General features: G+C 53.2%; 51 protein-coding genes (2 of these 51 only partly in view). 36 read left to right on the top strand and 15 right to left on the bottom strand.

Annotation, left to right across the window (positions count from 1 at the left end):
• Positions 1-935, top strand: partial view of a type I glyceraldehyde-3-phosphate dehydrogenase gene (gap, locus tag BLU70_RS01080; protein ID WP_006448101.1) — the 3' portion only. Its footprint begins 70 nt before the window's first position; only the last 935 of its 1005 coding nucleotides appear in the window; the start codon falls outside the window, past its left edge; the stop codon is at positions 933-935.
• Between the two features lie 97 nt (positions 936-1032).
• Here the strand turns inward: gap and BLU70_RS01075 are convergent, their stop codons facing one another.
• The 4 genes from BLU70_RS01075 to BLU70_RS01060 all read right to left on the bottom strand — a co-directional run bounded on the left by BLU70_RS01075 (position 1033) and on the right by BLU70_RS01060 (position 5963).
• Complete coding sequence (locus BLU70_RS01075) at positions 1033-1383, bottom strand: ArsR/SmtB family transcription factor (protein ID WP_074691277.1); 351 nt, start codon at positions 1381-1383, stop codon at positions 1033-1035.
• Positions 1384-1445: 62 nt separating this feature from the next.
• A complete protein-coding gene (locus tag BLU70_RS01070) occupies positions 1446-2834 on the bottom strand; it encodes an MFS transporter (protein ID WP_006448099.1) in 1389 nt (462 codons plus the stop codon).
• Positions 2835-3122: 288 nt separating this feature from the next.
• Complete coding sequence (locus BLU70_RS01065) at positions 3123-4541, bottom strand: hypothetical protein (protein WP_074691275.1); 1419 nt, start codon at positions 4539-4541, stop codon at positions 3123-3125.
• Positions 4542-4703: 162 nt separating this feature from the next.
• Positions 4704-5963 carry an adenylosuccinate synthase gene (locus BLU70_RS01060; RefSeq protein ID WP_040290707.1) on the bottom strand — a complete coding sequence of 420 codons (1260 nt, stop codon included), beginning with the start codon at positions 5961-5963 and terminating at the stop codon, positions 4704-4706.
• A 113-nt stretch (positions 5964-6076) separates the two neighbouring features.
• On the opposite strand from BLU70_RS01060, the gene BLU70_RS01055 reads away from it, so the two are divergent.
• Genes BLU70_RS01055 through BLU70_RS01040 form a run of 4 tightly spaced genes read left to right on the top strand, consistent with a single transcriptional unit; the run spans position 6077 to position 9908 of the window.
• Positions 6077-6988, top strand: coding sequence for a LysR family transcriptional regulator (locus tag BLU70_RS01055; RefSeq protein WP_237716513.1), 912 nt, complete (start codon positions 6077-6079; stop codon positions 6986-6988).
• Positions 6989-7008: 20 nt separating this feature from the next.
• Positions 7009-7680, top strand: a complete 672-nt coding sequence (locus BLU70_RS01050) for a response regulator transcription factor (RefSeq protein WP_006448094.1) — start codon at positions 7009-7011, stop codon at positions 7678-7680.
• Positions 7667-9127, top strand: coding sequence for a sensor histidine kinase (locus BLU70_RS01045; protein WP_232302114.1), 1461 nt, complete (start codon positions 7667-7669; stop codon positions 9125-9127). The genes BLU70_RS01050 and BLU70_RS01045 overlap by 14 nt, the downstream gene beginning before the upstream one ends.
• A 4-nt stretch (positions 9128-9131) precedes the next feature.
• Positions 9132-9908: a lipoate--protein ligase family protein gene (locus BLU70_RS01040; RefSeq protein WP_074691273.1), complete on the top strand. Its 777-nt coding sequence runs from the start codon at positions 9132-9134 to the stop codon at positions 9906-9908.
• Here BLU70_RS01040 and BLU70_RS01035 read toward each other — a convergent pair.
• On the bottom strand, positions 9880-11187 hold the full coding sequence (locus tag BLU70_RS01035) for a sensor histidine kinase (protein ID WP_232302113.1): 1308 nt from the start codon (positions 11185-11187) through the stop codon (positions 9880-9882). The two genes, BLU70_RS01040 and BLU70_RS01035, sit on opposite strands and share 29 nt — an antisense overlap.
• A gap of 30 nt (positions 11188-11217) precedes the next feature.
• Positions 11218-11907, bottom strand: a complete 690-nt coding sequence (locus tag BLU70_RS01030; protein WP_074691271.1) for a response regulator transcription factor — start codon at positions 11905-11907, stop codon at positions 11218-11220.
• Positions 11908-12323: 416 nt separating this feature from the next.
• Between BLU70_RS01030 and BLU70_RS01025 the strand changes: the two genes are divergently transcribed.
• The 6 genes from BLU70_RS01025 to BLU70_RS01000 all read left to right on the top strand — a co-directional run bounded on the left by BLU70_RS01025 (position 12324) and on the right by BLU70_RS01000 (position 20343).
• Complete coding sequence (locus BLU70_RS01025) at positions 12324-13292, top strand: ABC transporter ATP-binding protein (protein WP_006448088.1); 969 nt, start codon at positions 12324-12326, stop codon at positions 13290-13292.
• A 16-nt stretch (positions 13293-13308) separates the two neighbouring features.
• A complete protein-coding gene (locus BLU70_RS01020) occupies positions 13309-14277 on the top strand; it encodes an ABC transporter ATP-binding protein (protein ID WP_006448087.1) in 969 nt (322 codons plus the stop codon).
• A 108-nt stretch (positions 14278-14385) separates the two neighbouring features.
• Complete coding sequence (locus BLU70_RS01015; RefSeq protein WP_040290700.1) at positions 14386-16161, top strand: peptide ABC transporter substrate-binding protein; 1776 nt, start codon at positions 14386-14388, stop codon at positions 16159-16161.
• An 83-nt stretch (positions 16162-16244) separates the two neighbouring features.
• Positions 16245-17132: an ABC transporter permease gene (locus tag BLU70_RS01010; protein WP_006448085.1), complete on the top strand. Its 888-nt coding sequence runs from the start codon at positions 16245-16247 to the stop codon at positions 17130-17132.
• 65 nt (positions 17133-17197) lie between these two features.
• On the top strand, positions 17198-18157 hold the full coding sequence (locus tag BLU70_RS01005) for an ABC transporter permease (protein ID WP_040290698.1): 960 nt from the start codon (positions 17198-17200) through the stop codon (positions 18155-18157).
• Between the two features lie 419 nt (positions 18158-18576).
• Positions 18577-20343 carry a peptide ABC transporter substrate-binding protein gene (locus BLU70_RS01000; RefSeq protein ID WP_040290695.1) on the top strand — a complete coding sequence of 589 codons (1767 nt, stop codon included), beginning with the start codon at positions 18577-18579 and terminating at the stop codon, positions 20341-20343.
• Positions 20344-20388: 45 nt separating this feature from the next.
• Here BLU70_RS01000 and BLU70_RS00995 read toward each other — a convergent pair whose 3' ends face one another.
• Positions 20389-20856, bottom strand: a complete 468-nt coding sequence (locus BLU70_RS00995) for a hypothetical protein (protein WP_006448082.1) — start codon at positions 20854-20856, stop codon at positions 20389-20391.
• A gap of 172 nt (positions 20857-21028) precedes the next feature.
• On the opposite strand from BLU70_RS00995, the gene BLU70_RS00990 reads away from it, so the two are divergent.
• The 8 genes from BLU70_RS00990 to BLU70_RS00955 all read left to right on the top strand — a co-directional run bounded on the left by BLU70_RS00990 (position 21029) and on the right by BLU70_RS00955 (position 31335).
• Positions 21029-22582 carry a Na+/H+ antiporter NhaC family protein gene (locus tag BLU70_RS00990; protein ID WP_040290693.1) on the top strand — a complete coding sequence of 518 codons (1554 nt, stop codon included), beginning with the start codon at positions 21029-21031 and terminating at the stop codon, positions 22580-22582.
• A gap of 45 nt (positions 22583-22627) precedes the next feature.
• Complete coding sequence (locus BLU70_RS00985) at positions 22628-24373, top strand: ABC transporter ATP-binding protein (RefSeq protein WP_074691269.1); 1746 nt, start codon at positions 22628-22630, stop codon at positions 24371-24373.
• Positions 24370-26163, top strand: a complete 1794-nt coding sequence (locus BLU70_RS00980) for an ABC transporter ATP-binding protein (protein WP_074691267.1) — start codon at positions 24370-24372, stop codon at positions 26161-26163. The genes BLU70_RS00985 and BLU70_RS00980 overlap by 4 nt, the downstream gene beginning before the upstream one ends.
• A 106-nt stretch (positions 26164-26269) precedes the next feature.
• A complete protein-coding gene (locus BLU70_RS00975) occupies positions 26270-27142 on the top strand; it encodes a DUF7847 domain-containing protein (protein WP_074691265.1) in 873 nt (290 codons plus the stop codon).
• A gap of 11 nt (positions 27143-27153) precedes the next feature.
• Positions 27154-28623 (top strand): hypothetical protein, encoded by a 1470-nt coding sequence (locus BLU70_RS00970; protein ID WP_006448077.1) that lies wholly within the window; start codon positions 27154-27156, stop codon positions 28621-28623.
• Positions 28624-28703: 80 nt separating this feature from the next.
• Complete coding sequence (locus tag BLU70_RS00965) at positions 28704-29609, top strand: LysM peptidoglycan-binding domain-containing protein (protein ID WP_074691264.1); 906 nt, start codon at positions 28704-28706, stop codon at positions 29607-29609.
• 158 nt (positions 29610-29767) lie between these two features.
• Positions 29768-29914, top strand: coding sequence for an ArsR/SmtB family transcription factor (locus tag BLU70_RS14910; RefSeq protein ID WP_420168579.1), 147 nt, complete (start codon positions 29768-29770; stop codon positions 29912-29914).
• Between the two features lie 116 nt (positions 29915-30030).
• Positions 30031-31335: an arsenic transporter gene (locus BLU70_RS00955; protein WP_006448074.1), complete on the top strand. Its 1305-nt coding sequence runs from the start codon at positions 30031-30033 to the stop codon at positions 31333-31335.
• A 200-nt stretch (positions 31336-31535) separates the two neighbouring features.
• Here the strand turns inward: BLU70_RS00955 and BLU70_RS00950 are convergent, their stop codons facing one another.
• From BLU70_RS00950 to BLU70_RS00935, 4 genes are all read right to left on the bottom strand, one after another.
• The gene (locus tag BLU70_RS00950) at positions 31536-32606 is read right to left on the bottom strand and encodes a hypothetical protein (RefSeq protein ID WP_143027452.1); all 1071 of its coding nucleotides are present in this window, start codon (positions 32604-32606) and stop codon (positions 31536-31538) included.
• 35 nt (positions 32607-32641) lie between these two features.
• On the bottom strand, positions 32642-33160 hold the full coding sequence (locus tag BLU70_RS00945) for an RNA polymerase sigma factor (protein WP_074691260.1): 519 nt from the start codon (positions 33158-33160) through the stop codon (positions 32642-32644).
• 134 nt (positions 33161-33294) lie between these two features.
• Entirely contained in the window at positions 33295-33906 is a 612-nt protein-coding gene (locus BLU70_RS00940; RefSeq protein ID WP_074691258.1) for a SpoIID/LytB domain-containing protein, read from the bottom strand.
• Positions 33907-33919: 13 nt separating this feature from the next.
• Entirely contained in the window at positions 33920-34465 is a 546-nt protein-coding gene (locus BLU70_RS00935) for a carboxypeptidase-like regulatory domain-containing protein (protein WP_040290684.1), read from the bottom strand.
• Positions 34466-34734: 269 nt separating this feature from the next.
• Here BLU70_RS00935 and BLU70_RS00930 point away from each other — a divergent pair, with 269 nt between their 5' ends.
• The 4 genes from BLU70_RS00930 to BLU70_RS00920 all read left to right on the top strand — a co-directional run bounded on the left by BLU70_RS00930 (position 34735) and on the right by BLU70_RS00920 (position 38637).
• On the top strand, positions 34735-36123 hold the full coding sequence (locus BLU70_RS00930) for an amino acid permease (protein WP_006448068.1): 1389 nt from the start codon (positions 34735-34737) through the stop codon (positions 36121-36123).
• A gap of 377 nt (positions 36124-36500) precedes the next feature.
• Positions 36501-36638: a hypothetical protein gene (locus BLU70_RS14510; protein ID WP_176780811.1), complete on the top strand. Its 138-nt coding sequence runs from the start codon at positions 36501-36503 to the stop codon at positions 36636-36638.
• On the top strand, positions 36635-38161 hold the full coding sequence (locus tag BLU70_RS00925) for a recombinase family protein (protein WP_176780810.1): 1527 nt from the start codon (positions 36635-36637) through the stop codon (positions 38159-38161). The genes BLU70_RS14510 and BLU70_RS00925 overlap by 4 nt, the downstream gene beginning before the upstream one ends.
• Before the next feature lie 44 nt (positions 38162-38205).
• Positions 38206-38637, top strand: coding sequence for a glycosyl hydrolase family 18 protein (locus tag BLU70_RS00920; RefSeq protein WP_006448065.1), 432 nt, complete (start codon positions 38206-38208; stop codon positions 38635-38637).
• Between the two features lie 61 nt (positions 38638-38698).
• Here BLU70_RS00920 and hmpA read toward each other — a convergent pair whose 3' ends face one another.
• Entirely contained in the window at positions 38699-39913 is a 1215-nt protein-coding gene (gene hmpA, locus BLU70_RS00915; protein ID WP_143027450.1) for an NO-inducible flavohemoprotein, read from the bottom strand.
• Positions 39914-40031: 118 nt separating this feature from the next.
• Here hmpA and BLU70_RS00910 point away from each other — a divergent pair, with 118 nt between their 5' ends.
• Positions 40032-40478, top strand: a complete 447-nt coding sequence (locus BLU70_RS00910; protein WP_074691252.1) for an Rrf2 family transcriptional regulator — start codon at positions 40032-40034, stop codon at positions 40476-40478.
• Between the two features lie 299 nt (positions 40479-40777).
• Here BLU70_RS00910 and BLU70_RS00905 read toward each other — a convergent pair whose 3' ends face one another.
• From BLU70_RS00905 to BLU70_RS00895, 3 genes are all read right to left on the bottom strand, one after another.
• A complete protein-coding gene (locus BLU70_RS00905; RefSeq protein ID WP_074691250.1) occupies positions 40778-41593 on the bottom strand; it encodes an ABC transporter permease in 816 nt (271 codons plus the stop codon).
• Entirely contained in the window at positions 41590-42558 is a 969-nt protein-coding gene (locus tag BLU70_RS00900; RefSeq protein ID WP_276326106.1) for an extracellular solute-binding protein, read from the bottom strand. The genes BLU70_RS00905 and BLU70_RS00900 overlap by 4 nt, the downstream gene beginning before the upstream one ends.
• A 109-nt stretch (positions 42559-42667) precedes the next feature.
• A complete protein-coding gene (locus BLU70_RS00895) occupies positions 42668-43759 on the bottom strand; it encodes a substrate-binding domain-containing protein (RefSeq protein ID WP_244885067.1) in 1092 nt (363 codons plus the stop codon).
• Positions 43760-43973: 214 nt separating this feature from the next.
• Between BLU70_RS00895 and BLU70_RS00890 the strand changes: the two genes are divergently transcribed.
• The 12 genes from BLU70_RS00890 to leuB all read left to right on the top strand — a co-directional run.
• On the top strand, positions 43974-44999 hold the full coding sequence (locus BLU70_RS00890) for a LacI family DNA-binding transcriptional regulator (RefSeq protein WP_074691246.1): 1026 nt from the start codon (positions 43974-43976) through the stop codon (positions 44997-44999).
• Positions 45000-45019: 20 nt separating this feature from the next.
• Positions 45020-46399, top strand: a complete 1380-nt coding sequence (locus tag BLU70_RS00885; protein WP_006448057.1) for an ABC transporter substrate-binding protein — start codon at positions 45020-45022, stop codon at positions 46397-46399.
• Between the two features lie 72 nt (positions 46400-46471).
• Positions 46472-47413, top strand: a complete 942-nt coding sequence (locus tag BLU70_RS00880) for a carbohydrate ABC transporter permease (protein WP_006448056.1) — start codon at positions 46472-46474, stop codon at positions 47411-47413.
• On the top strand, positions 47410-48240 hold the full coding sequence (locus tag BLU70_RS00875; protein ID WP_006448055.1) for a carbohydrate ABC transporter permease: 831 nt from the start codon (positions 47410-47412) through the stop codon (positions 48238-48240). Before BLU70_RS00880 ends, BLU70_RS00875 begins: the two co-directional genes overlap by 4 nt.
• A 44-nt stretch (positions 48241-48284) precedes the next feature.
• Entirely contained in the window at positions 48285-49238 is a 954-nt protein-coding gene (locus BLU70_RS00870; RefSeq protein ID WP_040290682.1) for a carbohydrate kinase family protein, read from the top strand.
• Between the two features lie 131 nt (positions 49239-49369).
• A complete protein-coding gene (locus tag BLU70_RS00865) occupies positions 49370-50659 on the top strand; it encodes a homoserine dehydrogenase (protein WP_006448052.1) in 1290 nt (429 codons plus the stop codon).
• A gap of 410 nt (positions 50660-51069) precedes the next feature.
• On the top strand, positions 51070-51942 hold the full coding sequence (ilvE, locus tag BLU70_RS00860) for a branched-chain-amino-acid transaminase (RefSeq protein WP_074691244.1): 873 nt from the start codon (positions 51070-51072) through the stop codon (positions 51940-51942).
• Between the two features lie 135 nt (positions 51943-52077).
• Positions 52078-53745, top strand: a complete 1668-nt coding sequence (gene ilvD / locus BLU70_RS00855; protein ID WP_074691242.1) for a dihydroxy-acid dehydratase — start codon at positions 52078-52080, stop codon at positions 53743-53745.
• Positions 53746-53802: 57 nt separating this feature from the next.
• Complete coding sequence (gene ilvB, locus BLU70_RS00850) at positions 53803-55545, top strand: biosynthetic-type acetolactate synthase large subunit (RefSeq protein WP_420865887.1); 1743 nt, start codon at positions 53803-53805, stop codon at positions 55543-55545.
• Entirely contained in the window at positions 55542-56072 is a 531-nt protein-coding gene (gene ilvN, locus BLU70_RS00845) for an acetolactate synthase small subunit (protein ID WP_040290677.1), read from the top strand. Before ilvB ends, ilvN begins: the two co-directional genes overlap by 4 nt.
• An 89-nt stretch (positions 56073-56161) precedes the next feature.
• Positions 56162-57196, top strand: coding sequence for a ketol-acid reductoisomerase (gene ilvC / locus BLU70_RS00840; RefSeq protein ID WP_040290676.1), 1035 nt, complete (start codon positions 56162-56164; stop codon positions 57194-57196).
• A 116-nt stretch (positions 57197-57312) separates the two neighbouring features.
• Positions 57313-57671 carry the beginning of a 3-isopropylmalate dehydrogenase gene (gene leuB / locus BLU70_RS00835; RefSeq protein ID WP_006448046.1) on the top strand. 721 nt of this gene lie beyond the right edge of the window, so 359 of the gene's 1080 nt are visible here — the first part of the coding sequence; its start codon is at positions 57313-57315; its stop codon lies beyond the right edge, outside the window.

Below are 57671 nucleotides of genomic sequence, written 5' to 3'. Positions count from 1 at the left end.
ACCCGAACATCGAAATTGTGGCTGTAAACGACCTCACGGACGCAGAGACGCTGGCGGCGCTGTTAAAGTACGACTCTGTACACGGCGTTTTGGCTGAAGACGTTCGGGCGGAGGGCAATCAGCTTATCGTTGCGGGCAAGACGGTCAAAGTATTCGCTGAGCGCGATCCGGGCGCGATTCGATGGGCCGATGCCGGCGTCGAAATCGTGATCGAATCGACGGGTATTTTTACGGATAAGAACAAGGCCGAAGTGCATATCACGCAAGGTGGAGCGAAGAAGGTTATTATTTCGGCTCCGGCGAAAAACGAAGACGTGACCATCGTCATGGGTGTAAACCACGAAGTGTACGACCCGGCGAACCATCACGTCATTTCCAACGCATCCTGCACGACCAACTGCTTGGCGCCGGTTGCGAAGGTAATCGACGACACGTTCGGGATCGTCAAAGGTTTGATGACGACGGTTCACTCGTACACCAACGACCAACGGATTCTCGATCTGCCGCATAAGGACATGCGCCGTGCTCGTGCCGCTGCATTGAACATCATCCCAACTTCTACGGGTGCTGCCAAGGCTGTCGGTCTCGTGTTACCGCACCTTAAGGGACGCCTAAACGGCATGGCTATGCGCGTGCCGACACCGAATGTGTCGATTGTCGACCTTACGGCACAGACGAAGAAGACGGCGACGATTGAAGAGGTTAACGGTGCGTTGAAGGCGGCTGCTGAAGGTCCGCTAAAGGGCATCTTGGCGTACAATGAGCTTCCTCTCGTTTCCCACGATTACAATGGAGATGCGCATTCTTCGACGGTCGATGGCCTATCCACGATGATCATCGACGATATGGTAAAGGTCGTCGCTTGGTATGACAACGAATGGGGCTATTCGAACCGTGTCGTCGACCTTGCTTCTTACATTGGGTCAAAGATGTAAGCCAATTTCAGACATGACCTGTCGGTGCCGTCGTTATCGACGGCACCTATAAAAAGGCCTTGGCGATTGGTTCGCCAAGGCCTTTACTTTGAATGGATTATGTTGTCGCTGCCTTTGGTCGCTCAACTGTCTCTTCCGCCGACCTTGCGTTGTCCGCCAAGCGCATTAAGGTGTGCCCCAGCCGTCTCAGCTTCGCTTCGTTGATGCTGTAGTACAGCCATCGTTGGTCATCCGGATCGCGGCGAACGCGGATCAACTCGTAGTCGCGTAGCACCTTGATGTGATGTGACAGTGTGTTCTGGCGGATACCTAAGGTGGCGCTTAATTCTGCTGCACAGCGTTCGCCGTTTGATAACGCCTCGACAATGCGCAATCGCTGTCGTTCGCATAAAACCGCCAGTCCGTCCCACGCCGTGCCTTGTACCGTATCCTTCGCCCTCGAATTCAACGTACAATCCCTCCATCAAAATCCGATGCACCTTGTCTTTACATGGTGAAACGATCTCGTCGTTAGCTCACACTGTGCCGCGGTGATGTCGAGGTTGCTGAGTGGTGTATCTCTTCGTTGTCTTCGAGTGAACGCTGTTTCATTTCGGGTACGGCCACCATTGTCAGCACGGCTCCCAACAAAGCCACGCCTGCCAGCATGCCCATCGTGACATTGAGCCCTGACGCCTTGAGAATGCCAGGCAGGACGAATGCACCGAGAAAGGCTCCAATTTTGCCACCCGCGGCAGACATGCCATGCGCCGTTCCGCGCAGATTGGTCGGGAATACTTCCGACGGAACGAGGAATGTCGTGGTGTTCGGTCCGAATTCGATAAAAAAGTAACTAATCGCGTAGACAATCAGGAACACAATCGGCAACTTCGCGATGGTCGGTACGAAGAAAATTGCCGCATACGCACAGGCCATCACGACGAAACCGACACTTTGAATCGTTTTGCGGCCGATTTTATCCATGAGACCAGCGGCCACGAAATAACCAGGAACCGCTGCGACAAGGAAAATAGCTGTTGCCACAAGGGTTGTCGTCACCAGAGCTGCGTGTGGGAGCAAAGCTTTCAAAATGAGTTGCGATGAGACGCTGTTGCCGTAAAATGCGACGTCGATTAAAAACCAACTGCCTGCCGTGCCAATCAGTCGAATGACATGTTTGCGACTCCACATACTTTGCTTTGCAACCGTACCATTCCAAGATCCGCCGGCGACACGCTGGCCTGTCAGGTGTGATGCGACGTTAGCGGCTTGGCTGGCGTCCTGTTTGACGGCGAGTAGATAGCGCGGCGTCTCAGGCATTTTCCGACGCAAATAGATGACGGATGCGGCGGGGATTGCACCGAGTCCCAGCATCAGCCTCCAGGCAACGGCATGTGGAATGCCGAGTGACAGCAAAAGGGAAGCGACTAAAGGTCCCGCTAAAAGCCCAAGACCCTGCATCGCAAATACCATCGTCACCAAAAATCCACGGTTTTTTCGATTCGCATACTCAGTCATAATCACCGAACTGGTTGGGTAGTCACCACCTACGCCAAGGCCAACAATGAATCGAAAAATGACGAGCCAGATGAAGGACGGTGCACATGCGGATAAAATGGCGCCCACGGCCAGCATGGCGACTTCGATTCCGTACATTGCCTTACGACCAAGCAAATCCATCAGCTTGCCGAAAAACAAGGCTCCGAGTGCTGCAGCTGCCAAGGAAGTACTATTGAGTATCGACAACTGCGTCGTGGTCAGGTGCCACATCGGTGTCAAAATAGCGGTAACCGTCCCGATGATAAACAGGTCGTAAGCATCAGTGAAAAAGCCCATTCCTGCCGTCAAAATGGTTTTCCAATGAAATGAATTGAGCTTGCTTTCGTCAAAAGCCTCTAGAACGCTGGAATTGACGGACACAGTGGTCGCTCCTTTGCTTATAAGTGAGTCTTGGTTGTCAATGTTTCGATGAACACTGATACAGTTTGCACCATTTCGATTGTGGTCGATGTATTCCGAAGTGAATGTTACGCCTCAATTGTGAAGAAGGCATATGCGGATTGTGAAGACTTTGTAAAGGTGTAGGTAAAAAGTAGGGTGCCTTGGAGCGAATATGGGTGATGTGGTTAAGGTTGGGGTTATCCGAAAGGCGACGGAGGCTGAGCCTCGAGGGTTCAGTCCCCGTTCACCGGTTAGGAATCAGATGGTTCAAGCCCATTCCGCACGCAGAATAGGCAAAAGTGGGTCGGATGGTGCGATTTCCGTTACATCCTGAATCGTGACACCGAAGAGCGACGGTTGATTCACATATGCAACTTGACCATTGGTAAAGTCTATCCAAGCGTTTTCAAACGCATATAAACCAAACTGGTAGTCAAACCGAAATCCGCAGTCCGCCACGGTCTTATTTTGATAAACCAATTTATGTGACGATGTCAGCCACAGGTACGCGGAAGATGGATCCGGTGACTGCGCATTCTTGAGTGGCGTCGCGGTAGGCAGAACGCTTGCGAGGCCTCCATTCACGTTCCATTTAATATTGTAGTTTCCTGGGGATGCACTCAAAGCGTCGTACTTGGCACGATTGGGTGACAGAAACTGAAGCGTACCGTGAAATCCCGGAGGAATGGTCACATTTAACGATGCGCCCTTTGTCTTCGCCCTGACCGCAGCTTGAAGCTGCTTTGTGAAGCTGGCGTTAAAGGACGGAACTGTCTCTCCGAATGCAGACTGAAATGCCTGATCCGGATTTTCGTGTGTCAGGTTGTTGGCCAGTTTTGCAATCGAGGATATCCCGAACTTCGAGATCAGGTCACAGATGGCGAGCCAGTCTTGAAGTTCGTAATCATAGGTCTCGGATCCTGACAAAATGGCTGCTTCGTCGTTGGATAAGGGCACAAGAGATCCGGATTGCACAACGTCGAGTATATCCTCGGCGTATTCGCGCTCGTCACCCTCGAATTCTGCCTGCGGCTCAATCGCCTTTTGGCCGTTAAATCCCATATAGACGGCCATGCCCTCATTCATCCAACTCGGCAGATACGAGATGTTCTGATTGATGGTCACATGAGTCAGTTCATGTGTCAACGTATTGGCGAGATCGTAATCACTTGTATTCTGAAACAGCGGGATAATCACCGTGCTACGTAAGGTAAAACCGTTCGAATCCTGAGAGAGGCTACTGGCATCGCCCTGCGATACACCAATTTGTTGCAATAGTTTTGCGTACGAAGACGCGTTGTTGACTAGATAGACCGTCGCCGGTTTATGCATGCGCAGACCGAGAAAGTTGCTGATGCGACTGACGGAGTGGACGCGACTAAGGATGGCCTCGGCGCGCTGAATGTCTCCGTTTGTGACGCCGCTGCCGTAGGCTTCGAACCGCACCATGCTGGAGTCGGCAGGTACAGGCGAATAAGCATAGGAAATGCGTGACGGATCCGCCGTGTGGCTTGGAGCGTTCTGGCCGCTGTCCGCCAAATTGGCCGCACCTACACTCGCAGGTCTTTGATGGATTCGGGATGCTGAAAACGTGGGAGAATTTGACCAAGAACCGAAGGTGGTGCCGGCGAGGGCGATGCCAGCCGCAAAAGTAGGCCAAAACGCCCTATGAATACGCTTTCTCATGTTGTCCAACCCTCTCGTGATATGAGCCGATCTACTAAATATATAGCCTGAGTTTTGAGGAATTTGCAAGAGAATTTCGGGGCAATTGCCACTCCCATGGAAACGCTTCAAGGCCAGCCCAGTAGGCTGGCCCAGAGTTCGTTGTTGCAGTGATGAGGCGGATTAGTTTCGCACGATGGTCTGTGCCCGGTCCGGTCCGACGCTGATGTAGCGGATGGGAACACCGACCCAGTTCTCAATTTGCTCCACAAACGCTCGGGCGTTCGCCGGCAACTCGTCAAAGTGGCGGCAAGTGGATATATCCTCATGCCAGCCCGGTAGGGACTCGTAGACTGGCGTGACGTGTTCCATGTCATAAGCGGGCAAGGGCCATTCATAACGCGATCCACCTTTGTCATAGGCGATTCCGACGCGAACTTCATCCAGGCCCGACAGGACATCCAGCTTCATTAAGGCGAGTTCCGTATAGCCATTGACCCAAGCGCCGTATCGCAGCGATGGGATGTCGAGCCAGCCGCAGGCGCGAGGGCGGCCCGTCGTAGCTCCATACTCATGACCTTTGTCCTGCAAATATCGACCGTATTCGTCGTGCAATTGCGTCGGGAACGGGCCTTCGCCGACTGCAGTCGTGTACGCCTTGGATATACCGGTGATTCTACGAATAGCAGTTGGCGGTACACCGGCACCTGCGCCAATGCCACCGGCTATGGGATTGGACGAGGTGACAAACGGGTAGACCCCCCAATCGAGATCGCGCATGATGCCAAGCTGTCCTTCAAACACCACATGTTTGTCTTGCTTGTAAGCTTCGTACAACAGCGGTGTCGTATCCGCAATAAAGGGCAGTAGCTGATTGCGTGCTTCCATCAAGGTAGACCATACATCGTCCCACGTCCCGTAGTTTGCGAGTGCGGGGATGCGCGCTAACTTGGCTTGGTATGCAGCTTGTAGGCGTTCGCGGAGGCGCTCCACGTCGCGGAGTTCTCCTATCTGCAGGCCAAAGCGACCGACTTTGTCTTGGTAGGCTGGGCCGATCCCTTGCAGTGTTGTACCGACCTTCTTAGCGCGCTGTTCTTCTTCCCATCTGTCTTGCCACAGATGATAGGGCAGAACCATGTGGGCGCGTTCGGAAATCATAAAGCGGCTGGTGTCAATCCCCGCGTCCTGCAAGGTCGCAAGTTCTTGCACCAATTGCCCTGGGTGGAGAACGACACCCGCCCCGAGCACCGAGATCGTATGTTTGTGAAAGATGCCTGAGGGCACCAGGTGCAATGCAAACTTTCCGTGCTCATTAACGATTGTATGACCGGCATTGCCGCCGCCTTGATAGCGAACAACGATGTCTGCGGACTCAGCCAAATAGTCGACCATTTTGCCCTTGCCTTCGTCGCCGTACTGTGCTCCAACCACCGCGTGAAACATCGGATGACCTCCTCGAATCGCTTTCACATGCTTCAGTGTACGTCTCTTTTGGATATGTGTAAAATGAATGATGTGTATTGTTTTGATACGATTTATGTATGGGTGATGAAACATTGGATGTTTTATATCGAACCTTGCTTGCCGTTGTCGAGCATCAGACGTTGTCTGACGCAGCGCGTGTGTTACATACCACACAGCCGACGGTAACGCGTCAGTTGCAGCAGTTGGAACGGCGACTTGGGGCACCGTTATTCGATCGCTCTGGCAAACGGTTGACTCTCACTGGCGCAGGTGAACGCGTATATGCGTTTGCTTCGGAGCTGCAGACACTTGAAGTGCGCTTACAGGAAGAGCTACGCGAGTTTGCCGATCCGAGCGCAGGTCTTATTCGCATTGGCGCTGGGCTGTCACCCACTTTATATCGGTTGCCTTCTATTCTCGCGCAATATGCGGAGCAACATCCGCGTGTACGCTTTCAGGTTGTCACCGGATCGTCCAAATTGACCATGGAGCGGTTGCAAGCGCGAACGGTCGATGCCGCCATCGTCACGACGCCGCCTGCCAGTAGCGACGATTTCGTGATGACGCCGCTTTGGCGAGACGCGTTGGTCGTCGTGGCGCCGTCTGGCCACCCACTTGCTGGATGCGCTTGTACATTGGGCGATCTCGCTCAGCAACCGATGGTCGTGATGCATCCAGAGTCTGGTTTACGGCAGTTGGTTCATGATACGTTTACGCGCATGGGTGTTGCGGATCCGGCTTTACCGCTTATGGAGACCGACAGTTTGGAAGCGATGAGCCGCTTTGTACAGGCGGGGATGGGACTAGCCATCGTGCCATGGCCGGCCGTTGCGGAGGACGTGCAAGCAAAGAGATTGTGTACGGTCAATCTCATCGATGTCGATCTCGGTGCGCGTACCGTCACACTCGTCGTACGCAAGCACACAACGATGCCGCAAGCAGCACAGGCCTTTGTTTCGTGGCTCGCCGCACGGTCAGAAGCACCGGGTCGCGAATTGCGGTAAGATGAAGTGGGTGATTGGCAATGCGCGTGCTGTTAGTCGAAGATGAGCCCGGATTAATCGAATTTTTGACGTTGGAACTAGAGTTGCAAGGTGTGGCAGTTGATGTCGCACCGGATGGGGAGTCAGGGCTTGCGCTCGCGCGCGAGCATCCTTATGACCTACTGCTTGTCGATATCATGTTGCCTGGCATGAACGGAATCGAATTGTGCCAAGCTGTTCGCATGTTCTCGAATGTCCCTTTGATTATGTTGACCGCTCGTGGGTCGGTGGCGGATCGTGTCGACGGGCTTAACGCTGGCGCCGACGACTATCTTGTGAAGCCGTTTGCAATTGAAGAATTGTGGGCACGCATGCGTGCCTTGCGGAGGCGACATGAGGCGTCATCCACGACGTTTCGGTTTGGCGAAACCACCGTACAAATGGACCTTCATCGCGTTGTGTACCGCGGGCAGGACGTCGACTTGACGGCGCGCGAGTACGATTTGTTAGTCTACCTTTTGCGGCATGTCAATCAAACGTGTTCGCGCAACGATTTGCTGGAACGTGTGTGGGGATTCCACACACCGGGAGATACGAATGTCGTCGACGTGTATATTGGTTATCTGCGTCAAAAACTGGACCCGGAGCGAAAGTACATTAAAACCGTGCGTGGCCAAGGCTATCGGCTTGAGGTGCATGATGAGTCGCCGTAGTACACAGGCGTCTTTGCTGCGTTGGAGCACATGTTGGTGCGCTGTTGTCTTTATTGTCTTTACTACCGTCTTTATGACGGCGTTCTCGGCGGCCAGCTTAAACTCGTACAAGCGCGTAATGGAGCTTGAGATGGCGACGTTACTTGGCCAAGGCGTCGACCAGTTGGCACAACAAACGGTGACGACGAGTTGGGATCGATATGTCGCCGTGACAGACTCGGTGATCCGTCTGACGGATAACGAGGGCAACGTCTTGTTCCAAATCAACAGTCCGGTTTTTAGTAGTGACATCGTACAACAAATTGTCAACCGCGTGCCTGCTCAGCCACAGGGACAGGACTTCTCCAAGCCAGAATGGAGTTACCCGTATAAGTGGCGCGACGCCAGCGGATTTCACCGCGTGATCGCGCTGACCGAAGGCGTTCATTTTGAAAATGGCGCCAGCGGTGTGCTGGCGATTTATAGCCTGACGGACCCTTTGCGCCAGGACACCTTTCACATGTTAAGCGTGTTTGTCATCATGGATGTGGCTGTGATCGGCTTGTTTGCCAGTGGTATGTACGTGTTGTTGCGCAGGGGATTTCAACCACTGCAACGCCTGATGGCTGGGATACAACAAGTCGAGTGGCGGCGCGCTGGCCGCCTTCGGTTTGACCGACTGCCACCAGAACTTGCGTCGCTGCAACAGTCGCTCAATCAGTTGTTGGACCGCATCGATGACGCTGTCGAAGAGCAGCGCAGATTCATGGCAGATGCGTCGCACGAATTGAGGACGCCTTTGGCGATTGTAGCTGGACACGCAAATCTGCTACGCCGTTGGGGACATCAGAACGCGCGCGTTTGGGAGCCAGCCGTACGCAACATTGTCCTTGAGGTGGAAAGGCTTCAGAAGTTGGTCGACCAACTTCTGACGATGTCGCGTCTCGAGGAGCAGAAATTGCCGCCTGTAACCGAGGGCCTGGATCAACGGGGTCTAGAGGAGCTGTTTGTCCGATTGGGCGAAGATGCGTCGGTTTTACGCCCGGATTTGGACATCGAAGCACACGTCCATTTGACGCCAGGGACTCGGGTTGCTATCGAGCAGGACAGGCTTCGTCAGGTGCTGGTCGGCCTTATCGACAACGCGATGCGCCATACGAAGGAAGGGGGCTGGCTTGAACTTGCTGCCCGCGAGGAAGGCCCGATGGTGCGGATATCGGTCAGCGACGACGGCGAAGGGATACCCGCAGATGTGCTCCCGCACATCTTTGAACGGTTTTATCGCGGCGATGCGGCACGGGCGACGGGCAAGGGCTCAGGCTTGGGACTTGCCATCAGCAAGCAGTTAATAGAGGCTTATCAAGGAAAAATTTATGTCCGCAGTCGTGAAGGCCGCGGGACTACCGTCATGATTTTATTGCCGACTTTGCGCACCATGCACATCGATGGAGAGAAGAGCGGGGAGTGACATCATGAGCATCACGGACTGGCGAGTATTGCTGCCGACCGAATTAGACATAGTGACGGACGAATTCGCTTTGCATCCACTGAACAATATTCTGTATGATGACGAAATTGCTAAACAAGTCGCGCAAGGTGCGCGTCGCCCCACTGTGCGTGTATGGCGGCATGCGCCTGTGCAAGGACTGGTCGTCAGCCGACGGGACGTCGCAGGTGCAAACGGGGAATTCGCGATGAACGCCATGGCGGACGAAGGCTGGCCCATTTTCGTCCGGTCGACGGGCGGCACCGCAGTGCCGCATGGCAGCGGCATGCTCAACATGTCGATCATCTTTCCGCGGCAGCACGAGAAAGCCACCACGGATGCATATTACAGGTTGCTCTGCCAGCCACTGATCGACTGGTTTATCCATCTTGGGCTATCCGCCTCGACAGGTGAGGTCCCAGGAAGCTATTGCGATGGTGGCTACAACGTCCAAGTCGATGGTAAGAAAATCGTTGGCACTGCACAGGCGTGGCGCGGGGGGTTAGCCGGCACAACGTCTCGCCATCCCGGATACGTTCTCGCCCATGCTTGCATCGCGATCGATCTCGACATCGGCGCAGCCATTTCCGCTATCAATCGCTTCTATGGGTACGCGGGCGCCGCCATCGACGTCCAACCCGAGACTGCCAGCACGCTAGAAGAAAGGCTGCAACGACCGTTTGACAGCGCCAAAGCCAAGCGGTCGTTGGTCGACTTTCTCGGTTCATATTGGACTACACAGGGCGTTTGCGTCCGTTGTTAGACGGCTCTTGCGGATCACCCACGCTGAGTGCGGTCGTTCGCTTCGGATGAAAGGGCAACTCGACGCGCACTGTCGTCCCCTTGCCGAGGCCGTCGCTCCAGATACCGATGCGCCCGCCGTGCGCTTCTGCGACCCACCTGGCAATGGATAGCCCAAGCCCAGTGCCTTTGCTCGACTGCTCGCGCGATCGCGACGGATCGACGGTAAAGAAGCGGTCAAACACGCGATCCAAGTGCTCCTTCGCAATGCCTAATCCCGTGTCGCGGACAGAAAGCGTCACATGGTTGCGGCTGCGCGTTGCCGCCAACTCGATCTCGCCACCCTCATCGGTAAACTTGACCGCATTGTCCAACAAAATGACCAGCAACTGATGGAGTCGATCGCGATCGCCGAGTATAACAAGCGGTTCATTGGCTCGGACAGTTAGATGAATGCCTTTCATATCGGCAATGGTTTCGTAGAGATCCTGAATGTGCAGCAACAGGTCACGCAGGTCAAGCGGCTTGCGGTCGATGGGCATGCGCTCGGAGTCGGAGCGGGCGAGGGTGAGCAAATCCTGTACCAGTTTGGCCAGTCGTCTCGCCTCGCCATGCGCGTTGTTCAGCCACTCCAAATTCTCCTCCACCGATTGATCTGTGTGTTCCATCACGATACCTAAATTCGATTGAATGACGGCGAGCGGCGTGCGCAGTTCGTGCGACGCGTCGGCGACGAACTCCAACTGTCGCTGCCAGGCGCGGCGAATCGGCTGCAACATGCGATCCGACAAAATAAATCCGACAAGCGCGGCCCCGAGCATGCCGAACGCGCCGACGAGAATAATCACCGATTGCAACTCACTCAACACATGAACGGTTTGCGAATCATCGAGTAGCGTTGCCAAATAGGGAGAGCCGCCTCCCGAAGTCGGCAATTGAACATAAAAGATGCGATAGTGCTCGCCCGCAAATGTGTAGTTGAGAAATTCTTGATCATTTTTTACGGTATCAAGCCGCGCTTTCACATGAGCGGCGAGTGACGCATCTGGTATCGTGCTAAAACTTCCGTTCTCGACAAGTAAGAAGTAGATTTGCGGTGAACCTGTGGATCCGAAGCTCGGAATACCTGTAAGTACGGCTGTGTTCATCACGCGGTAGGCGGCTTCGCGCAGGCCAAAATCGACGCTGCGCATGACGAAGCTACGAATGGTCGTGTATACGGCGACCGACGTGATGGTATAGAGTACAACCAAAAGCACGACGGAGAGCATCGTCAAACGAAGACTAAGTCGCCTAAACAAAGGGCACTTCCTTTCTCGGCGGGGCAATCATCAGCGCGCTTCGGAAGCGTCGGGTTGAAACAGATAGCCGACACCGCGAACGGTGGCAATGTACGATGGTTTACCTGATTCGTCGATCTTTTTGCGCAGGAAATGGACGTAGTTTTCCACGGCATTGCCAATCACATCGGCATCAGGTCCCCATACGCGGTCGAGAATGATCTCTTTGGACAGCACTTTGTTTTGATTCCGCATGAACAGTTCGAGCAGTTGGAACTCCTTAGCCGTCAGCGCCAACGCTTCCCCGTTGCGCGTTACAGTACGGGTGCTAAAATCAAGGCGAAACGGACCAGCTTCGATGGCGTCAGAGCCGCTGAATTGCCCTGTACGGCGCGACAGTGCGCGCACGCGGGCGAGCAATTCTTTGTTGTCAAATGGTTTGACAAGATAGTCATCAGCACCCGCGTCCAGACCAGTGACTCGGTCTTCGACCGTGTCTTTGGCGGTGAGAAGCAACACAGGGGTCTGCACCCCGTTCTCGCGCATGCCCCGGAGAATGTCGATGCCGCTCATCTTGGGTAGCATGATGTCGAGGATGACGATGTCGTAGCTGTCTGTAAGTGCCAAGTCGTATCCGGAGTCGCCATCATGCACAGTATCGACGGCGTACTGATTTTCTTTGAGCAATTGTTTGAGCGCGGAGGCGAGCCGCGCTTCATCTTCCACCAATAAAATGCGCATATGTGTACCCTCCTGTCACCACAAGCGGGCGATGGTCGTCCATTGTTATTGTACACGCTCAGCTTGAAGGACGCTCGAAGCAAGGGAGGGATGGAATGACGCATCCTGGTTGGTATCGTCACGATATGTAAGATTTACTGCCGTGGTGTGTGAAAATAAGAGAATTCTTAGCTTCCTTTGTACCTGTGCAAAAAGGGCGTCAACGCGCGATTTTTGTCCATATTCGCTGGAAAATCGTGAATCGCGTGGATTTCACTCGCCTTTACAAGCCCTTGTGCCGCAGCTAAAATTTGCGCTATACCAACGAATCTTCTATCAATTTTTCGGAATCTGACATGCAATTATGATATTTCTTAATACAGACTCCGAAACTTGACATGACATTGCCGAAACCGAGAGATGGGAGGGGCATGACAATGGCGGAACCGCTCCTCGCGATTCGCGATTTAAAGACGTATTTCGTAAGCAAACACGCAGAGGTGCGCGCCGTCGACGGAATCGACATCGACGTCCAAAAGGGGCAGATTGTGTGCATCGTCGGCGAGTCAGGCTGCGGCAAGAGCATGACATCACTGTCCATCATGCGCCTTGTGCCAAAGCCACGCGGCAAGATTGTTAACGGTGAGATCTTGTTTGATGGGAAAGATCTCCTGAAACTGAGTGATCGCGAGATGGCCGACATGCGTGGCAGTGAGATTTCGATGATCTTCCAAGAACCCATGACGGCACTTAATCCCGTTCTGACGATTGGAACGCAGATCAGCGAGATTTTGATCCGCCACCGCGGCATGAACAAGCGCCAGGCTTTGGACAAGGCTGTCGAAATGCTGAAATTTGTCGGTGTGCCGCGCGCCAATGAAATTATTCACGAGTTTCCACACCAGTTGTCAGGCGGTCTGCGCCAGCGCGTGATGATTGCGATGGCTATGATCTGCGAGCCCAAGCTGCTGATTGCGGACGAGCCGACAACGGCGCTCGACGTGACCATTCAAGCGCAGGTTCTGGAGCTCATGAAGAAGATGCGCGATGAGACTGGCACGGCCATCATCATGATTACTCACGATCTCGGCGTCGTCGCCGACATGGCGGATCATGTCGTCGTCATGTACGCTGGTCAGGTGGTCGAGAGTGTCGACGCCGATACGGTGTTCGAACAGCCGAAGCATCCGTACACCCGAGCGCTGATGGATTCCATTCCGTCGCTCGAAGAGGACAAAGACGTTCTTTACTCCATTCCGGGCACCGTTCCAAGCGCAGCGAACTTCCCGAAAGGTTGTCGTTTTGCGGAGCGCTGTCCATTGGCGCAGCCATCTTGCTTTGAAAAAGCGCCAGAGCTGCGTGAAGTAGCACCGGGCCATCTGGTTCGTTGCGATCTCGTTTCATGAAGAAAGGAGGGGTACGATGAGCCAGTATGTGTTGGAAGTGAAAGATTTAAAAAAGTACTTTCCTATCCGTTCAGGCGTTTTTAAGCGCACCATCGGTCATGTGCGAGCGGTAGATGGGGTCTCTTTTGACGTCAAGCCTGGTGAAACGCTCGGGATCGTCGGTGAATCCGGTTGCGGAAAGTCGACGACAGGGCGCATGATCATGCGGCTGACGACGCCAACCGATGGCAAGATTTTGATTGACGGCAAGGATATTACCCACGCCAAGGGCGCGGCGCTGCGCGAGAGTCGTCGGCATGCGCAAATGGTCTTTCAGGATCCGTATGCTTCGCTGAACCCGAAGATGAGTGTAGGGGAAAGCATTGCAGAGCCGCTTATTGTCAATAAGGTACTGTCGCGTGACGACGCATTTGAACGCGCCGCGCAACTCCTTGACACGGTTGGCTTACGGCGCACGGACATCACGCGCTTTCCACACGAGTTTTCGGGTGGCCAGCGCCAGCGTATCGGGATCGCTCGCGCACTTGCTTTGAACCCCAAGCTCATCGTCGCGGACGAGGCTGTTTCAGCTCTCGACGTGTCGATTCAGTCGCAGATATTGAATCTGCTTATGGACTTGAAGCACGAATTTAATCTTGCATATCTCTTTATTTCTCACAACCTAGCGGTCGTACGGCATATCAGCGATCGCGTCGGGGTGATGTATCTCGGTCACATGGTTGAAAACGGACCGAAATCTTCGCTTTACGCTGATCCGTTGCACCCGTATACGCAGGCGCTGCTGTCGGCTGCCCCAGAGCCGCGGCGCGTGAAACGACGCGAGCGCATCATTTTGCAAGGGGATGTTCCAAGTCCAGCGAACCCGCCAACTGGTTGCCCCTTCCACACACGCTGTCCGCGCGCGATGGATGTGTGTCGCTCGCAGATGCCTAAGCCCGTGATGGTTCACCCCGAGCACTGGGTGGCTTGTCATTTGCATGGTTGAGGCAAGGTCTTGCGCATGGCTTGCGCGCTTGCCAGTGCCAGTGCATGAACAGGCTCGGACTTCGGGATCCTAATGCGGCGAGGGTTTGACATCAGAGGGGGAACTTCAGTGAAGAAACAAAACGTTGCTGCATTACTTGCTTTATCGACTGCGCTGTCTGTTGCTACCCTAACAGGGTGCGGCGCGGCCGCCAACAATTCGTCCCCGGTTGCCCCAGCAACCGGGAACGGCGCAGGCAATACGACAACGGGACCTGCCAAGATTCAAAAAGGTGGAACTCTGGTTGTCGCATTGCCGCCGTCGACCAACATCACGTGGTATTTACCCATCGAAAATGCGGGTAACGCGAGCATCTATAATGCTCAACTCGTTACGCAGATGTATCCGAACGTGATCTACATCAATAATCAGTACCAAGTCGACTATAACAACAGCTTTGCGGATAAGATCACGTACAATCCTGCGGGAACTGTGTACACCATTTCCTTGAAAAAGAACTGGAAATGGTCTGATGGTAAACCGGTGACTGCTAATGACGTTGTGTGGGACTACAACTTGATCAAGGCGACGGATAGCAAAAACGCGCCAGCGCCATGGCCCAATTACAACGCCGGTTCGGGCGGGGTTCCGGCCAACGTGAAGAGTGTTGTGGCGACGAATCCTTACACTGTGACCATTACGCTCAATAAGCCCGTGAACCAGCAGTGGTTCATCTACAATGGCATTGGGCAGTTGACGGCTCTGCCGGAACATGCGTGGAACAAGTACCCGAACGACATGAACCAAGAGATTGCATACTTGGGCAGAGAGGCCACGAATCCTTCATTTTTCACGGTTGTGGATGGACCGTTCAAGCTTGTAAGTGCGAAGAGCAGTCAATCATGGACACTCGTGCCGAATCCGACCTTTGGCGGACATAAGAGTACGCTTGATAAGCTGATTTTCCAGTATGAGGCTTCTTCAGACGCGGAGTTCTCCGCCTTAAAAACAGGTAACGTCAACCTGGGGTACTTGGATCTTTCGCAATACGGCTCGAAGGATGCCCTGACTTCTGCAGGCGACGTGATTACACCTGCGTATAACTTCGGGTATTACTTCATCGAGTTGAACCAGCAAAAAGGATCACCGATGTATGCTGCGTTCAGCGATGTAAAGGTGCGTCAAGCCCTGGAGTACGCAATTGATCAAAATACTATCAACAATGAGATTTACCATGGGTATGCTCCGGCACAGTACGGGCCAATTCCAGCGACGCCAAAGACGGTTTTCTTGGATCCGAAACTAGCTAAGCCATTGTTCCCGTTCAATTTAAACAAGGCCAAGCAGTTGCTCGAATCCGACGGTTGGAAGATGCAAAACGGCGTCATGACGAAGAACGGCCAGCAACTGAAGTTTGAGCTGATGTATCCGACGGGTGGAGAGTCCACGACGCAGATGATGGAGCTCATCCAACAAGATTGGAAGCAAATTGGCGTAGTGGTTACATTGAAGCCTGTACAACTGGCCGAGGAATTTGGCATCATGAACAACAGCAGTCAACCTGGCAAGTGGGCAGCAGCGGCCGGTACCGGCATCACCTATGGCGGATCGTACCCATCCGGTGAACAGTTGTTTGAGCCAGGTGGCCTCGACAACTTTGGATACAATGATCCGACGCTCGATAAGCTGATTGCCAAGACGACCGAACCTTCGGCTTCGCAGGCAGCGTCGCAGCAGGCGTTCTTTGCTTATGAAGAGTACGTCTCGAAGCAGGTACCGGTGTTGTGGAACAACGCCGTGGCGAGCCTCTCGGTGGCAGCTCCGAACGTTCATAATGCGACGCCTGAATATCTCAATCCGACGACCGAGTATCCTCTCTTTAACTATATTTGGATGTCCAAGTGATTATCGCGTCGGTGTCAAGACGCAAAATGACGATGGCGATCCGCACATGATGCGGATCGCTGGATGAGGAAGGAGGGGCAGCCGTGGTAACACAAACCGAGGTGAACAAAGCCACTGTTACACCGAAGGCGCAGTCAAATCGGTGGCGTACATGGAAGCGGTTCTGGCGCTATCCGATGAGCGCGATTGGCCTCATTGGCATCGTGCTGTTGTTCGCATTCTCGTTCATTGGGCCGATGATTTATCATGTGGATCCGCTACATGGCGACTTCACAGCCCTGTTACAGCCGCCAAGTTGGGCTCACCCACTGGGTACGGATGACGCCGGACACGATGTGCTTGCACGCATGATGGTTGGCGGACAGGCATCGCTCGAAGTCGGCTTCTTGTCGGCGTTTGTCGCGATGGCATTTGGTACCCTATACGGGATGGTCAGTGGACTTGTCGGTGGTTGGGTTGACATGGTGCTCATGCGTATCGTCGACATCTTGTTGTCAATCCCAAGTATCTTTATTCTGCTCTTTTTGAACGCGACGTTTAAACCGAATGTCGGCCTGATGATTTTCGTCCTGGCGGCGACCAGTTGGCTCGGGGTCAGCCGTATCGTCCGCGGCGAAGTGCTCAAGATTAAAAATGAAACGTATGTCGAAGCAGCTTTACTCTCAGGTGTGCGCACCTGGCGCTTAATGTTGAAGTACCTTGTGCCCAACTTTATTGGCACGGTTTTGGTTACAACGACATTTGCGGTTGCTGACTCGATTCTCAACATTGCAGGTCTATCGTTCTTGGGACTAGGTTTGCCACCACCGGCTCCGAACTGGGGTGCCGATTTGTCGGCTTCGATGAACTACATCTTCCAGAATGCTTGGTGGCTTACGTATCCACCTGGGATACTGATTTTGATTGCGGAACTTTGTGTCAACTTTGTCGGCGATGGCCTCCGTCACGCACTGGACACGCGTACGGATTGAACATCAATTTGACCTGGCCAAGCGATTACTGCGCGGCCAGGTTCGATGAATCGAGGTGAATCGCGTTGCTCAGTTATATTGTTCGCCGTATTATGGAGGCAATTCCAGCGTTGCTTGGCATCTCCATTATCTCGTTTATTCTGCTTCACATCGTACCAGGCAACCCGGTGCGCATTATGCTTGGCCAGCACTATACGGCGCAGCGCGCGGCCGCACTGTCCGCATCGCTTGGTTTGAACAAACCGCTTTATATGCAGTACTTAATCTGGCTTGGCAATCTCGTTCGCGGGAATTTGGGCTATTCGTACAACTACAGTGAACCGGTCACCTCACTGATTGTGCATGCTTTGCCAACCACGCTGTCGTTAGTGTTGATTTCAACCGTCTTCGCACAGCTGTTTGCGATGGCCATCGGAACGATTCAGGCGTATTTTGAGAACTCGATTGTCGATCATATCGTTTCGGTTCTCAATTACTTCTTCTATTCGATGCCGTCTTTCTGGCTGGGTATTTTGCTCGTCATCTTCTTTGCCATTGATTTGCACTGGTTCCCTTCAGGCGGAGTGGTGAATCCACAGGATCAGAATCCAGGATTTGCGGACTGGCTTCACCACCTCGTACTGCCGGCGGCAACCTTGACATTAATCACCTTGGCAGGCTACTCGCGTTATATGCGTTCCTCTGTTCGCGAAACGCTTCTTCTCGATTATGTCCGTACCGCACGGGCCAAGGGATTGCGCGAATCGCAAGTGATGTTCCGACATGTGTTGCGAAATTCCATCTTGCCGCAGATTACGCTGTTTGGTCTGTCGTTCCCGGGGTTGTTCGCTGGCGCACTCTTCATCGAAGAGATTTTCAACTATCCAGGGATGGGGTTGTTGTACTGGAATGCCACGGGCACGCTCGACTATCCTGTACTGCTTGGTGTGACCATGTTCCTTGGGGTACTCACAATTGTCGGAAACCTGTTGGCAGACATCTTGTATAGTCTCGTCGATCCGCGCATCAGCTTTGATAACTTGTAAGTACATCCTAACAACACAAGTGAAATGTCTGGCGAATGGACAGAGAATATCATGTCCATTCGCCGCTTTTTTGAGTTAATTTGTTATATTTCCTTCCAGACAACCACAGTACCCGACTTTGTAAGAGAATTCTTAAAATGCGTTTCCCACTTCCCGTTCCCCCTGAAATCCGCGCGAAATCAGCATTTTTAGCGTATATATCAGCCTGTTTGACGGTTTGAAACGGCGTGTGAATATCTTTACAAACTTATCAAACATACGTATCATTTCACTATACAACAAATAATCAGTTAATTCGGATGGTTCAGCGCAGATGTGGCGATGGATCAAAAGGTGGGGTGCGAGAGGACAAACCGCCAATTCAGTCACTATTAAAGGTTTGTATCGTTCGTACAGAAACATCAAGGGGGTAGCAAGAAATGAAAAAGCGTCACCTTGCAGGCGCATTTGGAATGTCCGCAGTCTTGGCTGCCGGAGTTGTGGCCGGTTGTGCGTCCGCGCCGGCGCAAAACAGCAATTCGGCAAACAAAGCAACTTCGGTCGGGGCCGCAGCTACGGTAGCTCCGCAAAAAGGCGGTACACTTGTATACGCATTGCCACCTGCCACGAACATCACATGGTATTTGCCGATTGAAAACTCACAAAACGCGAGCCTCTACAACGCACAGCTATTTATGCAAATGTATCCGGGCGTCATATACATTAATAATCAGTATGGGATTGACTACGCGGACAGCTTTGCTAATAAAATCACGTATAACGCGACCGGTACAGTGTTCACGATTCAACTTAAACAGAATTGGAAATGGTCCGATGGGCAACCCGTCACAGCGCAGGATGTCGTGTGGGACTACAATCTGATTAAGGCAACCGACAATCCGAAGGCTCCGGCGCCTTGGCCGAATTATAATGCGGGTTCGGGTGGCGTACCTGACAACGTGAAGAGTGTCGTCGCTACGGGTAAGTACACAGTCACCATCACGTTGAAAAAGCCAGTGAACCAGCAATGGTTCATTTACAATGGCATTGGTCAGTTGACGCCTCTCCCAGAGCACGCGTGGAATAAGTATCCTTCCAATATGAATCAAGAGATTACGTACCTGGGCAAGGAAGCTACCAATCCGACATTCTTTAAGGTCGTAGATGGTCCATTCAAGTTGCAAAGTGCAAAGAGCAGTCAGGCTTGGGTACTCGTACCGAACCCGACGTTCGGTGGGCACAAGAGCACGCTCGATAAGGTGATTTTCCAGTATGAAGCGTCCTCTGATGCGGAGTTTTCTGCGCTGAAAACAGGTGCCATCAACCTCGGTTATTTGGACCCGGCACAGTGGGGATCGCGGCAAGCCCTTACGTCAGTCGGCGACAGTATCGTTCCAGGATACAACTTCGGCTACTACTTCGTGGAACTGAATCAGTTGAAGGGGTCACCTTTGTATTCGGCATTCTCAGACTTGAAGGTCCGTCAAGCCCTTGAATATGCAATTGACCAGAACACCATTGACAAAGAGATTTACCACGGTTATGCACCGCCGCAGTATGGACCGATTCCGGCAACTCCGAAAACGGTGTTCTTGGATCCAAAGCTGCAAAAGCCGCTGTTCCCATTCAGCTTGAGCAAGGCCAAACAACTGCTGGAGTCTGATGGCTGGACGTTGCAGAATGGAGTCATGACGAAGAACGGCCAAAAGCTTGAGTTTGATCTCATGTATCCATCTGGTTCTCCTTCGACGACACAAATGGTAGAGTTGATTCAGCAAGATTGGCAGCAGATCGGTGTTGTTGTCAATCTCAAGCCTGAGGAGTTTGCTCAAGAAATTGGCATTATGAGCAATTCGAAGGAACCCAGTAAGTGGGCTGCCGCTGCAGGTACTGGAATTACGTATGGCGGATCGTATCCGTCTGGAGAACAGCTGTTTGAGCCAGGCGGCCTGGATAACTTCGGATACGACAATCCGACACTTGACCAATTGATTAAGAAGACGAATGAGCCGGCTGCGTCCGCAGCTCAATCTCAACAAAACTTCTTCAAGTACGAGGAATATGTGTCTGAGCAGGTCCCGGTTCTATGGAACAACTCGGCTGCTTCCTTAGGCGTTGTGGCTCCCAATGTACACAATGCGACATCGCAGTATATGAACCCGACGACCGGATATCCGCTTCTCAACTATATCTGGATCTCGAAATAAGTTGAATCCAACAACAGCGCAGGCCGATGCTGGCCTGCGCTTTCTTTATAGATTTGACTCAAGTTCTTCTGGCAACTCGGTGAACAACTCATGCCTACGTCCCCGTATGCAGCGGTATGAAATGCGAAGTGCTTCTCGCTTCCTGAATGGGTTTGCGCGATGCTCTAGACGACTTTCGTCCATCGAAAATTGTATGGTTTTTTGCTCATTGGGCGCCAAATGAAGCCCCGTAACGCGATTGCCGCTGACGATGGGCGGAATTGCCGTACACCCGTCGTCGCTCTGAATGGCAAGTTTAAGTTCTAGCGCAGGCCCAGTCCCGTAATTTTTCATGGCAATTTCCCAAACTCCACAGGATGTTTGTCCGATGTCGTCGATCGCAACGATGGGGTAAAATGTCTCCTGGTTCGCGCGGTGAATCTGGTACCATGACGTCACCGCAATGGCAAGTGTACCGACGGACGACAAAACGCTTGCCACTTCCACAATGTCCAGCGACAGGGGCCATGCCATTTTAATGCCCCCCTTTGTGGCCTGTTCCCTTCGCATCACAAACGGTCACTTCGTTCACTCCGTCTTCAGTATTCCACATGCGTGCCGCATCGAATCACACCTCATTCTCGCATGAGACTGCTTTTCCTTGTGCACGTTAAAGCTGGAAGTGCCAAGGGGGAGTTGTCCAACAATGCACGGTTCTGTCTTATCACTGATTCCGTTTTTGGTCGTGATTCCAATCGCACTCTTGACTAAACAGGTCATTTTGGGATTGGCCCTAGGGCTATTCACTGGGGCCTACATGATGCATCCACAACCGGTTGCCGGGCTTTCATCCGCGCTTACTTACTTGGGCAACGAGATGGCTGTTCCAGGCAATGTTAGTCTGATGTTGTTTCTCTATTTATTCGGCTCCTTTGTCGGGTTATTGCGGGTAAGTGGCGGTGTACAAGGGTTTGCGAATTGGATGGAGCAACGCATTCGTTCGCCGCGCGGCGCCTTTGCTTTCACATGGCTTTCAAGCTTGTTCACATTCATGGCACCTGATTTTCGCATCATGACGATCGCGCCGATTGTCAGTCGCGCCTTTCAGCGTTTCGGCGTCCGTCCGGAGCGAGTGGCCTTCGCGATCGACGTCACCTCGACGCCTTTATGCGCGCTGGTACCACTTGGCACCGCATTTGTCGCATACATGGTAGGTCTCATGCACACATCGAGCGATCACGCTGCTGCGACGGCTTCGCCGTACCGCTTGTTTCTTCTGAGCATACCGTTCAACTTGTTTGCATGGGCGATGCTCGCTGTGGGATTCGGTTTGACCTTTTTCCGGCATTCGCGTACGAAGATGCACACAAATCGGCCGCCCACCGACGCCGTGCGCAACGCTTCTCCATGGGCAGGTGCAGCCGTGAGCCGACGAGCCGCATTTGCCGTCGAGACAGGAGCCATCGGAATGCCGGCGGATGCGGCGGTACAGCGCCCACTGCGTCGGACCAAGGCGCATGCACCAGAGGAGTCTGTACCGGATCCGGTCGAAGTCTTGGCGGAACGTGCCCGTCCAAGTCAACTGAACCTCATCCTGCCCCTCGCGCTCCTGCTCGGCGCAACCGTCGTCTTTACGTACCTATCGGGCCGCGCTCCGGGCGTGTCTGTCCTTACGGCCTTTGCAAAAGCTAATGCAGCACGCGCAATGCTGGAAGCTTTGGTGATCACCGTTGTCGCGATGTTCGTCCTCTACACCGTTCGGCGACTGCCCTTGCAGCGGCTGATGATCGGCTTTTTGCAAGGGGGTAACGAGATGATGCCTGTGATTGTGCTTCTTGTTCTGATCTGGGCAGTCTCCGCGGTCGCTGCCGATCTCGGCTTTTCTGCGTTTTGCCAGCGGGAGATTGTCCGCTATGTTCCGGCGCATCTTATTGTTCCCGCCTTGTTTCTGTTTGGCTGCGCCATCTCCTATGTGCTGGGCAGTTCCTTTGGCACCTGGGGCATGCTGATGCCCCTCGCTTTTTCGCTGGCGGCTGGCGGTGCAGAGAGTTTGCCACTCGTCGCTGGTGCCGTGTTTGCCAGCGGCACTTTCGGGGGCTTTGCGTCACCTCTGAGCGACAACACGATCGCGATGGCGACCGTGATGAAATTGCCTGTCATGCAATACGCCAATTACAAACTAAAAAGCGCCGCTGTAACGGCAGTGGTGTGTGCGTTCGGATATTGGGTCGTGGCCGCTTGCCTGCCAGTCGGGCACTGAGTTAAGGTAAGAGAGTTGACGTGTTTGCAATGGAAGGTGGTTGCCATGAGCCCCCAATCCCTTTTACGAGATTACTTGTTACGCCATAAATGGGGTTATATCGGATCGACGTTGTCCATTATTGTGTCCGAATTTATTTTTGTCCAATTTCCGAATATTCTCGGCCGCTTCACCGATGCACTTGCCAAGCATCGGTTGAGCGGCCGCGGCATTTTGGTGTACGCCGCGCTGTTATTCATCGTCGGTTCGGTCTATGTCCTTTTTTACGGCATCGGACAGGCACAAAACGGGCGCGCGGCACGCGGTTTTGAATACCTCTTGCGTTTGCGCTTATTTGAGCATTGGGAACTCCTGTCGACCGAATATTTCAGAAAGCGAAGCATTGGCGATCTCCTCAATCACGCCATGAACGACGTCCGTCAGGTCCGGGAGGCGCTATCCGGTGGCTTCAACATTTTGACGAACTCGATCTTCCTGATGACCGCCACGCTTATCATGACGTTCACCACCGTCAGTTGGAAACTGACGCTGGCCAGCATGATCCCACTCGTTGCAATTCCTTTTTTCATCGTCTGGATTGGCCCCCAGGTCAGGGTATCGTCGCGCCGCGTACAAGAAGCGCTGTCTGCCATGTCGGAATTCGCCGAAGAGAGTTTTTCCTCGATCCGTCTGGTCAAAGCGACAGCCAACGAACCGATTGAGGCAAGCCGTTTTCACGCTCGCGTCAACGACATCGTCGCTGAACAGATATCCTTGGTCCGCAAGACTGCGCTGTTCCAGGCGGTCATTCCGACGGCGAGCTCAATTGCATTCGGTATTGCACTGCTTTATGGCGGTTGGCTCGCGGTGACACATGCCATCCAACTCGGAGCTTTCGTGGCTTTCACTTTGTACTTAGGTCAATTGGTCGTGCCGTTGCAACAAATTGGGCAGGTGATTAACAATTTTCAACGGGCTTTTGCATCGTTGACCCGCCTGCAGGTACTTCTCGATGAACGGCCGGCAATTGCGGATCCTGAGCACCCTGCGGAACTCCCAACCATCCGAGGTGACATTCGGATCGATCTCGCTCATTTCAGCTACCCTGACGGTGATGAACCCGTTTTGCGCGACATTCACGTGCATTTGAAACCAGGGCAGACGCTTGGCATTGTGGGACGTACGGGCAGCGGCAAGACGACGCTCGTCAACTTGTTGCCGCGGATGTTTGATCCACCTGCCCATTCCGTGTTCCTCGACGGCTGTGATATACGCGAACTGCGATTGCAACAATTGCGCGAGGCCATCGCGTATGTGCCCCAGGACGGATTCCTGTTTTCAACGACGATTCGCGATAACATCTCGTTCGGGCGGTCGGATGCATTGGAAAGCGAGATCGAGCGTGCGGCTCGGGCGGCGTGCATTTACGATGACATCGTTCGTTTTCCAGACGGCTTCGACACCATCATTGGGGAGCGCGGCGTCACATTGTCAGGAGGGCAGCGCCAGCGCACTGCGATCGCGCGTGCATGGCTGAAGGACGCCCCCATCCTGATTCTCGACGATAGCTTGTCCGCGGTCGACATGGAGACGGAAAAGCGGATCCTTCGCGCTTTACAAGAGGTTCGCCAAAACCGGACGACGCTCATCATTGCTCACCGCCTTTCGGCCGTGCGCACTGCAGACTGGATCATCGTGCTGGAGGAAGGCAGGATTGCCGAGCAGGGTACGCATGAAGAACTGCTTCAGCGAGGCGGGATTTATGCGCAGACGTACGCGTTGCAGGCAGAGGGGGAGGTGATCGACACATGAACGAGCGTGCCACCAAGCCCACGCAAAAACAGAAGCCCGGCGTTAAATCTCTTCGCCGTCTTCTACCGTTTGCAAGACCTTATCTGTGGCAATTCGTTCTCGTCATCGCGTTGGTCATTGTGTTTAACGCGTCGAGCGTGTTGCAGCCGTATCTCGTAAAGGTCGCCATCGACAGCGATATTGCGACCGCGCATCCGAATGGACATGCATTGTTGATCATTGCACTTGTGTACATTGGCGTCGTGATCGCCGGAGTTGCGGCAAACTATCTTCAGGTCACGCTTTTGCAGCGGGCGGGTCAAAGTGTCATTCAAAACATCCGGCTATCGCTGTTTCAGCATATTGAACGTCAAGCTATGCGCTTTTTTGACTCGCGGGCGATTGGCACATTGGTTACCAACGTGTCGAGTGATACCGAGACTGTCAGTCAGTTTTTTACGAACTTCTTTTTGAGTTTGATTCGCGATGGGCTGTCCATCTTGATGATTCTGTTCGCGATGTTTCGCCTGAATGCCAGGATTGCGCTTTACTCGATGGTGTTAATCCCCATCATCTTTGCCGTTGCGATTTCATTTCGCGGTAGATTGCGCAGGCGCTATCAGAAGACGCGATCGCTCTTATCGGCGATGATCGCATTTTTGGCGGAGAATTTGGCGGGCATGCGGATCACGCAGATTTTCCACCAGGAGGTACGCCAGCGACGGGCTTTTTTGCAGTTGGATGAACAGCACCGCGATGCAAATGTGCGCGAGTACACGACGTCGGTGTGGTTTAATCGCACGTTTGAGTTACTCGGAAATGTGGCTGTGAGCGCTGTCGTCTTCATTGGCGGCGAAGCCGTCTTGCATCGGGCGATTGCGTTCGGTACGCTGTACGCTTTTATCCGCTACATCCAGCAGTTTTTTCAGCCCATCAATGCCATGACGCAGCAATGGAACACCTTGCAATCGGCGATGGTGGCGGCAGAGAGAATCGGGCAAGTCTTGCGCATCGAGCCCGAGATTGTGGATGTTGAAGACCCTGTTGTCGTGGATCCAAAACGGGTGTTGGGGCGAGTGGAGTTTCGGGGCGTTACGTTTGGGTATCAGCCGGAGAGCCCCGTGCTGCGCGACATCTCGTTTGTCGTCGAACCTGGGCAGTTGATTGGCGTTGTCGGTGCGACCGGAGCCGGGAAAAGTTCGCTGATGAGTCTGCTTACGCGCTTTTACGAACCGCAGGCAGGTACCATTGAAATTGACGGTGTGCCGATTGCGTCCATGCGCCAGCGCGACTTACACGCGATTGTTGGCATTGTGCAGCAGGATGTGAGTCTGTTCACCGGCACGGTGCGGGACAACATTCGCTTGTTTCGGCCCGAGCTTGGCGACGAAGACATTGAGCGGGCGGCGAAGGCGGTCGGTGCAGATAGCGTGATTGAGCGGTTGCCAGATGGCTATGACACTTTTTTGTACGGTAAAGGAAGCAACCTGTCCATGGGCGAGCGGCAACTCATCTCGTTCGCGCGCATCGTCGCTTTAAACCCACGCATTTTGATCTTGGATGAGGCGACAGCAAGCCTCGACAGTCAGACGGAGAGGCTTGTGCAACGCGGATTGGCAGCCGTGACAGAAGGGCGGACAACGCTTGTCATCGCGCATCGATTGTCGACGATCCGGCATGCAGATGCCATAATCGTGCTTGAGCAAGGGCGGATCGCCGAGATGGGGACACACGAGGCGTTGTTACGGCATGGGGGCTTTTATGCGCGGCTGCACGCGGAAAGTGGCATTGAATCGAGTCTGTCCGTGTGATCATGGTTTCGTTGGCGCGCAGGCTTCCCTTGATGTGCTATGATGATAGGGACGCTTCCAGGGTTTGCGCCGGTTGCGATTCCACAACCTCGCAGGAGGAATCGGTTTGCCTTCTCATACATCGTTTACACTCCGCGATGTGTTCCAGGTGTCGCTCGCGGTCTATCGCCGCCGGTTTCGCACGATGATGGCGGCCTCTGCGCTTATCTTACTACCATTCCAAATCTTAAACGCCTATGTGCAACTTCGCTTTTTGAGCAGTGCGAGTATGACGGACTCATCGAATTGGGTGTCGCGCCTGCAGTCCGCTCGCACCATTGGGCAAATGCTTCATGCCATCCCGGCGCCGTATGCGACGTGGATCCCATTGTTGACGCTTGTCTACGTGCTCCTTGTCTTCCCGCTCATGCTCGCGATGGTGAGCCGTGTCGTCGTTGGCATGATTGCACGAGGTATCGATGTGCCGACGGCGGATGCAGGCAACGACGCCTTTCGCAGATTGCCGCTCGTCATCCTGACGATTGTCATGACAATCGTCCTATATGTTGTCGGTAGTGGCATCTGGACGTTCGCCGTCAGTCTCCTGGCTTCTCTCGTTGCGGGTATTTCCGAGGCACTGGCGTATGTGGTAACCGTATTAGGTAGTCTGGCGTACATGATCGCCAGTCTTTGGTTTTTCTTACACGCCTTGTTTTTGCCCGTCGTGGTCGCGGAGGAGGGCGTCGGCTTCTTTCGAGCGATTCGCCGTTGTTTTAGAATTGCCCGCGGGGACTTGTGGCGTTTGCTTGGCTTTTTTGTCCTGCTCTTTGTGATTTGTTCCATCGCCCAAGGCGTTTTGACGCTCTTTGGCGACCTATTGTTTCCTTCGAGCGGGGGAGCCTTGCTCGTATCGCTGCTCGTTTCCTTGTTGACAACGCCGTTTGTCTATGTGGCGATTTCCGTCATGTATCTCGACATGCGAACGCGCAAGCACATATGAGGTGAGGCAGCGTGATCGAAGTGAAGCGACCAAGGCCGTGGGCTCGGCTAGAATACGTAATATTACTCGGATGGCTTCTGTACTTTGCCGTACACGCGGCCCTTCCGCTGTCAGATCCAGACACGCCTTGGCACCTCGCCACAGGCGATTATATCTTGACGCATCACAAGATTCCGACGACGGATCCGTTTTCGTGGTCCATGCATGGACAACCCTGGGTGACGCAAGAATGGCTGTTTGAGGTTGTGCTTGCGTGGCTTGCCAATCACTTGGGATTTGCCGGTGTATGGGGACTGGTCGTATTTTTGCAAACGGTCACCGTGTTGGCCGTTTATCGTCTGGTTTCAACTTTGTCACAAGGCAACCGCGTCTTCGCTGCAATCGCGGCCATCATCGCGGTGGCAGCCGGCATTGCCTTCTGGGTAGTGCGTCCGCAACTCGTATCCTACACGATGTTTGCTGTGTTTTTGCTTATTCTAGAGCGCGTCCGATCCGGCCGTGTTTGGTTGCTCGTGCTCGTTCCCTTGTTGATTCTGGTTTGGGCCAACGCTCATGCGTCGGTCTCGATTGGTATCCTGATGTTGATATTTGAAGTGGTCGTTTCATTTGTGCCGACCATTGGTCGCTTAGAGAGGCATGGTCTGTCGAACAGAACCCGTCTGTGGTTACTTGTCACGGCTGTGGTATCCGTCGGTTTTGGATTGCTCAATCCCAATGGATATCACGAATTTACCTATGCCCTGTTGTCAAATAACACCCTGATGACCAGTTCGATTAACGAATGGCATTCGCCAAACTTTCATAGCTCGTACTACAAATATGGCGTCATTCCGTTTCTTGCAGGTGTGCTTGTGATCGTCATTGCCCGGCGTCGGGAGATTCCGTTAAAGTACATCCTCTACTTTGGCGGATGTTTTGCACTCACACTTGTCTACCAACGTTTCATGCCCTATCTGGCGATTGCGGGAGCACCTTTGATTGGGTTTGCCACATACGATTGGGCGCGGGTGCTCACTGCGCCATCAAGATTTTTCCGCTACGTTTGTTTCATTGCGCTGTTGGCTGAAGTAGCCGAATTCGGATTGAAAATGCCTTCCGTGAAGGGGACGGTGGCATCGCATATGGATCCTGGGGCTTATCCTGTTGCGGCCGTCAACTACCTCATTCAACACCACATTCCAGGACCGTTGTTAAACGCGTACGATTATGGGGGATATTTAATATATCGCGGCGTCCCGACATTCGTTGACGGGCGCACGGATATCTTTTTGCGTAGCAGCGTATTTGCAGACTATATGGATTTGCAAAACTTGGCGTGGGACGCTCCCCAATTGCTTGCCAAGTACAATTTTCAGTCGGCATTGTTGCCTCCAGGCTATGCTCTGACTGTTTATCTTTCGAATAACCCGAATTGGACGTTGGTTTATTCCGATGGCAATGCCGATATTTTTGTGAAGAACGCTTCAACCACGTCTGCATAAAGATCAGCCAACCCGGATGCGCATGACGCCAGCCCCCAGCATAGGCTGGAGTGACTGTTTTGCATCAGGGAGGCTATACCATGCGAATTCATCGCGTCCGTTCTGGAGAGACGCTCAGGCAGATTGCCGCCACCTATGGTGTATCGGTGCGCGACATCTTGCGTTACAACGAACTGCCTTCGCGCACCGAAATCGTACCGGGTCTAGCTCTGTTGATTCCGAAGGGAGATCCGCTCGCTGTTCAAGCCTACACCATTCAATCAGGTGATACACCGGAGTCTATTGCGCAGCGTTTCGGTATTTCACCTGCGGTCTTCGCGAGTTGGACCGGCTATGTGAGTGGGTCCGCACTTTCGGTAGGGTCGCAAATCTATCTGCCTGTGCGGCGCACGACGCGAAAAACGATTGAAGTAAACGGGTACATCGTGCCGACGGGCGAGCAGAGCGACGAGGAAATCTTAGGCGACGTCTCAGACCTAACATATGTTTGTACATTCTCTTATCAGGTTCGCGCTGATGGCCATTTTGAAGCTCCAAAGGACGACATCGTGCTCGCCTCAGCAAAACGATACAACATTCGCCCACTTGTCACGATCACGAACTTCGATGGCAACAACTTCAACACGCAACTCGCACATTCCATCTTGGCCAACCGCTCCTTACGTCAGACCGTGATCGACCAGGCTTTATCGATCTGCACAAGCAAAGGATATGCGGGGGTGAACGTCGACTTCGAACATATGGGTCCATCGGATCGGCCGTTGTACAATGAGTTTATTCGCGAGTTGGTCCAATCTTTGCGCAGTCGGAACCTCAGCATATCCATTGCGATGGGACCAAAGACGGCCGACAACCCGAATCAGCCTTGGATGGGTGCGTTCGATTACCGGACGTTGGGGCAGGAAGTCGACTTTGTCATGCTGATGACGTATGAGTGGGGATGGGTCGGCGGACCACCGATGGTCAGCAAAATGCTACACGTTTAGGCCGCATGTGTGCGGTACTGACTGAAGGGTGACGACGAGCGTCGTTTGATCGGTTGATGACGATGTGGTTATGATGTGAGGTGATCGGGATTGGATTTGGAAAAACCCGCGAGCACGTTGAAGGCTTGGCGGATCCCACGCGTCGTCGAATCATTGCAATGTTGAACATCCGCGACTGGTATGTATGTGAATGGGTGCCACTGTTTGGCATCTCACAGCCGGCCGTGTCAAAATATATGAGTCGACTGAAGGCCGTGGGGCTGGTGAAGGAAACTCGAAAAGGTATGTGGGTTTTCTATGCATGAAACAAGATTTGCCTTCAGGAAGTGGGGATTGCGCTGAACGAGTTGACGAAACTGGGGGACGAGAAGGAATTGGTACATAAAGAAGATTTGCATGTCGAATTTGAAGGTGTGGCCACATGATAGCGCCCGCGGCATGGTTCGCACTGGCGGTGTTTGTTCTGACATTGGTGTTTGTCATATGGCAACCCAAGGGGTTGTCCATCGGATGGAGTGCCATAGGCGGTGCGGTGCTCGCACTGCTGCTTCATGTTGTGCATGTTGCAGATGTATGGTCGGTGACGAAAATTGTTTGGGATGCGACCTTGGCATTCGTAGGCATCATCATGAACTCGATAATCTTGGACAAAATTGGCTTTTTCGAGTGGGCCGCGCTCAAAATGGCACATGTCGCCAAAGGGGACGGGAGAAAAGTTTTTTTGTATGTCATTACACTCGGGGCCATCGTCTCCGCCTTCTTCGCCAATGATGGAGCTGCGCTCATTTTGACACCCATCGTTCTAGAAAAAGTGAAGCTGTTGAAATTTGACATGAGGAAGATGCTACCGTTTATACTGGCAAGTGGATTTATTGCCGATACCACGTCACTGCCGTTCATCGTGAGTAACCTTGTCAACATCGTATCCGCCGATTACTTTGGCGTCGGTTTTATCAGCTATGCCGTACACATGATTGTCCCTGACTTGTTTGCGTTTGTCGCTAGCTTCTTGATGTTATATCTCTTCTTTCGTAAGGACATTCCCAATGCCTATCGCCCAAGTGATTTGCCAGAGGCGGCAAGTGCTATTCGGCACAAAGGTATGTTTTTGGCTTCCTGGATTATCCTTGCTGTCTTGCTTGTCGGTTACGTTCTGACTGAGTTGTTTCATATCCCTGTCAGCTTCGTGACCTTGGCGGTTGCGCTGGTGTTTCTCATCGCCGGAGCGAGAACCAAGACCGTCGCACCGTGGTCGACGATTCGCAGTGCTCCGTGGTCCATCGTTGTGTTTTCGATAGGTATGTATGTCGTCGTATACGGACTTCGCAACGCGGGACTGACCACATTGCTCGGCCGTCTCATGCAGTGGTCGACGCACGGTGGGCTTTACGCCGGGACGCTGTTCACAGGTTTTGTTGCAGCCATCCTGTCGAGCATTATGAACAATTTACCGACGGTGATGGTGGGTGCACTCGCGATTCACTCCGCCGCCGTAACGGGTCTTATGCGTGAAGCGATGGTCTACGCCAATGTTATTGGGTGTGATTTAGGACCCAAAATCACACCCATTGGCTCACTTGCCACATTACTTTGGTTACACGTCCTGGCGCAAAAAGGGGTGCGCATCGGATGGGGTCAATACTTCAAAACAGGTATTGTGCTCACGCTTCCAACGCTGTTTATCACACTCTCTGGTTTGTATGTTTGGCTGCTAGCCGTGCATTAAAGTTTAGGCACCTTGTCACAGTGTACTGATTACAATCGTAGTGAAGGTTGTACTCATCGATGTGTGTTGTTCAACATGCACAGAAGCCAGAAAGAAGGAACCTGCAAGGCTCGTGTTGCTTGGCATGTGACAACATGGCGCAAGCAACACGGAAACCATGTGGAGGAAATGGAGATAAATACTGGCGCATAAACGGGGTTTCACGACAGGTGAAACGATGCTTTCCAGGCGTGATCGTCAAGCCACTTGTATAAAGCTGGACAATGTAGATACACCACTTCTGTCGAAGTCTTATATTCGACGGTGTCGGGCTGTGTCAGCACTTCATACTTTTCGTCTCGTCTTACGATCGTATAGGCCGGTGTGATAGAAATCTGTGTGCCGTCGGACGCGGTTAGATACAGGGTATCCGGTGCGACATTCACGTTGAAGATCAGGTTCGCCGGCGCAGGCGGTAGCTGATACGACGTGCGTGTCGCCGTCTCCAGCCAGACTGTTATCTGACGTGCAACTTTGTCGAACTGGTTCGGTACGTACCCGATTGCCGCGAGGCCTGTGCTCACTGACAGCGATTTGATGCCTGAGGGTAGCGGAATCGGTGGGGCCGGCGTACGGACAATTCGCGCGATATCCCATACGTACCGATGTTGTAATTCAAAAAGATGAATGTGATAGTACAATGGATGTCCTTCACCTGTGATGGAAAGTTGCACGTTCGCTGTTGGCGGGGAGCCAGCATCGTTCCTACTCATCAATTGGTATGTCGCGATGACGCCGTTTTTGGTCGTGGTCAACATGTGATGGCTCGTGGTGCTCCAAGCTGCATGAGCAAAACCTGCAGGTAAGAGATTGGCTGTGTACGCTTGGGCAGACAGGACCGGATCGGTTCGCCATGGACTATGTGCCTTGGCGATTTCCAAACTTTTCTGTATCGGCATTCGTTCCTGGACAATGTGACCGTCTTCGTAAAAGGGAACTGTCGCTCGATTGGCTTGTGCTGCATAGTTGTTTAATTGATACAGAATGGCGGGCGAACCATTCGCCGAGCCGGCTTGGGCTGGCGCCTCAACCGCCGTACGTGGGCCCGGTGATCCTTTGTGCACGGCAGCATAGCCACCTACGACGAGCGCGATTGCAGCGGCACCCCCTCCCACTGACGCCCATACGCTGCGGGCGCGTATCATGTTGCGCTTTGGCACGCTGTCCAAATTGGCCACGATATTCTCCCAGATGCCATCCCGCTGTTCTTTAGACATGCGAACCGATTTCATTTTTTCGAGCTCCTTCTCGATGCTGTGCCCATGGCTCATCTGTCCCAAACCCCCGTTTCCTCATCGTCAGTGAGCAGGTCTCGCAGTTTGGCAAGTGCACGATGCGTAGTCGAACGCACCTTGTTCTCGCTCCACCCCAGTACTTGTGCGGTTTCTTCTACATTAAGGCCTTCAACATGACGTAGAATGACCACTTGACGGTAGGATTCGCGCAGCTTCCTGATGGCGCTTTCGATCACAAGGGAGTGATCGATGGCATCTTGCCACTTGGTTTGATGGATTTGTGCAAACTGCATCACCCTTTGCTCGGAGCGACGTCTACGAAACTTGTCATACATGACATTGCGCGCGATTTGTAGCAGCCATGTTTGCTCACTTGCTTCCCTGCGAAATCTTGGCCAACCGCGAATGGCCCGTAAAAATGTCTCTTGCACCACGTCGTACGCATCGTCTTCGGTGCCCAGAGTCAATCTCCCATAGCGATAGACATCGTCCGCATAGCGCTCGTATAATCTCGAGATTTCTTCGCGGACAGACGATGGGTAACGTTCCATGAGACCATGGCACCTCGCAATCTCTTTACATCTGATTAGACGCAGCAAAAGGGGGAAAGATCGCAGTGGAAGCAGGAGAATGTTTCACAAAAGGGGGCCGAGCTACTTGGGCTCGACCCCCTGATACAGTGGCGTTAAACAAATCGCAGTTGATACCCGGGGTAAAAGAGGCTGAGGATCGTCGTGAAAGGAAGCTTTGCGGTTTGCGCCCAGTATTGCGATCCCCATTGTGACATAATGAAGGTTCCCACGTATCCCGTGTTGCTACCATCTGGTGTGCCAGCCCGGAAGTCGAGCGGCTTAATAGATCCGTCGCTTGGCACAAATACCATGTTCCACGTCTCTTGAACCGCCAAATCTGTGGCGACTTGACCGCTTAGGTATTTGAATGTCTGAAAGTTTGTGGTGTTGTCCACGTCGTATGTAAATCCGCCTTCGGTTGTGGGGTGGAGCGTCCAGTACCAGGCGAACATCTTCACCGCAATTGCCCCGGCCTTAAGAGCCTCGGCGTTCCAACTGGGCATCCACTCGTTTGGCAACACGTCTTCGCAATACTCTTCAAAGCCGACAGTCTGGACGTACAGAATAGGGCTGGTCGGGTTGTTATTGGCGCGGATGGCAACCCGTATGACCGAAGGATACGGCGTATTATAAATCGTCTGGGCACTTATCACCGGTGCTTGCTCGAACGCGAACGCAAGCGCCGCAGACGCAAGGGTCAATTGCAAAGAACGAAAGGTTCGCATGAGCAGCCACTCCTTACTGCTGTTGCTGAGGACTCCATGGCGCGTGCTCCGGATCGGCAGGAATCGGTGCCTGCCGCTTCAGTTTCAGTTCAGACGCATAGCGGTCAATGTAACGCTGCAGATCATGTGTACTAAAGTTGCCGAGGGACGCCGAAGGCGCGTTGCGCCGATTGGCCTGTATGGGCTGCAGAATGACGGGTTGAACTGTGTGTTCGGTGATGGGAATGATATACACGGCTTGTTCATTAAAACCGTCCGCAACGACGATGGCGTTGACGACGCCTTTGGCGTCAAACTTTTTGTTCCAATCGGCCTTGTACAGGGGTACCTGCGCGTCCCACGTGCCTTGGGCATTGGTCAGGCCTGTGGCGACGATGTTCCCGTCGTGATTGATGACGATCACGCGGGCGCCTGCAATGACCGTCGAGGTGGAGGACCCGACGCGAAACTCGATATCCCCTTTGTGGCTTGATCCGCTCACAGCTGCATTGGTACTGATTGGAGCCCACAAGGTACATAGTAGAGCCGACGTCGATAGATAGCCAGCAACCCTTTTCATGAAATTCCTCTCCTTTACAAACATCACTTATTCTGAGGGTCTCCAAGCTGCATTTGATTATGTCTTTGCACTTTATTTCACTATTTCTTTAGCGAAGGAAAGCATTTCTCATTGCGATTTATATGTACACGCTATACGATGATTTTCGGAACAAGAAAGGAGCTAACAAGGTGAGTCAGAGGCCAGCGAGTACACCCTTTTCAGAGCAACCTGTGCGCAAACATGCAGAGATCGGGTTGCACCGTGAACTTCGCTCCCGCCATCTATCGATGATTGCCCTGGGTGGGGCCATCGGCACAGGACTTTTTGTGGCGAGCGGATCGTCCATTTCCACGGCGGGGCCCGGCGGCGCGCTGTTGGCATATATCATTGTTGGCATCATGGTCTACTTCATCATGACCAGTCTCGGTGAGATGGCCACATTCATGCCAATTGCAGGATCGTTTGAACAGTATGCTACACGGTTTGTCGATCCGGCGTTTGGTTTTGCACTGGGTTGGAATTATTGGTACACATGGACCGTTACGTTGCCGGCCGAGTTGTCGGCGGGCGCCATCGTAATGAAGTATTGGTTTCCGCACACGCCTTCCGTGGTTTGGAGTGCCGTGTTCCTCGCCGTGTTGTTTCTGCTAAATGTCGTCTCTGTGCGAGGGTACGGGGAAGGCGAGTACTGGTTTGCAGGAATTAAGGTTTTGACGATTATCGTCTTTATTATCATTGGTCTAGCTATGATTTTTGGCATCTTGGGCGGGCATCCGGTTGGTTGGCACACGTTCATGACGGGCGGGACGCCCTTTCATGGTGGTTGGCTTGGGTTCCTTGGCACTGTGATGGTCGCTGGATTTGCCTTTCAGGGGACGGAACTGGTTGGTTTGGCGGCAGGGGAAAGCGAGCATCCGGAGCGGGCCGTGCCGCGAGCCATTCGTCAAGTATTCTGGCGCATTTTATTGTTTTATGTCTTAGCCATCTTCCTCATTGGCATGCTTATTCCGTATACGGATCCGAACTTGTTGAACGCGAGCGTCAACAACGTCGCGATCAGTCCGTTTACACTCGTCTTCCGGCGAGCTGGGTTTGCACTTGCCGCAGCTGTCATGAATGCCGTGATTTTGACGGCTGTGTTGTCGGCGGGGAATTCCTCGCTGTACGCGTCGAGTCGCATGCTTTGGGCACTTGCCTGTGAGGGGAAAGCCCCACGGGTGTTTGCGAGGGTCAACCGACGCGGCGTGCCGATGAACGCGCTCTATGTCAACACGGTCATTGGGTTCGTTGCATTTCTGTCGTCATTTGTCGGCAACGGTGCCGTTTATACGTGGATGATGAACGCGGCCAGTTTGACTGGTTTTCTTGCCTGGCTCGGAGTGGCCGTTAGCCACTACCGGTTCCGCAAGGCTTATCTCGCACAGGGACGTGACTTAAGCAAGCTTGCGTACCGGGCGAAATGGTATCCGTTTGGCCCATTGCTGGCGACCGTGTTGTGCGCCATTGTCATCGTTGGGCAAGATATCAGCGCCTTTACGGGTGGCAAAGTCGATTGGACCGGGGTCATCGCGACATACATCGGAATTCCGTTATTTTTGGCCTTGTGGTTCGGCTACAAATGGATCAAACGGACAAAGCTTATCCCGTTGCAAGACGTCGATTTCGATTTGGACTAAGTGCGAGGCGCATCATACAGCGAGAAAGGCCGTAGGAGATATGCTCCTGCGGCCTTTTTAACCAAAGAAGGAGAGAGGAGTAACCGTATCAAGCCTTCATCGACTGAATTTTTTCTTCCAGTCGCTCGGTTTGTTTCTTCACATAACGATTGAATGTAATCATGCCGGCCGTGATGAGGACGATGGCCGCAATTGTTCCGAACATCCTTCGCACCTGCCCATCACATCGTAAATAATCTTGTACACTTCCTCATTCTACCCAATCATCCTTGAAACAAACTTAAATGCACTCAGGTTTCGAAACTTTTTGCGATAGTCGTTGGCAGGCGGCAAACGGACGGGCGGTTATTGCATACGGTTAGGCGGGGGGATGCCGATTGCGAAAGCGAAAACTCGTCAAAATATCGAGCGTCCAGTTTGGCGCGGTCGATCCCGCGGTGATCGCGGATCGACTCGTGGAGTTGATGCGGTCAGTACGAAGTTCAGGGATGTCGAACAGGGAGAACCATCCATGATACTAAGATCCGACCATCGTACGACTCGCGTCTGCGCCATCTACGCCCGCGTTTCCGACGAATCGCAGGTACACGGCGATTCGCTCGAACATCAGATCGCATATGCACGTGAATATGCGCGTCGGCGGGCGACTGATGCAGACGAGATATGGTTGGCCCCAGACGAGCTTGTGTATGTCGACGAAGGCATTACGGGACTGAGTATGGTAAAGCGCCCAGCGGTGTTGCGGCTGCTGGACGATGCCAAGCGCGGCCGCTTTGATGTCTTACTGTGTAAGGGTATCTCTCGCTTTGCACGCGATACTGTGGACGCCTTAACCATGTTGCGTTTATTACTTGCCTGTGGGGTGCGGGTTCTATCCATTGAGGAAAATTTCGACAGCGATCGCGATCGCGCTGAGTTTGTGTTTACCATTCACAGTGCTCTCGCTCAGGCAGAATCGGAAAAGACATCCGTTCGCGTGCGTCTCGGCGCGATGCAAAAGGCTCGCAGTGGCAGATGGAACGGTCGGCCACCTGACGGCTATCGCCTGAACCGCGAGACGCAAAGGCTTGAAGTCGACCGTGAAGAAGCGCCTATTATCCGTCAGATCTTCGCGATGTATCGAGCTGGCTTAGGCTGCCGAGCAATCGCGGAACGACTCAATCGGCAAGGCATCGCGACGCCAAATGGAAAGCTGTGGAGTCAGCGCCGGATTGCCCGTATCTTGCAGAATCCGGTATATTGCGGCGAGATCGTGTATGGCCGCCGAACGAAGCGTATGCGCTTTCGACGCGGCCAGTTTGGCATTGTCGAACGCCGAAGCGACTGGGTGCGGGATGAAGCCGAGATCGTCCACGTGTTCGAAGCACATCCAGCTATTATCGATCGCGAGACGTTTGCGGCGGTCGCACATTGCTTGGAGGAGCGTCGTTCGCACCGCGGGCGCGTCGGCAGTGTGCACCTGCTCGTGGGTTTGGCGCGTTGTGTCTGCGGTGGACGGCTCGTGACAAAAGAGAATGGGCGCCATACGCTTTACTATCGCTGTGCTCGCCAGGCGGAGTATGGGCGGTCGGCCTGCAATGCTCCGTATGTGCGCGCGGATGATCTGGAACAGGCCGTTATCCAGCGGGTCAGGGAAGATGTGTTGACGTATTTGCCTTTAAAGGATCGGCTGATCGCGGATAGACCGCTTTATCGACAAGTGACAGAGGTTGAACGATCACGCATTGTCGCGCAATTTGAGAAGTTATTCGCTGCGTATGCAAGTGGTGCCCTCTCCCTTGAACAGTTTGATCATCTTAACGGCCCCCTGCGCGAGCGGTTGGCCTCATTAGAGGCTGTATCAGAAGGCAGCGACAACCATGAGCAGGAGGCATCGCTCGACGACTTCATTTTGTCGTGGCTGACTGTTCGACCGTACGACTCGGAATATACCTCTGTCCAGAGGCGCATTCTAGCCGCACTGGTACACGAGGTGAGACTGACGTCGTTTGACCCAGACATCTCCGTCTCGATTTGCTATACGTTTTCCGCGTTATAACAGAGACTCGTCGATACGACAGAGATCAGGGGATGTGTAGTTGGATGATGGCAAGCGGACCACCGATGGCCATCGCTCCGATCGATCAGGTAAGGGCGGTATTGGATTACGCGACCAGCGCGATCGAGCCGGGAAAGATTCTTATGGGTATGTCCCTTTACGGGTATGATTGGCCGCTGCCGTATGAGAAAGGGCGCACTCGGGCCAGTGGTGTGTCGAACAACGCTGCCCAGAATTTAGCCATCGCGGAGAAAGCACCAATCATCTGGGACGTAAAATCAGCGTCGCCGTATTTTGAATACATGGTTGCTGGCGTGCAGCATCGCGTGTGGTTCGACGACGCTCAGAGCGCCGCCATTAAGCTGGCGTTGGTGGACGAATATCAGTTGCGTGGCGTCTCGGTGTGGGTGCTTGGCAACGAATTTCCTCAGCTTTGGTATTTACTCAAAGATGGATACACGATTCGCAAAGTTTGATTAACAGTGAGAACGCCCCGACTGGTTCAGCCGGGGCGTTGCAGTGGTTATCGTTACGCAGTCAGTCGACCAATTGCGACGTAGGCCCGAAGAATTCGAAGCGAATGCGATCTTCTTCAATGCCCATTGCATGCAAGGTCTTATAGACGGCGCGCATGTATGGGGTCGGTCCGCAAAAGTAGAATGTCGCATCTGCTGGTGCCAACCGTTCGATCAAATCGCGATCGACAAATCCAGACTTGGCGAAGTGCGGATGCCGCTCGTCTTCCCCTTGTGGCCGTTCGTACACCACATGGTAAGAGAAGTTTGGTTGTTGAGCCAGTTCGCGTAACTGCCGATCGAATGCGTGCACGCTGCCTTCGATGGCGGAGTGGATATAGACGATGGGTCGGGTGTCACCGCGCTCTGCCAGGGTCTGTGCCATGCTGATGAGCGGTGTCATGCCTACGCCGCCGCTTAGCAGTACGATAGGCCTATTGTTTGTCGTATCCAATTTGAAATCGCCTGCAGGGGCACTCGCCTGTAGCTTGTCACCGGTTTGCACCGTATCATGCAAATAGGTCGACACGATACCATCCGGCAAGCCGTTTATTCCAGCTTCCCGCTTTACGCTGATCCGATAATACGGTTTGCCAGGCGCATCGGACAGGCTATAATGACGTCGTTGCAGGTATGGTTGCCCAGGCACTTGCACGAGGAAGGTCAAATATTGACCAGGGGTATAGCTGGCTATGGCTTTACCGTCGGCGGGTTCAAGGTAAAACGACGTAATGGCCTCGCTTTCTTTCACCTTGTCGCGCACGATGAATTCGCGGAATCCTCGCCATCCGCCTGGTTGTTCGGCAGCTTCGCGGTAGAGTTCTTGTTCCACCGAGATGAATACGTCGGCAATCGCACCGTACGCTTGTGCCCAGGCGTCCATAATTTCTGGCGTTGCCGCATCGCCCAAAACGTCCTTGATAGCTTTTAACAGGGTTTCGCCGACGATGGGATATTGATCAGGCGTGACACCAAGCGCTCTGTGTTTTTCCGCGATCCGTTGAACGACTGGAAGAATGACGGAAAGGTTGTCGATATGGGCTGCCGCGGCGTACACGGCATTAGCAAGTGCAGTCTGTTGCTTCCCCTGACGCTGGTTCGTTTGGTTAAACAAGTTAAGTAGCTCTGGATGTTCACTGAACAGAATATGATAGAATCGGCCAGTAATGGCCTCGCCATGTTTTTCTAAAACGGGCACGGTTGAAAGGATAATGGACTTCGTTTCTGTGCTCAGCATTCTGATTCCTCCCATGTCGTTCTCTCTGACGATGTCATTATAAGAGCTTGGGACATTAAAATATATATATAAAATGCATCTTTGTTTGACGGATGTATGACGAAAGGGGATCTAAAACGTGAACTTGACGTTGTTTACGGATTATTCGTTGCGAACACTCATGTATGCAGCCTCCCTTCCATCAGAAGAACTTGCGAACATCGATGAAATCGCGAAAGTGTACGGGATATCGCGAAATCATTTGACCAAGGCTGTGCACAGGCTTGGTCAACTTGGTTACATTCAGACCATTCGCGGCCGTAACGGAGGGTTTCGGCTCGCCAAACCTGCGACTGAAATTCGCATCGGAGATGTGGTCCGCCAAATGGAAGAAAACCTGCACGTTGTCGAGTGTTTTCAAGCTGAGGCCGGAATATGTATTTTGAATCCGACCTGCCGACTGAAACGCGTTTTACAGAAGGCGATGGAGGCATTTTTAAGCGTGTTGGACGAATATACTTTAGCTGATGTTGTTGGCGATCCGGTGCTGTTGCGGGTGCTTTTTGCTAAGAACAGAACCTCTTGAAACACCATCCACAACGGATTTCATTCGACAAATTGAGGCGTTATTCGCCAAGCCGTCAGGAGATTTTCACGACTTCGACAGCTTTCGTCAGATTCTGCACCCCCGCTGTGATATCGTAGGTCTACACCAATCTTTTGGGGGGTGCCTATCGTGCACAATGAGGATTGGTCACTGCGAGATGACATGATTTGGTGTGTGATTTGTCATCAACTGCGTGACAGCAAACACGCCGAATCTGAAATGCACACCTGCTTCCGGCTCATGCCATCAGGGATGTATCGGTTTGGCGTCTGCTCACTTCACCAAGGTGACGCAGATGAGGACGTCTCTCGCTGATGACTCTGCCGCATTCGCATGATCCATCGTCCGGTAACAAGGCCAACGACCATCATCAGGATGGCTCCACAGGCAATCGGAATCATGCCGGAGACGCCATTCGCGGTAAATTGCACCCAGATGTCGACCGGAAGGCTGTACGGATGGTATGCCATTAACATGGTAGCGCCAAACTCTCCCACTGCCCTGGTGAACGTCAATGCGGTTCCCGCTAAAATCGCCTTTCCTGCTAAAGGAACATACAATCCCCAGAATTGTGTCAATAAGTCTGCTCCATCCAATATCGCTGCTTCGCGAAGCTCACTCGGTACCGCACGAAATCCTGCCTCCGCAGTGACAATCAGGAATGGCCCGGTGATGTACCATTGCGCCAGCACGATTCCCCAAAGTGAATTTGTCAACATGACACCATGCATAGCCGCCCATTGACCAATCCAGGCATAAGGCCCAAACAAGTCGACTAATGCAACGCCGCCGACAATGGGTGGCAGGACGAGTGGCAGCAAAAGAAATGACTCAAGCAGCCACTTTCCAGGAAATCGCGCGATCGCGATCAAAAAGGCTGCAGGTAAACCGAAGCCCAAGGACAGAGCAGTTGCCGTCACTGCGCCGAGAAGCGACGTCGCGACGGCGGCAAGTAGCTCGGGATCCATCCAAGACTTCCACATAGAAGCTGGAGATGTGCCGACAAACAGGTGCGCCATGGGTAGCAACGTGTAAAGAATCGGTACGATTGCGAAGGCAATGAGCAAAGTGAGGCGCAGTCCGGTTAACTTCACGAAATCTTCCCCTGAATCGTCGACGAAAGGCTGTGCGGCACGGCCGCTTCATCTCCGCCGACTTCAATTTTGGTCGGCGTAAATCCATCGCGCATGAGCATTGAGTGGCCTTGGCCATCAACCATATAACGGACAAAGGCCACGGCTGTCGACGCGTGGGGAGCTCGTTTGGGAACCGTGATGGTAAATAGAATCGGTGCACCGACCACGGGCTTGCCGTGTGTCGGCTGCCACGACACCTGTGCGTATGTTTTGGCATCCGCCGGATCGCCCAAATTGATGGCATTTGGTAGTGTGATGTATGGGACGTGCCACTCAATGGCCTCGTGTTTATACGCGATCACAGCGTCCATTTGTCCGCTGGTCAGCTGCGCAATCAAATCTTCCTCTGGGTAAACTTGTTTTGGATTTTCGTCGCTTCCAAGCAATGTTTGTTCCAGATTCGGCTGGTGGTAAAGTTTTGCCGCTAGTCTCATCATTAAAATCGTATCGGCACCCTTCGGATCGAGGTTAGGGTCGGTGCGGCCTAGGCGTAAGCCTGGCGTTGCAAGCACCTTATACCACGGAATCTTTTTTTGCGCAGCCGCTTGCAGTTCGGATCGGAATCGGCTATGCGGCGCATAGGCGATGACCAATTGATCAGAAGCAAGTGTGAGATACCACCGGATCGCATTGCCGTTCGACGGTCCCATCAAATCGTTGGTGTCCACGCTTGGGGAGGCGCTGATAAATACGTCGGGATTGGCGAGTTTAGCTGTTATCATGTGAGCTAACTCCGCAGAGCCAGCGCCTTCACCTTGGAAATTGATATGTAGTGCTGCGTTGGCGGCCGGGCGAATCTCGTTTTCCATCACATGCGTCATGGATCCAGCATACAGCACTGACAAGGGTGTTTGGTGCGTGACGCTCGCGGACGCTGTTTTCGTGTTGGTTTCGTGAGAGGGCGTTGTGCACCCTGTTACCATGCTGGAAATGAGTAGAGCCCCGATAAGGGATGTGATCGATCTGTGGCATTTGATTTGAGTCATAGACAAATCATTCACTTCCTTTTAGAAGGTTGATATGCTTCATATATCAATTGACAAAAAGTTGACCTGTATGTTCCACGTCGTACGGCCCAGCAGCGCCCAAATCGGAGCGAAATCGGTCCGACTGTAACACCTCGCAAAGGCTTTGTACGGCAGGATGCCGTAGATATGAACGAGGGATGAAGAGCATCGTGATTTCGTTGCGGATGGGGATAAATGACACGTGATGTAGGGTGCATACACATTCGTGGGCGACACCCACGTCCGCTGCGCCCAGTGCGACGGCTTGCGCGACCTGCCAGTGATCGGCCACCTCGCAATCGTACCCCATCACTTGCTTGGGGTTTAGGTTTTGACGGGCTAGTTCTGTGTCGATAAGGAGCCGTGCACCAGCTCCTATCGGGCGATTGACGATGCGCATCTCTCCGTCGCCAAAATCTCTGCTCACAACCCAGCTCTTTGGGTTCCCGTGGGGGACGATCCAGCCCATACACGCCCGGGCAAGTTCTATTGCAACCACCGGTTCTTCGCACTGTTCCAATAGCCCTGGCAAGTCATCCAGCGTCCCATGTATAGCCGCAACATGTGTCACACCGGCAGCAAGTTCCGCCAAGGACTGGCGATTGGTGGCGTGAAAATGCACGGCTTGGCAGGTGGACGATTGCTTGTTCATCCAGCCACAGACCAGCGATAGCGCAGGATCGCATCCGGATACGAAGAGGGTAGCGAAGCTCTGCGCCGGATCGCCAAGCCATTCGACGCGCGCCTTCTGGATGGACGTTGGCACGGCCATGGCGCATGCTGGCGTGCCAAATGCCGCATGCTGCAGGGAACGGACAATGGGCTGGCCATTGACGTGCCCGACGACGGCGCGGATTCTGTCGGGCACACAAGCAGGGTCGAGGTCCGGAGCAAATAGACGCCATGTCAATTGTTCGGCCTCAGGTTGCTGAAATAGTGATTCAACAGTCGTACCTAACGCCCGTGCGAGCCCCAGTGCAACGTGCGTCAATGGACTCACGCGACCTTGTTCGATAAGCCCTAAAGCCTGTGGTGTAATGCCAACTTGTTGCGCCACTTCAGCACGAGACAATCCGGCGCTTTGTCGCAATTGTTGAACTCGATTGGGATATTTCATCTCCGACCGCCTCGTTCGAAAGTATATTTTCATCTTACCTGTACCATCCCAATCCGCGCAATTTCATTTTCTATATTGGTTTGTTACATAAACCATGATGGTCTATGCAAAATAGTAATGAAAGCGTTGACATCAAGGGGTTCCTTGGCTATGATTTGGCTGTCACATTTTTTGAAACCGTTTTATGAAACAATTGCAAAGGAGGTGAGCACGCTTGCGAGCGACCATTCGTGACGTTGCGAAGGCTGCGGGGGTTTCAACCGCAACGGTTTCGCGGGTCTTGAACAAACCAGACATGGTTGATCCCGAGACCATGGAGAGGGTTCGCGCAGCCATGGAGCGCATGGCTTATCAGCCAAGTGCCATCGCGCGGGGCTTGTCCGCGAAACGCAGTGATACACTCGGTCTCATTGTTCCCGGCATCACGGATTTCTTCTTTAACGAACTGTACAAGGGTATCGACCGAGCCAGTCAACAGAACGGGATGAGGGTTCTGCTGTACGATTCCGAGCATTCGCGTGAACGAGCGCTGGACGGCTTCTCCATCCTTGGCGGCTATCAGGTTTCTGGGATTATTTTTACCAGTAAACTGGTCACCGAGGATTATGATCCAATACTGCAGCGCGTTGGCATCCCGGTTGTGTTGACACTCACGCAGAGTGAGGCGCGAACACCCTTACCTTCGTTTCGGATCGACGAAGTGCGCGCAATGTTTGATGTTGTGGCCTTCCTAGTTACGCGCGGACACCAGAGAATTGGAATGATCGCTGGCAGGCAGTGGGACGATAAGACGGGCGAACTTCGCTTGGAAGGGTATCGCAAAGGGCTTCGCCATTTTGGAATCGAGTATAACGAGGAACTCGTGGAGTATGGTCAGTACCGATTTGACGACGGATACCAGGCGATGCAACGACTACTAGAAAAGCAGCCGAACTTCCATATGACGGCGCTCTGTACCGCCTCGGATGAAATGGCGCTAGGGGCCATTCGTTGCTTAAATGACAACGGGTTACACGTGCCCGAGGATATCTCTGTCGTCGGCTTTGATGACCTTCCTCTCGCTCGCATGATTACACCGAGGTTAACCACGGTGGCGCAACCGTTTGCCGAGATTGGTGAGGCTGCGGTCAGTTGGTTGGTAAGAGCCGTCGGAAGAGAACCGTCACCGTCCGAAATAGGGGACTATCTGCTACCGCACCGATTGGTGGAACGAGAATCCGTTCGTGCACTAGGATCATGATACAAGGGGGCAAAAGACAAATGAAAGCGCGTACAAGAAATTGGGCAGCCGTCGTATCCATTGCTTCGACGACTACGGCACTGTTGGCCGGATGCGGCCAAACACAATCCGGGAATACGGCCAACGGTTCTGCAGCCATTGCACCAAAACAAAACACCGTTTCAACAAACGTTGTAGCTCCGACACATCTGGTCAATTATAGCAACGCTTCCGGCTCCATTGTTTGGGCAGAGTCGTTTACGACAGGTCCTGTCGCTAAACAATTGGTTGCTGCATTTGAGAAAAAGTATCCAAAAATCAAGGTGACGATGCAGGTACAGCCGTCGAGTACGGACACCAACCGCGCTGATCTGACGGCGACCATCAGCGGTGGATCATCGACGCCAGACGTCTACATGGGTGACGTGATTTGGCCTGCACAATTCGCTCATGCACAACTCGCGGCCCCATTGAGTGATTACTTGCCTAAGTCGTTCTGGAATCGCTTCTCAAACGGTTTGGTCCAAGGGGCGACCTACAACGGCAAGGTCTATGCGGCACCGTTGTTCGCAGATACAGCGTTCTTGTACTACCGAAAGGATTTGCTCCAAAAGTACCACTTGCCCGTGCCAACGACTTGGGAACAGGTTAAGTCCGAGGCAGCAACGATTGTCAAGAAGGGTGGAGCAAAGTACGGTTTTGTTTGGCAAGGCGCGGATTACGAAGGCTTGACCTGCGACTTCGACGAGTACCTTGCTGATGCAGGTGGCAGCGTGTTGACTAACGGCAAGGCATCCTTAAATACGCCCGCTGCCAACAAAGCATTGAGTTTCATGCGGAGCTTGATCACCTCGGGTGTCACGCCGAAGACTGTCGATACCTTCCAAGAGCCACAGTCTGAGAACGTCTTCACGCAAGGACAGGCCGTCTTCTTGCGAAATTGGTCGTACGCATGGTCCGATTCGCAAAACCCGACAAGTTCGAAGGTTGTTGGCAAGGTTGGGGTGACGGCGCTGCCTACGTTCGCTGGGCACGGGAGCAGTGGGTATAGCACGGTCGGTGGATGGGATTTGTACCTTAATCCGCACACCAAAGATCTCGCTGCCGCGCTGCAATTTATCGACTGGATGACGAGTCCGCAAGCACAGGAAATCCTTGCGGCCAATTCGGAGATGCCGACCATCAAGGCAGTGGCGAACAGTCCTACTTTGAAGAAATACAGCCCCGTCTTCGCCCTGTTGCCGAAGGTGAAGTTTGTATCGCGTCCGTCGCAAACGCCGCAGTATCCGAGTGTTTCGAAGGCGATTTACGACAATGTAAACGAGGCTCTGGCTGGTAGTGTCAGCGTCAGCACGGCTCTGAAGAACGCGAATTCGCAAATTAACAGCGCGCAATCGGGGTCTGGTTCGGGTGGACTTTAATGTGGGTAAGGGGCTCCGAGTAACCCTTGGAGCCCATCCCGCTCTCACCATGAGTTAGGGAGGTTGACAAGGATGGCCATGGAAGCCGCGAGTACAGGTAAGAAGGAGCGGCGCAGCGGGATTTTACAGCGTACAGATGTTCGTGCCGGATGGGGGTTGCTGACGCCCGCTGGCATTGTCATACTGGCTGTTACCATTTTCCCAATCGTATATTCATTATTCATGAGTTTTAACAACATCCAGTTGACGACAAACGGCTTCCAGTTCACGTTTACGGGATTGCAGAATTACAAGGATGTATACTCCGCGCCACTATTCTGGCACAGCGTGGGTTTCACGATTTACTACTCGGTGATTACGGTTGCCGTGGAGCTGTTTTTCGGTTTGCTTATCGCGTTGGCGATTCAAAACGTCGAACGGCTGAAGAGCATCTCGATTATTGTCATGCTTATACCTTGGGCTTTAATTACGGTGATTTCGGCTCAGATGTGGGGCTACATCTATAACGGTGTCTATGGTGTATTAAACGCAATTCTACAGGGATTGCACATCATTCATACGCAGGTTAATTGGCTTGGACAACCGTTCACTGCCGTTGTTTCACTTATGATTGCTGATATTTGGAAAACAACGCCGTTTGTGGTTATCATCCTTTTAAGTGGCCTACAAATGATCCCGAAGGATTACTACGAAGCGGCTTTAATTGATGGAGCAAACGCTTGGCAGTCGTTTTGGAATGTCACATTTCCACAGTTGCGGGGCAGCATAGCACTCGCTGGTTTGTTCCGCATCCTGCAGGCATTTGGTATCTTCGACCTGCCGTTCGTCCTAACGCAAGGTGGTCCAGGTACGACAACGACATCGCTCGCGATGCTCGGTGAAGAAACCCTGTTTACCAATCTGCACTTTGGCCTAGGCGCTGCGGTAGCTATTAGTACAGTCATTCTCATTCTCGGCGCTTGCTTGATCTTCTTGTCTGCGTTCCGCGGCATGGTAGGGGAGGAAGCACAATGACCAAGCCATTGTCGAAGCGAATCCTTGGTTACGTGGTACTCATTGCATTTTTGATTGCAATTCTCCTGCCCTTTTATTGGATGTTTGTTTCATCATTCGAACCCAATACCGACATTAGTTCGTATCCGCCGGCATATTTTCCGAAGCACTGGACTTTTCAACACTATGCTGAGGCGTTTGGCCAGTTTCATTTTGGTCGGTATATCTTAAACAGCGTGATTGTCGCTGTCGTCTCGACGTTTATCGTATTGGCCTTTAGTTCGATGGCTGGATTTGCGATCGCGCGCTTACCCGTGAGCGGCAAGCGGCCAATGTTGATTTTTTTGCTGATTATCTCGGTCTTTCCGCCGTTGGTTGTCATTACACCTCTATACATGCTTCTGCGCGATGTCGGTTGGTTGGACAGCTATCAAGCGCTGATCATCCCGTACACAGCTTTTAATTTGCCGTTTGCAATCTGGATTTTGCGAAATTACTTTTTGCAAGTTCCAGGTGCGCTGTTTGAAGCGGCCAAGATCGACGGTTCGTCCGTGTTCACGGCCTTTTGGCGGATTTTCTTGCCGCTTACAACGCCAGGATTGTTCACAGCTGCAGTCTTTACGTTCGTCGCCTGTTGGACCGAGTTTTTCATGGCCCTCGTATTCAATCCATCGAATACAATGCGGACCATCCCAGTGGGCATCGCGCTGTTTAGTGGGCAGTACACGGTTCCCTATGGAACGATTTTCGCCGGATCGGTCGTTTCCATCGTCCCTATTGTGGTGCTCGTTATTATTTTCCGTAAATGGATTGTTTCTGGTTTGACGCAGGGCGCTGTGAAAGGCTAATGTCCGAATCAACTGTGAGCGGCGCAAGGAGGAACGATAAGCGATTGGACGTACTGGCATTGGGCGAATTGTTGATCGACTTTCGTGTATCGCTAGTGGCGGAGGGTGCGCCTCAAATGATTGGATCGGCTGGAGGGGCACCTGCCAATGTCTTGGCGACAGTTTGTCACTTGGGCGGTACCGGACAACTCATAGCTAAGGTGGGCAGGGATCCGTTCGGTGATTATTTGGAGAGGTCTGTGCAGGCGTTTGGCATCGATACCACGTCGCTTCTGCGCGATCCCGCCCGAACGACCCTTGCATTTGTGCAGCTCGCAGCGGACGGAGAACGGTCATTTTCCTTTGAGCGCAGTCCCGGTGCAGACACACAGCTACAGGCCAACGAGTTGGATCCCACCTGGTTTGAGCAGGCTCGCGTCTTTCATTTTGGTTCCCTATCTCTCACGGACAATCCCTCGTACGATGCGACTTTTGCCGCCATTGAACTGGCGAAGGCGGCTGGCTGTGTCATCTCGTTTGACCCAAATCTGCGGCCGCCGCTGTGGAGAGACTTAGAAGAAGCGCGATTGCGAATGCAAACGGCGATGGCAGCGGCAGACATCGTGAAAATCTCCGATGATGAAGTGCTTTTTCTCACGGGACAGGATAACTTGGATGCGGGCATGAATCAGCTTCGGTCGGTGCTTCCCGATGTTCGGTTTGCGGTAACATGCGGGCCGCAGGGGGCTATCGTCGATACGGACAAGGGTCGTGTCCGCATTCCTTCTTTACCTGTGGCCGCGGTAGACACAACAGCCGCTGGCGATGCATTTTTGGGAGCTCTTTTGTATCGCGTAACGCGCAATGCCAAGGATTTGTCGCAAGTGATACGGGACGACGAGCTGTTTGTCGATGCCGTGACGTTTGCGACTGTAGCCGGAGCGCTGACGACGACAAAGCAGGGAGCGATGGACGCTTTGCCAACCCTTCCCGAAATCTTGGTACACCTGCCTGCTTGACAGTGTTTGTGGACGGAGGGTATAAAGAAGCAAAATGTTTGGACGGTTTTGCGGCTGTTTGTATGTTGGTTTGGCGTCGTCAGTCGCAACCGGAGCGATTGTTGTGGCAGGAGTCGGGGAGGACATAGGAGATGCAAATTCAAATCGGGTTGTTGGGATGTGGGACGGTTGGTGCAGGCGTCGTTTCGCTTGTGCGGCGCCGTGCAGATAGAGTTGCCGATATGACGGGGCTGCGGCCGGTCGTGAAAACCATTCTCGTGCGCGACACGCAAAAAGATCGTGGCGTTTCCTTCATCGACGAACAGTTGACCACTTCGCCGGAGGATATTCTGGCCGATGATGATATTCAAATTGTCGTGGAGACCATTGGCGGGATCGAACCCGCAAAGACGTATATTCTGGAGGCCTTGTCGCGAGGGAAACACGTCGTGACGGCCAACAAGGATCTCATCGCCTTGCACGGACCTGAAATTCTGCAGACTGCGGCTGCAAATGGCGTTAGCGTGCTGTTTGAGGCTGCGGTCGGTGGCGCGATTCCGCTCGTCGGGCCGCTGAAGGAAAATCTGACGGCCAACGAAGTTACGGATTTAAAAGGGATTATCAACGGCACCACAAACTTCATTTTAACGCAAATGACGACGCGCCACATCGATTTCGCCGAAGCTCTGCAGATGGCGCAGGACTTGGGCTATGCTGAGGCAGATCCTTCAAGTGACGTCGACGGCCTCGATGCGGCACGTAAATTGGTGATCCTCGCTTCTATTGCTTTCCATACGGAAGTTCATCTCAGTGACGTGCGCGTGGAGGGCATTCGCCACATTACGGCAACTGATGTGCGTTATGCGGACGAAGCGGGTTATGTCATCAAGCTTTTAGCCGTCGGGCGCGATCGCGATGGGGAACTGACGTTAGCCGTCCGCCCGACGCTCATTCCGAAGAACCATCCTCTGGCGCATGTGTCGGATGCCTACAACGCTCTTTTTGTGCGTGGAGATGCGGCAGGCGATCTGATGTTCTTTGGGCGTGGTGCTGGCAGGATGCCGACCGCGAGTGCGGTTGTCGGCGATATTATTGCGCTTGTCCGCAACTTAAAGCTCGGCTTTGTGGCGAGTTCACCGAACGGTTCTGCGGGTGAGCGTAAGCCCGTGGTCGAGCGCGAGGATGATGTTTACAAATATTACTTCCGCTTAACAGCGGCGGATCAACCCGGCGTGTTTGCGCAAGTAGCTCACTTGTTTGGCGAATACCGTGCAAGCATGGAGACCGTGCTGCAGAAGCGAGTCGAAGGAGACCGCGCGGAAATCGTGATTGTTACACACGACATATCCTCGCGGTTGGCTCGGGAAATTGCTGTTCACCTGTCTCGGTCGCCGCAGTTGGCAGTCGAAGCTGTGATGCCGGTCGAGCCGGTGGCAGAGTGAAGATAAGTGGACAAAGGCGGGTAATGGGCCCGCCTTTGTTATGGGTTGAGCAGGCTTACGGCAAGTGAAAGAACGAAAATCGAGGAATGGATCCGCCTTTGATGTGGGTTCGGTTGCGAGTTATCTTCTTGCCCTGCGAATTTTTTAGCCAGTCCTGGAAAGGTTGATATGACGGCTTTTTGCGTCGCCTATTCTCTATTTGCAAGCGGTTTCATCACGTTCCTCGGGCTCTCCCCTAATTGACAGGGCTCCATACCCGTACTAAAATGACCAGCAAGTCGTCTGATTCTTGTCAAAACGAAGCATTTCAATGCATTAGCACAAGGTTAGCGGCGTTTTGACGGAATATTGTTTGAAAATTCAATTCAAAATAGAAACTCGCTGACAACGGCGAAAGAGGGGCGTTGTACTTGGGATCTCAAATTTTTCTGGACGGTGCTTTCGTAAGCCGGGACGACGCCAAGGTTTCCGTATTTGACCATGGCTTGCTTTACGGAGATGGAATCTTTGAAGGCATTCGTTCGTACGACGGAAATGTATTTCGATTACAACAACATATTCGCCGGCTGTATGATTCGGCGAAGTCCATTGCACTCGAGATCCCTTATACCCAGGAAGAGATGACAGATCTCGTTTGTGAAACGTTGCGTCGAAATGAATTGTCGTCCGCGTACATTCGCCTTGTCGTTACTCGTGGGAGCGGAGATTTGGGTTTAAGCCCCACCAATTGCCACGGAGCGCGCGTATTTATCATCGCTGAGCAACTTGCCATGTTTTCAGCAGCCTTGTATGAACAAGGCATTCATGCCGTTACTGCGGCTACTCGCCGGAACCGTAGTGATTCGCTCAACCCGAAAATCAAATCTCTTAACTACCTCAACAACATTCTCATCAAGATGGAGGCGTTAAACGCCGGCGCCAGTGAAGCGATTGTGTTAAATTCCGAAGGCTATGTGGTCGAAGGCTCAGGGGAGAACATTTTTGTTGTCCGCGACGGCGTGCTGACGACGCCTCCAGCTTATCTCGGGGCACTGGAAGGCATTACGCGACAGGCTGTTATCGAATTGGCCGGCGAACTTGGCTATGTTGTCAAACAGGAGCCGTTCACGCAGCACGATGTCTATGTTGCCGATGAAGTCTTCTTGACTGGCACCGCTGCCGAGATTGTGCCTGTGATCAGCGTCGACCGCAGGACCATCGGCAATGGGGCGCCGGGGTCCATCACGAAGCGAATTCACGAGGCATTTACCCAAATCGTGCGGACTGATGGCGTCCGCATCTAAACACAGGCTTTGTTTGGTTTGAGACAAAGAGGTATCGCACCGCTCCTCGTTGCGGCGGTGCGATATTTTCCAAATAAAATAGTTTGTATATAATGAAATTTCGCTAGATATAGAATTGCAGGGAGTGGCAAAATCATGCGAAGCGACATGATCAAAAAGGGCGTCGATAGGGCGCCTCACCGCAGTTTGCTGTATGCAACTGGAGTTCGTCCGACGGATCTACCCAAACCGTTTATTGGCGTCTGTAACTCCTATGTCGATATCGTCCCGGGTCACGTCCACCTGAAAGAATTCGCCGAAGTGGTCAAAGACGCAATTCGCCAGGCAGGCGGAATTCCATTTGAATTCAATACCATTGGTGTCGACGATGGGATTGCCATGGGACACATTGGTATGCGGTACTCCCTTGCAAGCCGCGAACTGATTGCCGACTCGGCAGAGACGATGATTAATGCACATTGGTTTGACGGTGTCTTTTATATTCCGAACTGCGACAAAATTACGCCTGGTATGCTGATGGCCGCCGTGCGCACGAACGTTCCAGCCGTCTTCGTCTCAGGCGGGCCGATGGAAGCTGGCAAGTCGCGAACAGGTCAAACATTGTCGTTAAGTTCCGTGTTTGAAGGAGTCGGGCGCTATCAAAGCGGCGCAATTTCCGAGAGCGAACTGCTGGATCTCGAGCAAAATGCGTGTCCGACCTGCGGATCGTGTTCTGGAATGTTCACCGCGAATTCGATGAACTGCATTATGGAGATGCTCGGCATAGCACTTCCCGGCAATGGGACGCTTGTTGCCACATCGAAAGAGCGGCATGAATTGATCTACGAAGCCGCAAAACATCTCATTCGCATGGTTCAGGAAGATATCCGTCCGCGCGACATCATCACCCGTGAAGCCATCGACGACGCGTTCGCGCTTGACATGGCGATGGGCGGATCCACGAATACAGTGCTTCACCTGATGGCGATTGCACACGAGGCTGGGATCGATTATTCCCTTGCCGACATCAATGAAATTGCCAAGCGCGTGCCATACCTTGCGAAAATTAGTCCAGCCTCGGAGTACAGTATGCAGGACGTGCATCGAGCTGGCGGTGTCTCGGCGATTATCCGCGAACTGTGTGAACACACCGATGCGGTGCATCGAGATCGTCTGACCATTTCCGGGAAGACGCTGTACGAATCGGTACAGAATGCACACATTATCGACGAGAAGGTCATTCACCCGGCGAGTGACCCGTACAGCAAAGAGGGCGGACTCTCCATTTTCTACGGAAATTTAGCACCGGACGGGGCGGTCCTGAAAGTAGGTGCGGTCGATCCAGACATCACTCGTTTTGTCGGCAAGGCTATTGTCTTCAATTCGCAAGATGAAGCCTTGGCTGGCATCAATGAGGGCCGCGTGCAACCCGGGCACGTGGTGGTCATTCGCTACGAAGGACCAAAAGGCGGACCTGGCATGCCTGAGATGCTCGCACCTACGTCGTCTATTGTCGGACGTGGATTGGGCCGCGACGTGGCGCTCATTACAGACGGGCGGTTTTCCGGCGCGACACGGGGGATTTGCGTCGGCCACATTTCGCCAGAGGCAGGGGTTGGAGGACCCATTGCTTTGGTCGAGGATGGCGACGAGATTGTCATCGATCTGGCCAACCGCTCCATTCAGCTCAATGTCTCGAATGAAGAGTTGGAGCGGCGCAGGGAGTCGTATCAGCCACCGGAGAAGGAAAGGCTGACAGGCTATCTTGCAAGATATGCTCATCTTGTCACTTCCGCCAACACCGGTGCAGTGTTGAAAGTCTAAAGAGGATGACAACTATTATTTTTCGATACAAAGAGAGGAGGCAAAACGATGCCAGGTATGTCAAAGCCTGCGGATGAAATGAAGCGTCCGACGGGAGAGGCGAATCACAGGACGGATGGCGCGATGTTGTTGAAGGGGGCTGACATGGTCGTAGAGGCCTTGCGACGAGAGCGCGTGGACGTCATTTTTGGCTACCCGGGTGGCGCCGTTCTGCCTCTTTACGACGCGTTGTACGAGTGTGGCATTCGCCACGTGCTAACGCGGCACGAGCAGGGTGCCATTCATGCAGCGGAAGGATACGCACGCGTAACTGGTCGGCCGGGCGTCGTGATCGCGACCTCAGGGCCTGGGGCAACCAATCTCGTCACAGGTCTGGCTGACGCGATGATGGACAGTATCCCCATCGTGGCGATCACGGGACAAGTGGCTAAGACGGTGATTGGTACAGATGCTTTTCAGGAGACATCCATCATCGGCATCAGCACACCCATTACTAAACACAACTATCAAATTCGGCATGCATCGGAAATCCCAAAAGTCTTCAAAGAGGCGTTTCACATTGCGAACTCAGGACGAAAAGGGCCGGTTTTAATCGATATTCCGAAGGATGTAGCTGGGGAGACTGCATTGTTCTCATACGACGATCCGCCGCAACTACCGGGTTATCAGCCGACGGTCGTCCCGCATCAGCTTCAAATTCGCAAGTTGATGTCTGGGTTGTCACGTGCCAAGAAGCCTGTGATCCTTGCCGGCGCAGGAATTTTGCACGCGGGCGCGAGTGCAGAACTTGTGGCTTTCGCCGAGCGGCACCGACTTCCTGTTGTCCATACTTTGCTGGGTTTGGGCGGATTCCCGGCCAGCCACCCACTCTTTCTTGGAATGGGCGGCATGCACGGCAGTGCGGCGGCCAACAAGGCGTTACATGAAACAGATTTTTTAATCAATTTGGGGGCTCGCTTTGACGACCGCTTGACAGGCAAGCTCGAGTTTTTTGCTCCCCACGCTACGGTCGCGCACGTGGATATCGATCCGGCGGAAATCGGCAAGAACGTCAGCACGCAGATTCCTGTCGTCGGAGATGTGCGAGAAGCGTTGCTCATGATGTTGGCTGCAGATGTGGAGTCGCCCCATGCGGATGCGTGGATGAACGAATTGCTCGCGACCAAGGAACAGTTTCCCTACTGGTATGTGCAGGAAGGCACCGGTATTAAACCCCAACGCCTGATTGCCGAAATTGCGCGGCTAACCGCAGGTAACGCGGTTGTGATCACAGATGTAGGCCAACACCAGATGTGGACAGCGCAGTTTTTCCCGTTTGAAGTACCGGATCGCTGGGTGACGTCTGGAGGCCTGGGCACGATGGGGTTTGGTTTACCCGCCGCGATTGGTGCGTATTTTGGCAAGCCAGAGCAACAAGTCGTCGCTATTCTGGGCGATGCGGGCTTCCAGATGACTCAGCAGGAATTGGCTGTCATCGGCGAAATGGAACTTCCAATTAAAGTTGTCATAGTCAACAATGGTGCACTTGGTATGGTACGCCAATGGCAGGAGTTGTTCCATGGCGAACGATACTCGGCGTCGCTGCTCGAATGGCAACCTGATTTTATCAAGTTGGCCGAGGCGTATCGCATCCCTGCCACGCGCGTGCAGGAAGACGATGCTTTAACTGATGTTCTAACAGCGTTTTTAGCGGCTCCTGGACCTGGGTTTCTCGAATGTGTCGTCGAGCCGCGAGAGAACGTGTTCCCGATGGTAGCACCTGGAACCGGGATTCATCAAATGGTGGGGGTGAAGCCATGACACCGGTGCTATCTGTACTCGTGCATAACAAACCGGGCGTATTGAATCGCATCACAGCCTTGTTCATGCGCAAAGGATTCAACATTCAGAGCCTCACGGTCTGCATCACGGAGAGTCCTGACGTCTCCCGCATGACCTTGGTGATGAGCGAGATGGACGAAGCGGCGCTTGAGCAGGTCATGAAGCAGTTGCATAAGCAGATTGATGTTTTGAAAGTAACCGATTTGACCGAGGCGCCGATGGTGTCGAGGGAGTTGGCGTTGATACAGGTTAATAGTCCGATTGCGCAAAGAGCTACCATCACGTCGCTTATCGATCCGTTTCGGGCGAGCATCGTCGACGTTGGCCGGGACACGGTAACCGTCCAAGTCACAGGCGACGCGGAGAAAATTGAGGCATTGATCAGTTTGTTGCGCCCGTATGGCATTCGCGAACTGGCGCGAACGGGATTGACGGCGTTGCCTCGGGAAGCTAGCGCTGTGAGCGAACTGAGACGGCTTAATGAAAGCCAGGTACTTCCCATTTAACAAAGCGGCCGACGGGCTGTGGGAGCCTGTCGGCACGCTGTTTCACCCACTGAAGGGCCATTCAAAAGCCAAAATGAGGAGTGTCGACCATGACAAAAGTGTATTATGACGCGGATATTTCCATTCAAGCATTGACCCATAAACGAATTGCCATCATTGGCTATGGTTCACAAGGGCATGCTCATGCGCAAAATTTGCGCGACAGTGGTTTTGACGTCATTGTTGGGCTGCGTCCAGGGGCGTCCTGGCAGCGTGCCGAGGCCGATGGGTTTACCGTTTTGCCAGTCGGCGAAGCGGTTGAAGAAGCCGATGTCCTCATGATTCTTTTGCCAGACGAACGGCAAGTCGCCGTTTACGAGTCGGAGATTCGTCCTTATTTGCACGCGGGGAAAGCTTTGGCGTTTGCACACGGTTTTAACATCCACTTTTCGCAGATCCAGCCTCCTGCAGATGTGGACGTGTTTATGGTCGCTCCGAAGGGACCGGGGCATCTGGTTCGCCGCGTATACGAGGCCGGAGGTGGCGTTCCGGCGTTGATTGCCGTGCATCAGAATGCGAGTGGTCAAGCACAAGAATTGGCACTGGCATATGCCCGTGGGATTGGTGCGGGTCGAGCAGGCGTACTTACGACAACGTTCCGAGAAGAGACGGAGACAGATCTTTTTGGCGAGCAGGCTGTATTGTGCGGCGGTCTTTCGGCATTGATCAAAGCTGGTTTCGAAACTTTGGTAGAAGCGGGATATCAACCTGAGATTGCGTATTTTGAATGTCTGCACGAAATGAAATTGATTGTCGACCTCATTTATGAGGGTGGCCTCGAATATATGCGTTACTCGATTTCCGACACCGCGCAATGGGGGGACTTCACCTCTGGACCGCGCGTGGTCACCGCGGAGACGAAGGCGGAAATGAAACGAATCCTGGCAGATATCCAAAGCGGAACCTTTGCCAAAGGGTGGATTCTGGAAAATCAGGCGAATCGCCCGATGTTTAATGCCATCAATCGTCGTGAGCAGGAGCATCCCATCGAAGTGGTTGGCCGTGAGTTGCGTGCGATGATGCCGTTTATTAAGTCGAAAAAGGCAGAAGACGCAACAGCTCCTGCTTCTGCGGCGCGAATTTGAGGATTCTCAGGGGGGCTGTTGGCGGGCTTCCCTGATTTCCACTTTGAAATTCGTAGAGCGAAATTCGAGTCTGACTCTTACGTCATCTCATCTTGGAAATAAGGACTGTGTTTAGTATGACGAAACGAATTGTCATTTTACCTGGCGACGGCATCGGCCGAGAAGTGACAGCCGAGGCGAGGCAATTGCTTGTCGATGTTGCCGCTGCGTTAGGGTTACAGTGGGAACTTGACGAAGGGCTCATCGGCGGCGGCGCTTACGAAGAAACCGGCACGCCCTTGCCCGAGGAGACGGTTGCGAAGTGTTTACGTGCAGATGCCGTATTACTTGGCGCCGTGGGTGGCCCGAAGTGGGATAGCTTGCCGGGCGACGTACGTCCTGAAGCAGGCTTGCTTGGCATTCGGAAACGGTTGAACGTGTTCGCAAATCTCCGGCCCATTCGCACATGGCCCGGTTTAATGCTGGCGTCTCCTTT

It is taken from the genome of Alicyclobacillus hesperidum (genome assembly GCF_900107035.1).
Taxonomy (GTDB): Bacteria; Bacillota; Bacilli; order Alicyclobacillales; family Alicyclobacillaceae; genus Alicyclobacillus; species Alicyclobacillus hesperidum.
Note: the sequence above shows the minus strand (reverse complement) of the source record. Positions and strands in the feature narration are given on the sequence as shown.

Coding starts and splice junctions, on each gene's coding strand:
- BLU70_RS01065 (WP_074691275.1), bottom strand. CDS start 4,541: ATGAGAAAGCGTATTCATAGGGCGTTTTGGCCTACTTTTGCGGCTGGC.
- BLU70_RS01060 (WP_040290707.1), bottom strand. CDS start 5,963: ATGTTTCACGCGGTGGTTGGAGCACAGTACGGCGACGAAGGCAAGGGC.
- BLU70_RS01050 (WP_006448094.1), top strand. CDS start 7,009: ATGCGCGTGCTGTTAGTCGAAGATGAGCCCGGATTAATCGAATTTTTG.
- BLU70_RS01045 (WP_232302114.1), top strand. CDS start 7,667: ATGAGTCGCCGTAGTACACAGGCGTCTTTGCTGCGTTGGAGCACATGT.
- BLU70_RS01040 (WP_074691273.1), top strand. CDS start 9,132: ATGAGCATCACGGACTGGCGAGTATTGCTGCCGACCGAATTAGACATA.
- BLU70_RS01030 (WP_074691271.1), bottom strand. CDS start 11,907: ATGCGCATTTTATTGGTGGAAGATGAAGCGCGGCTCGCCTCCGCGCTC.
- BLU70_RS01025 (WP_006448088.1), top strand. CDS start 12,324: ATGGCGGAACCGCTCCTCGCGATTCGCGATTTAAAGACGTATTTCGTA.
- BLU70_RS01020 (WP_006448087.1), top strand. CDS start 13,309: ATGAGCCAGTATGTGTTGGAAGTGAAAGATTTAAAAAAGTACTTTCCT.
- BLU70_RS01000 (WP_040290695.1), top strand. CDS start 18,577: ATGAAAAAGCGTCACCTTGCAGGCGCATTTGGAATGTCCGCAGTCTTG.
- BLU70_RS00995 (WP_006448082.1), bottom strand. CDS start 20,856: ATGGCATGGCCCCTGTCGCTGGACATTGTGGAAGTGGCAAGCGTTTTG.
- BLU70_RS00990 (WP_040290693.1), top strand. CDS start 21,029: ATGCACGGTTCTGTCTTATCACTGATTCCGTTTTTGGTCGTGATTCCA.
- BLU70_RS00985 (WP_074691269.1), top strand. CDS start 22,628: ATGAGCCCCCAATCCCTTTTACGAGATTACTTGTTACGCCATAAATGG.
- BLU70_RS00980 (WP_074691267.1), top strand. CDS start 24,370: ATGAACGAGCGTGCCACCAAGCCCACGCAAAAACAGAAGCCCGGCGTT.
- BLU70_RS00965 (WP_074691264.1), top strand. CDS start 28,704: ATGCGAATTCATCGCGTCCGTTCTGGAGAGACGCTCAGGCAGATTGCC.
- BLU70_RS14910 (WP_420168579.1), top strand. CDS start 29,768: ATGTTGAACATCCGCGACTGGTATGTATGTGAATGGGTGCCACTGTTT.
- BLU70_RS00955 (WP_006448074.1), top strand. CDS start 30,031: ATGATAGCGCCCGCGGCATGGTTCGCACTGGCGGTGTTTGTTCTGACA.
- BLU70_RS00950 (WP_143027452.1), bottom strand. CDS start 32,606: ATGAAATCGGTTCGCATGTCTAAAGAACAGCGGGATGGCATCTGGGAG.
- BLU70_RS00945 (WP_074691260.1), bottom strand. CDS start 33,160: ATGGAACGTTACCCATCGTCTGTCCGCGAAGAAATCTCGAGATTATAC.
- BLU70_RS00940 (WP_074691258.1), bottom strand. CDS start 33,906: ATGCGAACCTTTCGTTCTTTGCAATTGACCCTTGCGTCTGCGGCGCTT.
- BLU70_RS00935 (WP_040290684.1), bottom strand. CDS start 34,465: ATGAAAAGGGTTGCTGGCTATCTATCGACGTCGGCTCTACTATGTACC.
- BLU70_RS00930 (WP_006448068.1), top strand. CDS start 34,735: ATGATTGCCCTGGGTGGGGCCATCGGCACAGGACTTTTTGTGGCGAGC.
- BLU70_RS00925 (WP_176780810.1), top strand. CDS start 36,635: ATGATACTAAGATCCGACCATCGTACGACTCGCGTCTGCGCCATCTAC.
- BLU70_RS00920 (WP_006448065.1), top strand. CDS start 38,206: ATGATGGCAAGCGGACCACCGATGGCCATCGCTCCGATCGATCAGGTA.
- hmpA (WP_143027450.1), bottom strand. CDS start 39,913: ATGCTGAGCACAGAAACGAAGTCCATTATCCTTTCAACCGTGCCCGTT.
- BLU70_RS00900 (WP_276326106.1), bottom strand. CDS start 42,558: ATGGTAACAGGGTGCACAACGCCCTCTCACGAAACCAACACGAAAACA.
- BLU70_RS00895 (WP_244885067.1), bottom strand. CDS start 43,759: ATGAAATATCCCAATCGAGTTCAACAATTGCGACAAAGCGCCGGATTG.
- BLU70_RS00885 (WP_006448057.1), top strand. CDS start 45,020: ATGAAAGCGCGTACAAGAAATTGGGCAGCCGTCGTATCCATTGCTTCG.
- BLU70_RS00880 (WP_006448056.1), top strand. CDS start 46,472: ATGGCCATGGAAGCCGCGAGTACAGGTAAGAAGGAGCGGCGCAGCGGG.
- BLU70_RS00875 (WP_006448055.1), top strand. CDS start 47,410: ATGACCAAGCCATTGTCGAAGCGAATCCTTGGTTACGTGGTACTCATT.
- BLU70_RS00865 (WP_006448052.1), top strand. CDS start 49,370: ATGCAAATTCAAATCGGGTTGTTGGGATGTGGGACGGTTGGTGCAGGC.
- ilvD (WP_074691242.1), top strand. CDS start 52,078: ATGCGAAGCGACATGATCAAAAAGGGCGTCGATAGGGCGCCTCACCGC.
- ilvB (WP_420865887.1), top strand. CDS start 53,803: ATGTCAAAGCCTGCGGATGAAATGAAGCGTCCGACGGGAGAGGCGAAT.
- ilvN (WP_040290677.1), top strand. CDS start 55,542: ATGACACCGGTGCTATCTGTACTCGTGCATAACAAACCGGGCGTATTG.
- ilvC (WP_040290676.1), top strand. CDS start 56,162: ATGACAAAAGTGTATTATGACGCGGATATTTCCATTCAAGCATTGACC.